General features: G+C 71.8%; 54 protein-coding genes (1 of these 54 only partly in view). 30 read left to right on the plus strand and 24 right to left on the minus strand.

Going from position 1 to position 56,009, the window contains the following annotated elements; genetic code table 11:
- Positions 1–76, minus strand: partial view of an amidohydrolase family protein gene (locus tag ACIQZN_RS23045; RefSeq protein WP_403996922.1) — the 5' portion only. 1,535 nt of this gene lie to the left of the window's left edge; only the first 76 of its 1,611 coding nucleotides appear in the window; it begins with the start codon at positions 74–76; its stop codon lies off the left edge, out of view.
- 186 nt (positions 77–262) lie between these two features.
- Entirely contained in the window at positions 263–1,552 is a 1,290-nt protein-coding gene (locus ACIQZN_RS23050; protein ID WP_403996925.1) for an alanine racemase, read from the minus strand.
- Between the two features lie 166 nt (positions 1,553–1,718).
- Here ACIQZN_RS23050 and ACIQZN_RS23055 point away from each other — a divergent pair, with 166 nt between their 5' ends.
- The 4 genes from ACIQZN_RS23055 to ACIQZN_RS23070 all read left to right on the plus strand — a co-directional run bounded on the left by ACIQZN_RS23055 (position 1,719) and on the right by ACIQZN_RS23070 (position 5,536).
- Positions 1,719–2,777: a sugar kinase gene (locus ACIQZN_RS23055; RefSeq protein ID WP_403996928.1), complete on the plus strand. Its 1,059-nt coding sequence runs from the start codon at positions 1,719–1,721 to the stop codon at positions 2,775–2,777.
- Positions 2,774–3,532, plus strand: coding sequence for an IclR family transcriptional regulator (locus ACIQZN_RS23060; RefSeq protein ID WP_403996931.1), 759 nt, complete (start codon positions 2,774–2,776; stop codon positions 3,530–3,532). The genes ACIQZN_RS23055 and ACIQZN_RS23060 overlap by 4 nt, the downstream gene beginning before the upstream one ends.
- Before the next feature lie 6 nt (positions 3,533–3,538).
- Positions 3,539–3,949: a RidA family protein gene (locus tag ACIQZN_RS23065; RefSeq protein WP_018100981.1), complete on the plus strand. Its 411-nt coding sequence runs from the start codon at positions 3,539–3,541 to the stop codon at positions 3,947–3,949.
- A gap of 111 nt (positions 3,950–4,060) precedes the next feature.
- A complete protein-coding gene (locus ACIQZN_RS23070) occupies positions 4,061–5,536 on the plus strand; it encodes a GntP family permease (RefSeq protein WP_403996934.1) in 1,476 nt (491 codons plus the stop codon).
- A 21-nt stretch (positions 5,537–5,557) separates the two neighbouring features.
- Here ACIQZN_RS23070 and ACIQZN_RS23075 read toward each other — a convergent pair whose 3' ends face one another.
- Both ACIQZN_RS23075 and ACIQZN_RS23080 read right to left on the minus strand, forming a co-directional pair.
- Entirely contained in the window at positions 5,558–7,774 is a 2,217-nt protein-coding gene (locus ACIQZN_RS23075; protein WP_403996937.1) for a serine/threonine-protein kinase, read from the minus strand.
- A gap of 177 nt (positions 7,775–7,951) precedes the next feature.
- Positions 7,952–9,682: a chitinase gene (locus ACIQZN_RS23080; RefSeq protein ID WP_403996940.1), complete on the minus strand. Its 1,731-nt coding sequence runs from the start codon at positions 9,680–9,682 to the stop codon at positions 7,952–7,954.
- Between the two features lie 329 nt (positions 9,683–10,011).
- Here ACIQZN_RS23080 and ACIQZN_RS23085 point away from each other — a divergent pair, with 329 nt between their 5' ends.
- The 12 genes from ACIQZN_RS23085 (at position 10,012) to ACIQZN_RS23140 (ending at position 19,274) form a co-directional block, all read left to right on the plus strand.
- Positions 10,012–10,848, plus strand: a complete 837-nt coding sequence (locus ACIQZN_RS23085; protein ID WP_403997175.1) for a hypothetical protein — start codon at positions 10,012–10,014, stop codon at positions 10,846–10,848.
- A 66-nt stretch (positions 10,849–10,914) separates the two neighbouring features.
- On the plus strand, positions 10,915–11,628 hold the full coding sequence (cpaB, locus tag ACIQZN_RS23090) for a Flp pilus assembly protein CpaB (RefSeq protein ID WP_403996943.1): 714 nt from the start codon (positions 10,915–10,917) through the stop codon (positions 11,626–11,628).
- A 7-nt stretch (positions 11,629–11,635) separates the two neighbouring features.
- On the plus strand, positions 11,636–12,883 hold the full coding sequence (locus tag ACIQZN_RS23095) for a CpaE family protein (protein ID WP_403996945.1): 1,248 nt from the start codon (positions 11,636–11,638) through the stop codon (positions 12,881–12,883).
- Between the two features lie 23 nt (positions 12,884–12,906).
- Positions 12,907–13,317, plus strand: coding sequence for a TadE/TadG family type IV pilus assembly protein (locus tag ACIQZN_RS23100; protein WP_403996948.1), 411 nt, complete (start codon positions 12,907–12,909; stop codon positions 13,315–13,317).
- Positions 13,311–13,679 (plus strand): TadE/TadG family type IV pilus assembly protein, encoded by a 369-nt coding sequence (locus ACIQZN_RS23105; RefSeq protein WP_403996951.1) that lies wholly within the window; start codon positions 13,311–13,313, stop codon positions 13,677–13,679. The genes ACIQZN_RS23100 and ACIQZN_RS23105 overlap by 7 nt, the downstream gene beginning before the upstream one ends.
- 45 nt (positions 13,680–13,724) lie before the next feature.
- Positions 13,725–15,065: a CpaF family protein gene (locus tag ACIQZN_RS23110; protein WP_403996954.1), complete on the plus strand. Its 1,341-nt coding sequence runs from the start codon at positions 13,725–13,727 to the stop codon at positions 15,063–15,065.
- 35 nt (positions 15,066–15,100) lie between these two features.
- Positions 15,101–16,039, plus strand: a complete 939-nt coding sequence (locus ACIQZN_RS23115; RefSeq protein WP_403996956.1) for a type II secretion system F family protein — start codon at positions 15,101–15,103, stop codon at positions 16,037–16,039.
- A 19-nt stretch (positions 16,040–16,058) separates the two neighbouring features.
- On the plus strand, positions 16,059–16,946 hold the full coding sequence (locus tag ACIQZN_RS23120; RefSeq protein WP_403996959.1) for a DUF5936 domain-containing protein: 888 nt from the start codon (positions 16,059–16,061) through the stop codon (positions 16,944–16,946).
- Positions 16,947–17,141: 195 nt separating this feature from the next.
- Complete coding sequence (locus tag ACIQZN_RS23125) at positions 17,142–17,375, plus strand: hypothetical protein (RefSeq protein ID WP_403996962.1); 234 nt, start codon at positions 17,142–17,144, stop codon at positions 17,373–17,375.
- Positions 17,372–18,016: a pilus assembly protein TadG-related protein gene (locus ACIQZN_RS23130; protein WP_403996964.1), complete on the plus strand. Its 645-nt coding sequence runs from the start codon at positions 17,372–17,374 to the stop codon at positions 18,014–18,016. Before ACIQZN_RS23125 ends, ACIQZN_RS23130 begins: the two co-directional genes overlap by 4 nt.
- A gap of 29 nt (positions 18,017–18,045) precedes the next feature.
- Complete coding sequence (locus ACIQZN_RS23135; protein ID WP_403996967.1) at positions 18,046–18,645, plus strand: hypothetical protein; 600 nt, start codon at positions 18,046–18,048, stop codon at positions 18,643–18,645.
- Positions 18,642–19,274: an OmpA family protein gene (locus ACIQZN_RS23140; protein WP_403996970.1), complete on the plus strand. Its 633-nt coding sequence runs from the start codon at positions 18,642–18,644 to the stop codon at positions 19,272–19,274. The genes ACIQZN_RS23135 and ACIQZN_RS23140 overlap by 4 nt, the downstream gene beginning before the upstream one ends.
- A gap of 51 nt (positions 19,275–19,325) precedes the next feature.
- On the opposite strand, the gene ACIQZN_RS23145 is transcribed toward ACIQZN_RS23140, so the two are convergent.
- The 4 genes from ACIQZN_RS23145 to ACIQZN_RS23160 all read right to left on the minus strand — a co-directional run bounded on the left by ACIQZN_RS23145 (position 19,326) and on the right by ACIQZN_RS23160 (position 24,223).
- Complete coding sequence (locus ACIQZN_RS23145; protein ID WP_403996973.1) at positions 19,326–21,008, minus strand: FG-GAP repeat domain-containing protein; 1,683 nt, start codon at positions 21,006–21,008, stop codon at positions 19,326–19,328.
- 126 nt (positions 21,009–21,134) lie between these two features.
- Positions 21,135–22,778: a TlrC/CarA/OleB/SrmB family ABC-F type ribosomal protection protein gene (locus tag ACIQZN_RS23150; protein WP_403996976.1), complete on the minus strand. Its 1,644-nt coding sequence runs from the start codon at positions 22,776–22,778 to the stop codon at positions 21,135–21,137.
- Positions 22,779–23,030: 252 nt separating this feature from the next.
- Positions 23,031–23,798 (minus strand): YqjF family protein, encoded by a 768-nt coding sequence (locus ACIQZN_RS23155; RefSeq protein WP_403996978.1) that lies wholly within the window; start codon positions 23,796–23,798, stop codon positions 23,031–23,033.
- Entirely contained in the window at positions 23,795–24,223 is a 429-nt protein-coding gene (locus tag ACIQZN_RS23160) for a hypothetical protein (RefSeq protein WP_403996981.1), read from the minus strand. The genes ACIQZN_RS23155 and ACIQZN_RS23160 overlap by 4 nt, the downstream gene beginning before the upstream one ends.
- A 164-nt stretch (positions 24,224–24,387) precedes the next feature.
- Between ACIQZN_RS23160 and ACIQZN_RS23165 the strand changes: the two genes are divergently transcribed.
- Entirely contained in the window at positions 24,388–25,299 is a 912-nt protein-coding gene (locus ACIQZN_RS23165) for a YihY/virulence factor BrkB family protein (protein ID WP_403996984.1), read from the plus strand.
- On the opposite strand, the gene ACIQZN_RS23170 is transcribed toward ACIQZN_RS23165, so the two are convergent.
- A complete protein-coding gene (locus ACIQZN_RS23170) occupies positions 25,296–25,799 on the minus strand; it encodes a DinB family protein (protein WP_403996987.1) in 504 nt (167 codons plus the stop codon). The genes ACIQZN_RS23165 and ACIQZN_RS23170 overlap by 4 nt on opposite strands.
- Before the next feature lie 114 nt (positions 25,800–25,913).
- On the minus strand, positions 25,914–26,510 hold the full coding sequence (locus tag ACIQZN_RS23175; RefSeq protein WP_403996990.1) for a GNAT family N-acetyltransferase: 597 nt from the start codon (positions 26,508–26,510) through the stop codon (positions 25,914–25,916).
- A gap of 263 nt (positions 26,511–26,773) precedes the next feature.
- Here ACIQZN_RS23175 and ACIQZN_RS23180 point away from each other — a divergent pair, with 263 nt between their 5' ends.
- Positions 26,774–27,367 (plus strand): hypothetical protein, encoded by a 594-nt coding sequence (locus ACIQZN_RS23180; RefSeq protein ID WP_403996993.1) that lies wholly within the window; start codon positions 26,774–26,776, stop codon positions 27,365–27,367.
- Between the two features lie 11 nt (positions 27,368–27,378).
- Here the strand turns inward: ACIQZN_RS23180 and ACIQZN_RS23185 are convergent, their stop codons facing one another.
- A complete protein-coding gene (locus ACIQZN_RS23185; RefSeq protein ID WP_403996996.1) occupies positions 27,379–27,750 on the minus strand; it encodes a DUF192 domain-containing protein in 372 nt (123 codons plus the stop codon).
- Positions 27,751–27,840: 90 nt separating this feature from the next.
- On the opposite strand from ACIQZN_RS23185, the gene ACIQZN_RS23190 reads away from it, so the two are divergent.
- Positions 27,841–28,632 (plus strand): prepilin peptidase, encoded by a 792-nt coding sequence (locus tag ACIQZN_RS23190; protein ID WP_403996999.1) that lies wholly within the window; start codon positions 27,841–27,843, stop codon positions 28,630–28,632.
- A gap of 11 nt (positions 28,633–28,643) precedes the next feature.
- Here ACIQZN_RS23190 and ACIQZN_RS23195 read toward each other — a convergent pair whose 3' ends face one another.
- Positions 28,644–29,222, minus strand: a complete 579-nt coding sequence (locus tag ACIQZN_RS23195; protein ID WP_403997001.1) for a CGNR zinc finger domain-containing protein — start codon at positions 29,220–29,222, stop codon at positions 28,644–28,646.
- Positions 29,223–29,363: 141 nt separating this feature from the next.
- Here ACIQZN_RS23195 and ACIQZN_RS23200 point away from each other — a divergent pair, with 141 nt between their 5' ends.
- The 4 genes from ACIQZN_RS23200 (at position 29,364) to ACIQZN_RS23215 (ending at position 31,904) form a co-directional block, all read left to right on the plus strand.
- The gene (locus tag ACIQZN_RS23200) at positions 29,364–29,894 is read left to right on the plus strand and encodes an HPP family protein (protein WP_403997004.1); all 531 of its coding nucleotides are present in this window, start codon (positions 29,364–29,366) and stop codon (positions 29,892–29,894) included.
- A gap of 58 nt (positions 29,895–29,952) precedes the next feature.
- Positions 29,953–30,750 (plus strand): class I SAM-dependent methyltransferase, encoded by a 798-nt coding sequence (locus ACIQZN_RS23205; protein WP_403997007.1) that lies wholly within the window; start codon positions 29,953–29,955, stop codon positions 30,748–30,750.
- A gap of 67 nt (positions 30,751–30,817) precedes the next feature.
- The gene (locus ACIQZN_RS23210; RefSeq protein ID WP_403997010.1) at positions 30,818–31,276 is read left to right on the plus strand and encodes a hypothetical protein; all 459 of its coding nucleotides are present in this window, start codon (positions 30,818–30,820) and stop codon (positions 31,274–31,276) included.
- A 64-nt stretch (positions 31,277–31,340) separates the two neighbouring features.
- A complete protein-coding gene (locus ACIQZN_RS23215; protein ID WP_403997013.1) occupies positions 31,341–31,904 on the plus strand; it encodes a hypothetical protein in 564 nt (187 codons plus the stop codon).
- A gap of 270 nt (positions 31,905–32,174) precedes the next feature.
- Here the strand turns inward: ACIQZN_RS23215 and mgrA are convergent, their stop codons facing one another.
- Positions 32,175–33,215 carry an L-glyceraldehyde 3-phosphate reductase gene (gene mgrA, locus ACIQZN_RS23220; protein ID WP_403997016.1) on the minus strand — a complete coding sequence of 347 codons (1,041 nt, stop codon included), beginning with the start codon at positions 33,213–33,215 and terminating at the stop codon, positions 32,175–32,177.
- 200 nt (positions 33,216–33,415) lie between these two features.
- On the opposite strand from mgrA, the gene ACIQZN_RS23225 reads away from it, so the two are divergent.
- From ACIQZN_RS23225 to ACIQZN_RS23240, 4 genes are all read left to right on the plus strand, one after another.
- On the plus strand, positions 33,416–34,177 hold the full coding sequence (locus ACIQZN_RS23225) for an isoprenyl transferase (protein WP_018100938.1): 762 nt from the start codon (positions 33,416–33,418) through the stop codon (positions 34,175–34,177).
- A 185-nt stretch (positions 34,178–34,362) separates the two neighbouring features.
- Entirely contained in the window at positions 34,363–35,685 is a 1,323-nt protein-coding gene (locus ACIQZN_RS23230; protein WP_403997019.1) for a PhoH family protein, read from the plus strand.
- 389 nt (positions 35,686–36,074) lie between these two features.
- The gene (locus tag ACIQZN_RS23235; protein WP_403997022.1) at positions 36,075–36,782 is read left to right on the plus strand and encodes a lytic transglycosylase domain-containing protein; all 708 of its coding nucleotides are present in this window, start codon (positions 36,075–36,077) and stop codon (positions 36,780–36,782) included.
- Between the two features lie 131 nt (positions 36,783–36,913).
- Positions 36,914–38,296 (plus strand): AI-2E family transporter, encoded by a 1,383-nt coding sequence (locus ACIQZN_RS23240; RefSeq protein ID WP_403997025.1) that lies wholly within the window; start codon positions 36,914–36,916, stop codon positions 38,294–38,296.
- 75 nt (positions 38,297–38,371) lie between these two features.
- On the opposite strand, the gene ACIQZN_RS23245 is transcribed toward ACIQZN_RS23240, so the two are convergent.
- Both ACIQZN_RS23245 and ACIQZN_RS23250 read right to left on the minus strand, forming a co-directional pair.
- Positions 38,372–38,905 carry an alkyl hydroperoxide reductase gene (locus ACIQZN_RS23245; protein ID WP_403997028.1) on the minus strand — a complete coding sequence of 178 codons (534 nt, stop codon included), beginning with the start codon at positions 38,903–38,905 and terminating at the stop codon, positions 38,372–38,374.
- Positions 38,906–38,917: 12 nt separating this feature from the next.
- On the minus strand, positions 38,918–39,472 hold the full coding sequence (locus ACIQZN_RS23250; protein WP_362539050.1) for a peroxiredoxin: 555 nt from the start codon (positions 39,470–39,472) through the stop codon (positions 38,918–38,920).
- A 132-nt stretch (positions 39,473–39,604) separates the two neighbouring features.
- Between ACIQZN_RS23250 and ACIQZN_RS23255 the strand changes: the two genes are divergently transcribed.
- Entirely contained in the window at positions 39,605–40,747 is a 1,143-nt protein-coding gene (locus ACIQZN_RS23255) for a hydrogen peroxide-inducible genes activator (protein WP_403997031.1), read from the plus strand.
- 22 nt (positions 40,748–40,769) lie between these two features.
- Here ACIQZN_RS23255 and ACIQZN_RS23260 read toward each other — a convergent pair whose 3' ends face one another.
- From ACIQZN_RS23260 to ACIQZN_RS23280, 5 genes are all read right to left on the minus strand, one after another.
- Positions 40,770–43,160: an ABC transporter permease gene (locus ACIQZN_RS23260; protein ID WP_403997034.1), complete on the minus strand. Its 2,391-nt coding sequence runs from the start codon at positions 43,158–43,160 to the stop codon at positions 40,770–40,772.
- Positions 43,157–43,843 (minus strand): ABC transporter ATP-binding protein, encoded by a 687-nt coding sequence (locus ACIQZN_RS23265; RefSeq protein ID WP_403997036.1) that lies wholly within the window; start codon positions 43,841–43,843, stop codon positions 43,157–43,159. Before ACIQZN_RS23265 ends, ACIQZN_RS23260 begins: the two co-directional genes overlap by 4 nt.
- Positions 43,840–44,364, minus strand: a complete 525-nt coding sequence (locus ACIQZN_RS23270; RefSeq protein ID WP_403997039.1) for a PadR family transcriptional regulator — start codon at positions 44,362–44,364, stop codon at positions 43,840–43,842. The genes ACIQZN_RS23265 and ACIQZN_RS23270 overlap by 4 nt, the downstream gene beginning before the upstream one ends.
- A 103-nt stretch (positions 44,365–44,467) precedes the next feature.
- Positions 44,468–44,668, minus strand: coding sequence for a hypothetical protein (locus ACIQZN_RS23275; RefSeq protein WP_403997178.1), 201 nt, complete (start codon positions 44,666–44,668; stop codon positions 44,468–44,470).
- A gap of 68 nt (positions 44,669–44,736) precedes the next feature.
- Positions 44,737–45,708 (minus strand): SPFH domain-containing protein, encoded by a 972-nt coding sequence (locus ACIQZN_RS23280; RefSeq protein ID WP_403997042.1) that lies wholly within the window; start codon positions 45,706–45,708, stop codon positions 44,737–44,739.
- Between the two features lie 227 nt (positions 45,709–45,935).
- Between ACIQZN_RS23280 and ACIQZN_RS23285 the strand changes: the two genes are divergently transcribed.
- Positions 45,936–48,218, plus strand: a complete 2,283-nt coding sequence (locus ACIQZN_RS23285; protein WP_403997045.1) for a transglycosylase domain-containing protein — start codon at positions 45,936–45,938, stop codon at positions 48,216–48,218.
- A gap of 91 nt (positions 48,219–48,309) precedes the next feature.
- On the opposite strand, the gene ACIQZN_RS23290 is transcribed toward ACIQZN_RS23285, so the two are convergent.
- From ACIQZN_RS23290 to ACIQZN_RS23300, 3 genes are all read right to left on the minus strand, one after another.
- Entirely contained in the window at positions 48,310–50,199 is a 1,890-nt protein-coding gene (locus tag ACIQZN_RS23290; RefSeq protein WP_403997048.1) for a SpoIIE family protein phosphatase, read from the minus strand.
- Between the two features lie 382 nt (positions 50,200–50,581).
- Positions 50,582–51,289 (minus strand): DUF402 domain-containing protein, encoded by a 708-nt coding sequence (locus tag ACIQZN_RS23295; protein ID WP_403997051.1) that lies wholly within the window; start codon positions 51,287–51,289, stop codon positions 50,582–50,584.
- 44 nt (positions 51,290–51,333) lie between these two features.
- On the minus strand, positions 51,334–52,737 hold the full coding sequence (locus ACIQZN_RS23300) for a class II fumarate hydratase (protein ID WP_403997054.1): 1,404 nt from the start codon (positions 52,735–52,737) through the stop codon (positions 51,334–51,336).
- Between the two features lie 114 nt (positions 52,738–52,851).
- Here ACIQZN_RS23300 and ACIQZN_RS23305 point away from each other — a divergent pair, with 114 nt between their 5' ends.
- Positions 52,852–54,375 carry a ricin-type beta-trefoil lectin domain protein gene (locus ACIQZN_RS23305; RefSeq protein ID WP_403997057.1) on the plus strand — a complete coding sequence of 508 codons (1,524 nt, stop codon included), beginning with the start codon at positions 52,852–52,854 and terminating at the stop codon, positions 54,373–54,375.
- Between the two features lie 60 nt (positions 54,376–54,435).
- On the opposite strand, the gene ACIQZN_RS23310 is transcribed toward ACIQZN_RS23305, so the two are convergent.
- Positions 54,436–55,737, minus strand: coding sequence for a M18 family aminopeptidase (locus ACIQZN_RS23310; RefSeq protein ID WP_403997060.1), 1,302 nt, complete (start codon positions 55,735–55,737; stop codon positions 54,436–54,438).
- Positions 55,738–56,009 lie beyond the last annotated feature (272 nt).

The following is a 56,009-nucleotide window of genomic DNA, read 5'->3' on the forward strand; positions in this document are numbered from 1 at the left end:
TGACGGCCACGTCGGCGCGGTAGGAGGGGGTGGCGGTGCCGTCTATGACGGTCGCGTCGCGGATGACGAGGTCCATGGAGTGCCTTTCGGGGTCCGGGGGGGGGGGGGGGGGGGGGGGGGGGGGGGGGGGGCGGGTTGGGGGGGGGGGGGGGGGGGGGTGGGGGGGGGGGGGGTGGGGGGGGGGGGGGGGGGGGGGGCCCCCCCCCCCCCCCCACCCCCGCTCCTCAATCGCCGGAGGGGCTTGATACGTCTGAAGTGCGGCTCAGAAGAACGTGCGGACGAAGTCCGTGACCGTGCCGTCCGCCTCCACGAGCGGGATCAGCTGCCACTTGTCGAAGCTGGTGCAGGGGTGGGACAGGCCCATGCCCACCCAGTCCCCGACCTCAAGCCGTGCGCCCTCGTCCGTGCGCACCCAGGTGTGCTGGTCGGACAGTCCGGTCACGGTGATCCCCTCGGCCCGGCGCACCGAGCCGTCCCGGCCCGAGCGCACCACCTGGGCCTCGGGCAGATCCAGGTCGTAGGCCGCGTCCCGCTTGCCCGCGTTGAGGAACGCCTGCCCGGCGGACGGGCGCGACACCACCTGCGCCCACAGCCGGAACGCGGGCTGCAACGCGCCCTCCTCCGGGACGCGGTTGAACGGGGTGAGGTGGCGGTAGTGGCCGTCATCGTGCGAGACGTACGCCCCCGAGCGGAGCAGCTTGAGTACGGGCGCGGAGAGCTCCGGGATCTCGGCGAACACGTCCGCCACCGCGTCGAACCACGCGCTGCCGCCGGCGCTGATCACGATGCGCTCGCCGGCCCCCAGCGCGCCGAAGCGGCCCGCCGCGTCGAAGTCGGCGGCCAGCGCGACGAGCCGGCGCAGCCAGGCCCGGACCCGGTCGCCGTCCGCGTCCGGGACCTCGCCCTCGTATCCGGCCACGCCGACCAGGCGCAGGGTCGCCGCCCCGGCCACCGCGTCCGCCACGGCCGCGCAGTCCGCCTCGGTCCGGGCGCCGGTGCGCGCGCCCTCGCCCGCGCCCAGCTCCACGACCACGTCCACCGGGCGGGAGGCGCCCGCCGCGCGCAGGGCCTCGTCCATCAGCTCGACCCCGCGCACGGAGTCCACGTAACAGACGAAGGCGAAGTCCGGGTCGGCGTCCAGCTCGCCCGCCAGCCAGCGCAGCGCGGCGGCGTCGACCAGCTCGTTGGCGAGGAAGATCCGGCCGATCCCGAACGCGCGGTAGACCCGCGCCTGGTGGGGAACGGCGGCCGTGATGCCCCAGGCTCCGTGCTCCAGCTGGCGGGCGAAGAGCTGCGGGGACATCGACGTCTTGCCGTGCGGGGCGAACGCGAGGCCGTGGCGTTCCGCGTACGTCTCCAGGAGCGCGAGGTTGTGTTCGACCGACTCGGCGGACAGGGCGAGGACGGGGGTCGTGAAACCGCCGCCGAACAGATCGCGGCGCTCGGCCGCCAGGGCGCCGACGGTCAGGCCCTCGGCGTCGGGCGGGAGGCCCTTGAACCGGTGGTCGACCGGTTCGTCGGCGAGAGCGGTCACGTGGTGCGCGGCGGCCATGGGGTCTCCTCGGTCCGGGTCCGGTCAGGATGTGATCGGGTCAGGGTCTGATTGCAACATATGCAACACCCATTGCGTATATCGCTCAGGGCTGTCTAACATCCGAGCCGACGCCCGGTCAATGGATGAGTGCCGGTGCCGCCGCCCGACTGCTGAGGAGCCCCGCGTGTCCGGAACGACGCCCGCCGATGTCGTGTGCCTCGGTGAGTCCATGGTGACGTTCCTGCCCTCACGGCCCGGGCGCCTCGCCGATGTGCCGTCCTTCGACCGGGGCATCGGCGGCGCCGAGTCCAACGTCGCCTGCGCGCTGGCGGCCGCCGGGCACCGGGCGGCCTGGGTGAGCCGGGTCGGGGCGGACGGCTTCGGCGACCACCTCGTGGAGGCGGTCGCCGCGTACGGCGTGGACACGTCCTTCGTACGGCGCGATCCCTCGCGGCCGACGGGGATCTACTTCCGGACGGCCACGGACCGGGCCACGGATGTCCACGAGGTGGCGTACTACCGGGCCGGGTCGGCGGCCTCCGCGATGTCGCCGGCCACCGTGCCGTGCGACGGGCTGCCCGCCGGGCGGGTCCTGCACCTGTCCGGCATCACGGCCGCGCTGTCGGCGGACTGCCTGGCGCTGCTCCACGAGCTGACCGCTCCGCGCGTGGGGCGGCCGCTGATCTCCTTCGACGTGAACTACCGGCCCGGGTTGTGGCGCGGGGAGTCCGCCGGGGTCCTGCTGGAGCTGGCGCGGCGGGCGGATGTGGTGTTCGTGGGGGAGGACGAGGCGGAGGCGGCGTGGGGGGTCGTGGGGGCTGCGGCGATCCGGGAGGCGCTGCCTGAGCCGGGGGTGGTCGTGGTGAAGCGCGGCGCCGACGGTGTGACGGTGTTCTCTCACGAACCGGGGCCCCGCCCCGGACCCCGCGCCTCAAACGCCGGCGGGGCTGATGAGGCCACCCACGTCCCCGCGCTCCGCGTCGACGTCGTCGCCCCCGTCGGCGCCGGCGACGCCTTCGCCGCCGGGTTCCTGTCCGCCACCCTTCGCGGACTCCCGGTCCGCGACCGCGCCCGCCACGGCCACCTCATGGCCGCCGCCGTCCTCACCGTCCCCGGCGACCTCACCGCCCCGCCCACCCGCGCGCACGCCGACCGGCTCGCGGCACTGGACGACGACGCGTGGGGGAGACTGCGTCTCGGCCCCGGGTGGACGGGGGACGACACGGAGGTACGTACGACATGAGCCAGACCGTCGACCGCGCGCTGAGCATCCTGCCGCTCCTCGCCCAGGGGCCCGCCGACCTCGGACAGGTCGCCGACCGCCTCGGCGTCCACAAGTCCACCGCGCTGCGGCTGCTCCGTACGCTCCACGAGCACGGGCTCGTCTACCGGCAGCAGGACCAGCGCTACCGCCTCGGCGCCCGGCTGTTCGCGCTCGCGCAGGAGGCCGTGGAGAACCTCGACGTACGGGAGATCGCCCACCCGCACCTCGTCGAGCTGAACGAGCACTGCGGGCACACCGTCCACCTCGCCGTGTACGAGGAGAACGAGGTCCTTTACATCGACAAGGTCGAGAGCCGCTACCCGGTCCGGATGTACTCGCGCATCGGCAAGCCCGTCGCGATCACCGTCGCCGCCGTGGCCAAGCTGCTCCTCGCCGACCTGAGCGAGGCCGAGCGGCGGGCCATCGCCGACAAGCTCGACTACCCCATGTACACGTCCCGTTCGACGCCCGGCGCCGCCGCGTTCCTCAAGGAGCTCGCCGCCGTACGCGAACAGGGCTGGGCCACCGACCTCGGCGGCCACGAGGAGTCCATCAACTGCGTCGGCGCCCCGATCCGCGGCGCCGACGGGCGCGTCGTCGCCGCGATGTCGGTCTCCGCACCGAACGTGGTCGTCACGGCCGAGGAACTCCTCACCCTGCTCCCCCTGGTCCGTCGGACCGCCGACACCATCAGCCGGGAGTACTCCGGCAGCAACCGACCCAAGAAAGTCTGATCAGCGATGACCGACAAGACCGCGCTCACCCCCAGCACCCACACCACCCCGCCCGCGAAGTTCTCGCATGGCGTGCGCAAGGGCAACATCCTCCAGGTCGCCGGCCAGGTCGGCTTCCTGCCCGCCGTCGAGGGCCAGGCGCCCACCCCGGCAGGCCCGACCCTGCGCGAGCAGACCCTCCAGACCTTCGCCAACGTCAAGGCGATCCTGGAGGAGGGCGGCGCGAGCTGGGACGACGTGATGATGATGCGCGTCTACCTCACGGACGTGGACCACTTCGCCGAGATGAACGAGATCTACAACGCGTACTTCGCCGAGCAGAACCTCAAGGAGGCCCCGGCCGCGCGCACCACGGTCTACGTCGGCCTCCCGAAGGGCCTCCTCATCGAGATCGACGCCCTCGCCGTCCTGGGCTGAGCCAAGCCATCCCCGTAATCCGCACCCTGCCCGGCACGGCGCCGTACATCCCCGAGGCGCCGTGCCGTGGTCCCCCCTGCCCAGAAACATGGACCGACAACGGAGTTACCCATGCAGCTCGCCGCAGGCCCCACCCCGCCCGAGACGCCACCCCACACCGGTGGACTCCTCCTCCTCATCGACGGCACCGCCGGTCTGCTGACCGTCGCCGTCCTCGGTATCGCGCTCCTCCTCTTCCTGATCATCAAGGTCAGGCTCCAGCCATTCGTCGCGCTGCTCGCGGTCTCCATAGCCGTCGGCCTGGGCGCGGGGCTCTCGGTCACCGAACTCTTCGGCACCGTGCAGAAGTCCGCCGCTGTCTCCGTCATCGAGTCCGGCATGGGCGGCATCCTCGGCCATGTCGCGATCATCATCGGCCTCGGCACGATGCTCGGCGCGATCCTGGAGGTCTCCGGCGGCGCCGAGGTGCTGAGCGCCCGGCTGCTGCGGCTCTTCGGTGAGAAGCGCGCCCCGCTCGCGATGGGCCTGACCGGTCTGATCTTCGGTATCCCGGTCTTCTTCGACGTCGGCATCTTCGTCCTCGCGCCGATCGTCTACGCCGCCGCCAAGCGGTCCGGAAAATCGATCCTGCTCTACTCCATGCCGCTGCTCGCGGGGCTCTCCATGACCCACGCGTTCCTGCCGCCGCACCCCGGCCCGGTCGCCGCAGCCGGTCTCTTCCACGTCTCGCTCGGCTGGGTCATCCTGATGGGCGCCCTCGTCGGCATCCCGTCCGTGCTCGCCGCCTGGGGCTACGCCGCCTGGATCGGCAAGCGGATCTTCGTGGACGTCCCGCAGGACATGGTCGAGGCAGCCGAGGAGGCGAAGGCCGCCGTCGTCGCCGAGCAGCGGGCCGCCGGGGTCACCCCGCGCGAGGAGCCGGTGGCGCTCTCCACCGTGCTCGCCATCATCGGCACCCCGCTGATCCTGATCCTGGCCGCCACGTTCTCCTCGATCGCGATGGACCCCTCGACGGGCCGCTCGGTCATCGAGTTCTTCGGCAACCCCTTCGTCGCCCTGACGATCGCGCTGCTCCTCGCGTACTACCTGCTCGGCATCCGGCGCGGCTGGTCCCGCAAGTCCCTGGAATCCGTGTCCACTTCCTCGCTGAAGCCGGTCGGAAACATCCTGCTCGTCGTCGGCGCGGGCGGCATCTTCGGCGCCGTGCTCAAGGGCAGCGGCATCGCGGACGCGCTCGCCGACACCTTCCACGACGTCGGCCTGCCCGTCATCCTGCTCGCCTGGCTGATCTCGGCCGTGCTGCGCATCGCCCAGGGCTCGGCGACGGTCGCCATCGTCACCACCGCCGGCATCGTGGTCCCGCTGGTCGAGAACCAGGGCTTCTCGCAGGCCCACCTCGCGCTGATCATCATGGCCATCTCGGCCGGCTCGATCATCGCCTCGCACGTCAACGACGGCGGCTTCTGGATGGTGTCGAAGTACTTCGGCATCTCCGAACGCGACACCCTGAAGTCCTGGACGGTGCTCGAAACGGTCCTGTCGGTCGCCGGATTCGTGGTCGCGGCGCTGCTCAGCCTGGTGATCTAGCCATACGTTTACGAGTACGGGTCAGGCGGCCGAGGCGCAGATGATGCTGCGGCCCTGGTTGACCTGCCAGTACCAGAACCGCTCGCCGGGCCCCGCCGGACAGGTCCAGTTCTGGCCCTTCTTCGGGGCCCGGTAGAAGCCGGTGATCCGCAGGATCGACTGGCCCGCCTTGGGCACCTTCGACGCGTTGCAGCGCCACACCACCGTCAGGTCCGCGTTGGTCTCCCCGTTCACGTCGGCCGGGAAACACTGGCCCGCCTTGTACACCCGGTCCAGGCACAGCGTCCGCGTGATCCCGTCGTCGCCCGACCGGCTCCACCAGGTGAAACCGGCGCCCGTGTCGCAGGAGCCGGACCCGCCGGTGCGGGTACTCACCCGGTTGACGTGCATGTACGCGTTCGAGGCGGCGCACTTCACCCGGATCGGGCGGCTCGCGCTCATGTTGTCGTAGCCGTCGTTGTAGACGTCGAGGCAGTCGCCCGCGTGCACGGCGGCGAAGGCGCGGTCGCCGGAGTCCATGGTGGGGGTGGGGGTCGGCGTCGGGGTGGGGGTCGGTGTCGGGTCTTCCGTCACGGTGTCGTCGGTGTCGGAGCTGTCGGAGTCGCTGTCCGTCGAGCCGCCGCCGCTGCCCGATGTGTCCGTGTCCGTGTCGGCGGTCGTGCTGTCGTCCGTGTGCGTGCCCAGGTCGCTGCCCGAGGTGACGGAGCCGGACGCGCTGCCGCCCGACGACGAACCGTCCCCCGCCTTCTCCCACGGCTGCCATATCAGCAGCCCCGCCACGGCGACCAGGGCCAGCAGCCAGCCCAGGGCGGTGGCGCCGGACGACGACGAGCCGGTTCGCGGGCCCGCCGGGACGGGGGCCGGGGCGGGCGAGGTGGTCCGGGCCCGGGCCGCACGCTGGGCGCGCTCCCGCTCGGCGTGCTGCCGGGCCGCCCGCTCCTGCTCCGCGCGCTCGCGGTCGGCCCGCTCCTGGGCAGCCCGCACCCGCGCCACGCGCTCGGCCTCCAGCCGGGCGGCCTCGCGGCGCGCGGATTCGCGGCGGGCGGCCTCCGCACGCTCACGCTCCGCCTGCCGGGCCGCTTCGGCCTGCCTGGCCGCTTCGGCCTGCCGGCGGGCCACCCGCTCCGCCTCCTCGCGCTCCGACTGCTCCCGCTCCGCGCGCTGCCGCTCGGCCAGCTGGGCGAGGGCCGCCATCTCGCGGCGGGTGCGGTCGCGGTCGGCCCGGGCCTGCCGCTGCGGCGAATACACCAGCGTCGGGGGCGGCTTCGGGACGGCGCGCGTCCGCTGCGTCACCGTCGGGGCGTGCGACGGGCCGCCCGGGGGCCGGCCACCCGCCCATTCCAGGCCCTGGTTCGCGTACGCGTCGATCAGCGCCGTCCAGCGCGGCGGCAGCCAGCGCGTGCCGCTCGTCGTCATCGGCAGACCGGCCTGCTGTTCCCGGAAGCGGGCCAGCAGCTGGGCGGGGGTCGGGCGGTGCCGGGGCTGCACGGCCAGGCAGGGCCGGATCGTCGCGACCAGCTCCTTGGGCAGCCCGGTCAGATCGAGCTCGCCGCGCTGCACCCGGGCCAGCAGCCGCAGCGTGTCGCCGTCCGCGCGGTAGGGCGCCCGGCCGGTGGCCAGCAGGAAGAGCGTGGCGCCCAGCGAGTACACGTCGGAGGCGGCCGTGGACTCCTCGCCGCGCGCCTGCTCCGGCGAGGTGAAGGCGATCGTGCCGAGCGTGAGGCCCGTCAGGGTGAGGTCGCTGGCGTGCGAGATGCCGAAGTCGATGACCCGGGGCCCGTCCAGCGGCAGCAGCACGTTCTGCGGCTTCACGTCGCGGTGGACGATCCCCACCCCGTGCAGGGTGACCAGGGCCTCGGCGGTGCCGGCCGCGATCCACCGTACGGCCGAGGCGGGCAGCACCCCGCAGGAGCGGACCAGTTCGGAGAGCGGGGGCGCGGCGATGTAGTCGATGGCCATCCAGGGCCGCTCGGCGTCCGGATCGGCGTCCCGTACGCGGGCGGTGTAGGCGCTGTCGACCCGCTGGGCGACCGCCACCTCCCGGGCGAAGCGCCGCCGGTCCGTGTCGGCGACCCGGCCCTCCGCGAGGAGCGTCTTCACGGCGACGAGGTCACGGCCGCCGGCCCGGGCCAGATAGATCCGGCCCATCCCGCCGGACGCCAGCCGCCCGATCAGCCGGTACGGCCCGAGCGTCACCGGATCGTCCCCGCCCAGCGCTTCGATCCGCGCCCCGGCCATGTCACTCCCCCCGTCGCCCAGCACCGCGCCCCCAACGGTGCCACGTCCGGGCGCGCACAGCCATGCGGCAGGGCAACTCCCGTACAGGACTGTTGCTTTACCGGTATCGAGGACCGACGCCCGCACGCAGCAGCGCCGCCGGGGGAGCGGCGGCGCTGCTGGTCATGGGGAGGTGGTTTACGGGAGGCCGTGGACGTGCGGGCCGACCGCGTTCGACCAGGCGTTCCCGGCCGTCGCGTCCCAGTTGGTCGACCAGGTCATCGCGCCGCGCACACCCGGGTAGGTCTTCGACGGCTTGAAGCTGCCGCAGCTCGTGCCCTTGGCCAGGCAGTCCAGGGCCGCGTTCACGACGGACGGGGCGACATAGCCGCTGCCCGCGCCCCGGGTGGAGGCGGGGACGCCGAGGCCGACCTGCGACGGGTCGAGGCCGCCCTCCAGCTGGATGCAGGCGAGCGCGGTGAGGAAGTCCACCGAGCCCTGCGAGTAGACCTTGCCGTCGCAGCCGAGCATCGAACCGCTGTTGTAGTACTGCATGTTGACGACGGTGAGAATGTCCTTGATGTTGAGCGCCGTCTTGAAGTACTCACCCGCGGTGGACTGCATGTCGATGGTCTGCGGGGCCATCGTGATGACGAGGCCGGAGCCCGCCTTCTGCGACAGCGAACGCAGCGCCTTCGTCATGTACGTGGAGTTGAGGCCGTTCTCCAGGTCGATGTCGACGCCGTTGAAGCCGTACTCCTGGATCAGCGAGTAGAGCGAGTTGGCGAAGTTGGTCGCGGACGCGTCGCTGTTGACCGAGACCGAGCCCTTCTCGCCGCCGACCGAGATGATGACGTTCTTGCCGGCCGCCTGCTTCGCCTTGATGTCCGCCTTGAACTGGGCGACGGTGTAGCCGTTCAGGCCCGCCGAGTCCAGGTTGAAGGTGACGGCGCCGGGCGTGGTCGTCGCGTCGGCGAAGGAGACCGCGATGATGTCGTAGTTCGCGGGCACGTCGCTGAGCCTCTGGACGGTCGCGCCGTTGTTGAAGTTCTGCCAGTAACCGGTGACCGCGTGCTTCGGCACGGAGGTGCCCGGATTCGGGTTGGTGGAACCGGACTTGGCGGTCCGGCCGCTGACGGTCGCCGACTTCACGGACTCACCGGCCGCGTTGGTGGCGCTCACCGCGAACTGGTAGGCGGTGTCGGCCGCGAGACCGGTGACGGTCGCGGAGGTGCCGGTGGAGGTGGTCGCCTTCACGCCGTCCTTGTAGACGGTGTAGCCGGTCGCACCGGACACCGAGTTCCAGGACAGGTCGATGGATGACGAGGTGGTCGAGCCGACCGCGAGCCCGGCCGGGGCGCCGGGGATCGACGGGCCGGGGTCGGTGCCGCCGCCCCCGTCTGGGCCGGTCACCGAGAAGTCGTCCACGAGGTAGGCCGCCTGGCCGTACCAGCCGTGCGTGTACACGGTGACGGACGTGGTGTTCGCGCCGGTCGTGAAGCTGGTCTTCAGCTGCGTCCAGCCGGTGGAGCCGGGCGTCCACGTCGAGACGTCGGTGGTCCCGGTGCCGCTGGCGCCCAGGTACGCGTAACCGCCCTGGACCCAGGAGCTCAGCTGGTACGTGGAGTTGGGCTTGACGGCCACCGTCTGCGTGCACTTGGCGTTGTCCTGGCCGGCCGGGGTGGCCTTGAGGGCGGAGGTGCCGCCGTGCACGGGGGAGGAGACGGTGGTGCCGGAGTTGCCGGTACACGTCCAGTTGGCGAGGCCCGATTCGAAGCCGGCGTTCTTGGCGACGTTGACGTCGGCGGCCTCGGCGCTGGTCACGAGCCCGGTGAGGGTCAGGGCGCCGGCCGCGACGACGGCCACGGCGGAGCCGAGGACCGGGCGGGTGCGGCGTCTTCTGCGGCTCGGGGCGGGGAAACGATCCACTTGCTGCCTCCGGGGGGAGTCGGGGATGGCGGGGGGCGGCACGGGGGGTGCCGGGGTGTGGAATCGAGGAACGGTGGCCACCGCTGGCCGATAAACTGGTCCAGACCAATCAAGTTGTCAAGACCTCTGGCACTCTCCGGTCCCCCTGCGGCCGCCGACAACCTCATCACCCGTGCTCCGCGGGCTTCTTGAAAGTGTTCTCTGTCCTGCCGTACGTGGATAAAGTGCTCAGGCGGGAGCATCCGAGCGGAAGCACCCGGGGGAGCGAGTGCGGCCGGCGGTACGCGGCGGCCCGAGGAACGGGGAGCGGCGTGCCGACAGCCATAGCAGTGACCGGTCCCGGCCTCGTGCTGCCCCCGCAGGACCGCCAGACACCCCCGGCGGTCGTCCTGCGCGGCCCCGGCGAACAGTCCCTGGACCAGGCCCTGGACGACATGCGGCTCCTCCTGGAGCAGCACGGACACGTCATCGCCGTCTACCCGTCCGGCATCCCCGCCGCGCACGAGCGCCGGCTGCACACCGTCCGCGCGATCCTGGAGAGCGACCGGATCGCCCTGCTCAAATCGGAGCTGCCGCCGCTCGGCGTGGCCGTACTGGTGCGCCAGTTACGGCAGTTGTCCGTCTGCGACTTCAGCGCCGGCGTGATCGCCTCCGCCGCCAGGCTCCTGTCCCACTATGTGCACGCCGGGGCGCTGCTCAACTCCGTGACCCGGCTCGACCGGGTGCCCGTCAGCCTCAAGTCGCACGCCAAGTCCTGGGTCCCCGGCTCCCAGTTCGGCGTGCTCGCCAACCCGGCACCCCAGCTCGTCAGGGTCGGTACGGGTGAGCTGACCGGACCCCGCTTCGCCACGCATCTCCTGATCGCCCGGGGGCAGTCCCAGTCGGAGTGGGTGACCGGCGCGCTGGCCCAGGCGTGGCAGGTGCAGGCGGTGCACGAGGCCGTCCTGCCCGACGAGTCCCCCGGCTGGTGGGGCACCCCGAAGATGGTCGAGTTCGCGGCCTACCTGCCCGACATCTCACTGATCTACCAACTGGTCGCCTCGGTGCGCAGAGAGGTCTGTACCTGGTGCGGAAACGAACTCATCGGCGACCGCTGCGGCCTGTGCAACGCCCCCCTGCACCCGCCCGAGGACCGCACGCGCGGCCCCGCCGCCCTGAATCCCTGAGGCACCGGCACCGCCCCGCTCCGTACCGACCGTCGGCCCCCATACCCCAACGAGGTCGCTCCGCCCATGAATTCACGGCAACGCCGCGGCGTCATCCTGCTCGTCCTGTCGGTCCTGTGCGCCCTCGCCGCATTCGCCGGTGTGATCTCGGTGATCGGTGACGTGAACGCGAAGGTGGGCCCCGAGGTGACCGCGTACCGGGTGAAGACCACCATCGCGCCCTACAAGCCCCTGGAGGCCGACCAGTTCGAGAAGATCTCGATGCCCGAGCGCTGGCTCTCCAAGAGCGCCGTCACCGACCTCTCCGCCCTGCGCGGCAAGATCGCCGTCACCGAACTGCACCCCGGCTCCCTGCTCCAGGAAGACATGCTGGTCGACCGCCCGAAGCTGAAGAGCGGGCAGCAGGAGATCGCCATCATGATCGACGCGGCCACCGGTGTCGCCGGCAAGATCAGGCCCGGCAACCTCGTCAACATCTACGCCACCTTCGCCGGCCGCACCGACAAGGAGAAGCCCACCTCGCGCGTCATCGTGGCCAATGCGCACGTCATCGACGTCGGCCGGCTCACCTCCCTCGAACCCAAGCCGGAGGACCGCAGCGACGGCCCCACCGAGGCCGTGCCGATCACCTTCGCCCTGGACACCGACGACGCCCAACGCGTCGCCTACGCGGAGTCCTTCGCCGAACACGTACGCCTCGCCCTGCTCCCCGCCGACAGCCCGACCACCCTGCGCCCGGGCGAGGGCAGCTACGACCTCGACGAAGACAAGAACAAGTGAGGACCGGATGAGCACACGCATCCTCCCGGCCGTCGGTGACGCCGACGCCGCCCGCGCCGTCTCCGGGCTCCTCGGCCAGCTCCCCGACGCGGAGCCGGCCGCCCCGCTCGGCGACTCGACCTCACTGCTCGACACCCTCGCCCGGCTCGCCGCCGAATCCCTGGACGAGCTCCCCGAGGTCGTCCTCGTGCACGAACGGATCGGCCCCGTCCCGGCCCTGGAGCTGATCCGGGAAGTGGCCCTGCGCTTCCCGGCCGTCGGCGTCGTCCTCGTCACCGCCGACACCAGCCCCGGGCTCTACTCGGCCGCCATGGACTCCGGCGCCCGCGGCCTGGTCGGCCTGCCCCTCTCGTACGAGGAGCTGGCGCAGCGCGTCCAGGCCGCCTCCGGCTGGTCCGTGGGCGTCCGCCGCCACCTCGGGGCCGGCGCCGAGCTGCACACCGGCCCCGGCGGCACCGTCGTCACCGTCAGCGGCGCGAAGGGCGGCGTCGGCACCACCGTCACGGCCGTCCAGCTCGCCCTGGCGGCCGCCGCCTCCGGGCACACCGTCGCACTGGCCGACCTGGACCTCCAGTCGGGTGACGTCGCCTCCTACCTGGACGTGCAGTTCCGCCGGTCCGTGGTCGACCTCGCCACCATCCAGGACATCTCGCCCCGGGTCCTCCAGGACGCCCTGTACAACCACGAATCCGGCGTGGCCCTGCTCCTCGCCCCGGCCGACGGCGAGCGCGGCGAGGAGGTCACCGACCGCGTCGTACGCCAGACCGTCAGCGCCCTGCGCCACCGCTACGAGGTCGTGGTCGTCGACTGCGGTACGTACATGGACTCGGCCAACGCCGCCGCCGTCGAGATGGCGGACCGCACCGTGCTCGTCACCACCCCGGACGTGATCGCCGTCCGGGCCGCCAAGCGCATGGTCCGGCTCTGGGACCGGCTCCAGGTCCGCAAGGCCGAGGAGACCATCACCCTCGTCAACCGGCACACCCGCCACACGGAGATCCAGCCCGCGCTGATCGAGAAGATCACCGCCACCAAGGTCGCCCGGATCGCCGTTCCGGCCAACTTCAAGGAGCTCCAAGCGGTCGTGGACGCCGGGCGCCTCCAGGACCTGGACGCCAAGTCCACGGTGAAGCAGGCCCTCTGGGGGCTGGCCGGAGAACTCGGTCTGGTCAAGAACGCGGAAGTGGCCGTCCGAGGGGGCAGGCTGAAGGGTGAGCGCGGCCCGTCGGGCGGCCGGCGGGCGCGTGCGAAATGAACGCCGAGGGGGAGCGCCGTGCCATGAACCTCTTACGCGCAGACGTGCGCGGTGACGCCCGCTCCCGCTCCGACCGGGGCCAGACCGCGATCGAGTTCGTCGGCACCCTGCCCCTCATCCTCCTCACCCTCGCCCTGCTCTGGCAGGCGGGGCTCGTCTGCTACACGTACATCCTCGCCGGGAACGCCGCCGACAAGGCGGTCCGGGCCGCCGCCGTCGCGGAGGGCGACCCGGGGGCGGCCTGCGAACGTGCGGCGCGCGAGGACGTTCCCGGTGCCTGGTCGACGACGGTGTACTGCGGTGGCGGATCCGGCGAGCTGGTCACCGCGACCGTGCGCATCGACGTACCCCTCCTGTTCCCCGGGGCGTTCAGCGTGCCCATGCACGCCACCGGCGAGGCCAAGGCCAGGAACGAGCGGCGGGACGCATGGTGACCCGGCGCCGTTCCGGCTCCCCGCAGCGCGGGCAGGCCGCCATCGAGTACGTGGGCGTACTCACCCTGCTCCTCGTCGTCGCGCTGGCCGTGGTCCAGCTCGGCTTCGCCGTGTACGCCGCCCAGCAGGCGGGTACGGCCGCGCGGGCGGCGGCCCGGGTGGCGTCGACCGAGGGCCGGCAGGGCCGGGCGGGCGCGGTGGCCCGGGACTCCATGAGCAGCTGGCTCGCGGACGGGGCGACCGTCAGCACCGGGGCCGGCGCGGAATCGGTGACCGTCACCGTGCGGGTTTCCATCCCCGCTCTGCTGCCGATGTTCTCCTTCGGCTCCGTCGAGAAGAGCGCCACCATGCCGAGCGACTGACCCGGAACCGACCATGCGGCCACAGGAAACGAGGGAGTCGATCACATGAGCCTGCGGGCGCGCATCACCAGCCCCGAACCCGCGAACGGGATGAGCGAGGAGAGCCGGCTCGTCGGCGCCTACCGCGCCAAACTGCTGGAGGAGATCGACCTCGCCGAGATGTCCGCCCTCGCGGCGGCCGACCGCAGGGCCCGGCTCGAACGCGTCCTCGGACACATCATCAGCCGCGAGGGCCCCGTCCTGTCCTCCGTGGAGCGCTCGCAGCTGATCCGCCGGGTCGTGGACGAGGCGCTGGGCCTCGGCATCCTCGAACCGCTCCTGGAGGACGCCTCCATCAGCGAGATCATGGTCAACGGCCCCGAACAGGTCTACGTGGAGCGCGGCGGCCGCCTCGAACTCCTCCCGATGCGTTTCTCCTCCAACGAGCAGCTGATGCAGACCATCGAACGCATCGTCTCCACGGTCAACCGCCGCGTGGACGAGTCGAACCCGATGGTCGACGCCCGGCTGCCCTCCGGCGAGCGTGTCAACGTGGTCATCCCGCCGCTCTCCCTGTCCGGGCCGATCCTCACCATCCGGCGCTTCCCCCGTGCCTTCACGCTCCAGGAGATGATCGCGCTCGGCTCGCTGGACGAGCACATGCTGCTCCTGCTCGCCGGGTTCGTCCGCGCCAAGTTCAACGTGATCGTCTCCGGCGCCACCGGCACCGGCAAGACGACGCTGCTCAACGCGCTCTCCGGGCTGATCCCCGACGGCGAGCGCATCGTCACCATCGAGGACTCCGCGGAGCTCCGGCTCCAGCAGTCGCACGTCATCACGCTGGAGAGCCGCCCGCCCAACGTCGAGGGCAAGGGCCGGGTCACCATCCGCGACCTCGTCCGCAACTCCCTGCGCATGCGGCCCGACCGCATCATCGTCGGCGAGGTCCGGGGCGGCGAGACCCTCGACATGCTCCAGGCCATGTCCACCGGCCACGACGGGTCCCTCGCCACCGTCCACGCCAACAGCGCGGAGGACGCGCTGATGCGGCTCCAGACCCTCAGCTCCATGTCCGAGGTCGAGATCCCGTTCGCCGCGATCCACGACCAGATCAACAGCGCCGTCGACGTCATCATCCAGCTGACCCGGCACGGCGACGGCTCCCGCCGCGTCACGGAGATCGCCGTCGTGGACTCGTACGGCCGCGAGGACTACCGCATCGTCTCCGTCTGCCGCTTCGACGCCCGCCCGATGGCGGCGGACGGGCGCGTGTACGGGCAGTTCGCGTACTTCCCGGTGCCCCGCCGGATCGCGGACCGCTTCTACATGGCGAACGAGACCGTCCCTCCGGCGTTCGGGGTCGCCCATACGGACGAGCAGCTGCTCACCCGTACGCCCACGGCTTGACCCCCCACCCCCTCGCTCGGAAGGCGCTTCCCGACATGGACAACCTGCCGCTCCTGACGGTCGGCGTGACCCTGCTCGCCTGTGTGCTCGCCGTCATCGGTCTGCATGTCTTCGCCTCCGGCCGGGAACAGCAGCGGGCGCTCATCGACCGCCTCTCCCGGACTGGCCCCCTGGCGATCGAGGGGCGCGTCCGGCGCTTCCGGTCCGTCGACCGCAAGCTGCGGCGGACCGGCCTCGGCAAGCGCATCGAGCGGAAGCTCGCGGTCACCGGGCTCGACCTGACGCCCGGCGAGTACGCGGTGTACGTCGTCGCCGCCCTGCTCGGGCTCTACCTCGTCACCGCGGCCGTCTTCGCCTCGTTCTTCGGGCTCCTCGCGGTCCTGATCGGCGCCTGGGGCGGCAACGCCTTCCTCAACTGGCAGCGCGCCAAACGCACCGAGGCGTTCATCAGCCAGCTCCCCGAACTCACCCGCGTCCTCGCCAACGCCACCCAGGCCGGACTCGCCCTGCGCACCGCGATCTCCATGGCCGTCGAGGAGCTGGACGACCCCGCCCACGAGGAACTGCGGCGCGTCGCCGACCGCCTGGCCATCGGGCACTCGCTGGACGACGCCCTCAACGAACTCGTGGAGCGGCTGCCCTCCCGGGAACTGACCGTCCTGGTCTCCACCCTCATCCTCTCCAACCGGGCGGGCGGCACCATCGTCTCCTCGCTGCGCAACCTCACCAACACGCTGGAGGAGCGCAAGGAGACCCGGCGCGAGGTCACCACCCTCCTGTCCCAGGTGAAGGTCACCGCCGTCGCCGTCCCCGTCCTCGGGCTGCTCTTCCTGCTCCTCATCAACACCATGAGGGGCGGCGCACTGGACGACATGGCCGCCGCGACACCCGGCCGCATCGCCATCGTCGTCGCCGCCGGGCTCTACGCCCTCGGCTTCTTCCTGATCAACCGCCTCACGCGCGTCCGCATCTGAGGGCCGGAAGGACACCCACATGGAACTCCTGCTCGCCGCCGTCATGGGGCTCGCCGTCCTCGGCGTCTTCCAGGGCATCCGCATGTACCGCGCGGACGCCAAGCTCCCCGGCGACCTGGCCCTCGCCCTGGAGGTCGGCGCCAGCCGCACCAGCGCCGCCGGGTCGGCCATCGACCGCGTCGGCATGCGGTACGCGCCGCGGGTCCTGTCGCTGATGGGCCCCCGGCGCGTCGACCGCATCCGCCGGAAACTCGACATGGCCGGCAACCCGCGCGGCCTGACGGTCGACCGTTACGCCGCCCGGCGCGCGGTCTTCGGCGGGCTCGGCATCCTGGCGGCCCTGGCCATGCTGATGAACGGGCAGGTGGTCCTGGCCGTCATCCTGCTCGTCTACGGCCTGTTCTGGACGGACGTGATCATCCGGGCGGCCATCGCCCGCCGCAAGGACGACATCGAGCGCACCCTGCCCGACTTCCTGGACGTCCTCGCGGTCGTCGTCTCGGCCGGACTCGGCTTCCGGCAGGCGCTGGAGCGGGTCTCGGAGAAGTACACCGGGCCGTGGTCCGACGAGCTGCGCATCACGCTGCGCCAGATGGACATGGGCGTCAGCAGGCGCGACGCCTTCGACCAGCTCCGCCGCCGCAACGACTCCGAACAGGTCTCGATGTTCGTCTCCGCGCTCCAACAGGGCGAGGAGCTGGGCGCGCCCATCGTCGACACCCTGATCCAGATCGCCAACGACATGCGCCGCACGGACGCCCAGAACGCCCGCCGCAAGGCCGCCAAGGCGGTCCCGAAGGCAACGCTGATCGTCACGAGCTTCATGCTCCCGGGCACGATCATCCTGATCGCGGTCGGCTTCTACTACGCGGCGAACGTGAACATCAATGAGATCTTCGGCAGCTGAGCCCGCGAAGTGCCCTCCCCAGAGGTCCATTTGTGGGACATTCGGAGTTGAGGGGGGCGGGAGGGGCGGCATGGCTGAAAGCGATACGTCTGACGAGCCCCAGGAGTGGGAATGGGCCCGGCAGCCCACGACGCGGGACTTACGGATCATCGTCGACCGATTCCCGGTCGGTCGAACCTGGAGGGGGACATCGCCATGAAGGACATCGCGCTCAGGGCGGTGGTGCGCACGCAGACTTATGTGAACCACTGGGCGCACACCACCGTGGACCGCATGAAGCGCCGGAAGGACGCGGGGCAGGGGGCTATCGAGTATGTCGGCATTACGATTTTGGTGGTGGCGATCGTGGTCGCCTTGCTGAACACGGACTTGGGCGCCACCATCGGGAACAAGTTCACGGCGAAGATCAACTCGGTTCTCAACAGGTGATTGTCCGGCGGAAAGCCGAAGCAGGGCAGGCCGCGCCGCTCTACATTGCGGCGGTGGCGGGTGTGCTCTTCGTCGCGCTGGTTCTATTCGCGTTCGGCGAAGCCGATATTCGGCGGAATGGCGCACAGAGTGCTGCCGATGCCGCCGCACTGGCGGCTGCCAAGGAATCGCGCAGCCGACTGGAGCCGGATCTGAAGGCACACCTCACGGACCCCGAATACCTCGAATCCGTGTTTAGCGCCTCCTACCTCGGGGGAGCGGACGATGCTTGCCGGAAGGCGTCGGACTTCGCTGCCCGGAACAAGGCGGGCAGCGTCCGATGCCGTCCACTGGCCGATGGCAGATGGGGCTACGAAGTCCGTCTGAAATCGGCCAAGGGAATGAGCACGGACATCGTGCCCGGCACGGAAGGCAGGAAGGCGGAAGCCATGGCCGTGGCCGTGATCGAGCCCCGTTGTGCCTTCGTCCCGGCCGAGACCGCAGCCCCCGATGCCGACCCGGGCGCGGACGCGGATCCGCCATCCGTGTCGATCGGCAGGATCCACTGTGACGGCGGCCCGGATTGGTCGGTTGACCCGGAGGACCCGACGCTCGTGCCGGACGTGGCCGACCTCTTCACCGTACGCCTGGCCGAAGACTGACTGAGACTGACCGCAAAGGATAGGGATCGATGACTGCTCGGTACGTGAGGAAAGTGCGCCGGTCCGGTGCCGCCGCGCTCTTGGTAGCGACGTTGGCCTTCTCTGCGGCTGCGTGCGGTGGCGACGATGACGGCAGCGGCCAGGACAAGGGGGCATCGCGCTCTGCGACGTCACAGGGTTCCGGGAAGGCGAAGAGCAAGTCCGCTGAGACGACTCCGGAAACCAACACGGTGCTGACGACCGTCAAGGGGGACTCCGGCGTGGAGATGGTCATCACTTCCGCGATGCGAGATTCGGGTGGATTCCTGACGGTAAACGGGCAGTTCAAGAACACGGGAAGCGGTGCCTACACCACGCCGATTCAATGGAGCGGCCGGGAAACTGCGGTTGCGGCCAACGGTCGGTCTCTCGCAGCGATGATGCTGGTGGATGCGCAGGCGAAGAAGCGCTACTACGTGCTTCGTGACACGGACAACCGCCCGCTGACCACGAGCGGCTACGAGCCGAGCATCGAGGCCGGTGCCACTCTGACGTTCTTCGCCCAGTTCCCCGCGCCCGAGGCGTCCACCCATGAAGTGGGTGTGCAATTCCCCGGCTTCCCCAACGCAACGATCGAGATCTCCGGATGACCCCCCGCCGCGTCACGACAACCCTCCTCGCCGGGGTGGTCGCCCTCGGGGTCGTCGGGGCGGTCGCCCCGCACGCGGTTGCCGATGACAGCCCCTACCCCTCCGCATCCGCCGAACCCCCCGTCGAGATCGACCCCCACGACACCGACCTGAAGCTCCCCGAAGGCGCCACCCTCGCCCCGCCCAAAGTCCTCGACATCAAGTCCGTCATCGAGGACCTCGGCGGCGAGGAGCGCCGCGAGGACACCAACGCGGACATCAAGTTCGCCCTCCAGGCGGAAGTGCTCTTCGGTAAGGACAGCGCCAAGCTCAGCGGTGAGGCCAAGGGGCGGATCAACGCCATCGCCGAGGAGATCAAGCGGCAGGACGCCAAGAAGGTCCGGGTGTTCGGGTTCACCGACGATCTCGGATCGTCCGCGCACGGCGACGTGCTGTCCAAGAAGCGCGCCGAGGCCGTCCACAACGTGCTGGACGAGGCGCTCGGCGGCTCCGGGATCACCTTCGAGATCCGGGGCTACGGCGAGGACTACCCGATCGCCGGCAACGACGACGAGGAGGGCCGCCGCAAGAACCGCCGCGTGGAGGTCTCCTTCCAGCGCGGCGAGGCCGAGACCGGCTCGCAGAGCTGACCCGCACCGCGCGGCGGCGGCCCGCACCAGTGCCGCCGCCGCGCGGGCGCATCAGTACAGCGCCTTGTACGTGTTGAAGCCGTACCCGATCCGCACGCGCTTGTTGAGCTTGCCCGTCCCGGTCGACGTGTACCGGTACAGGTCGCCGTAGCCGTTGACCCCGACCAGATCGGCCTTGCCGTCACCGTTGAGGTCGCCGACCGCGGCGAACTTGTTGTAGATGTCGAACCCGGTACCGATCGTCACGCGTGCCTTGAACGGCGTGGACGCCTTCCCCGTGCCCTCGTACAGATACAGCGTGCCGTCCTTCGCGATGGCCACCACGTCCGCCCGGCCGTCGCCCGTGAGGTCACCCGCGCCGACGATGTGGCGGTACGAGCCGTAGCCGTAGCCCACCTTGATCTTCGCCGCGAGCGCGGTGCCCTTGCCGTTCCCCTGGTACAGGTACAGGTCGCCCTTGGCGTCGCGCGCGAGGATGTCGCCCGCGCCGTCGCCGCTCAGGTCGCCGGGGCCGATGAGGTCGTTGTAGATGTTCCAGCCGTCGCTGATCGCGTGGCCCGCGATGTACAGCCGGCCGTTACGCACCCAGAGGTTGTCGACGCGCCCGTCGTCACCGAGGGAGACGGCGACGCGTGCCCACCCCTCATCGAAGTACGCCCCGTCCTCGCCGCTGCGGGCGAAGAACTCCCCGGTGTTCTTGGAGTGGTACCAGTAGCCGGAGCCGTCGGAGGTGACCCCCATGACGCCGTGCTTGCCGAAGTCCGGGACACCGCCCGCCCCGACGAACATGGCCGCTTTCTGCCACCCGAAGGTGCCGTGGATCCGCGCCCGGTAGTGGCCGTAGCCGGAGAAGCGGTAGATGTACGTGTCGCCGTTCGGTGTGCGGCCCATGAGGTCGCCGTTACCGTCCCCGTTGATGTCGTCCACACCCACGAGCTGGTTGTACGTGTCGAACCCGTAGCCGATCTTGGACGCCACCTTGAAGGGCTTCGCCGCGTCCCCGGTACCCATGTGGAAGTACAGGTCACCGGCGGGGGTCCGGGTGACGACATCGCCGATGCCGTCACCGGTGGAGTCGTTCAGGCCGACGATCTGGTCGTACGCGTTCCAGCCGGAGGCCACCTTGACGGCGGGTTCGAAGGGCTCGCCTTCTGTGTGCCCGTTGCCGGCGTAGAGATAGACGTCACCGGAGGGCGTGCGCGCGATCACGTCGTTCTGACCGTCGCCGGTCAGGTCGCCGGGCGCGACGATCTTGTTGTACTTCTGCCAGCCCTTCCCCGACCAGGTGGGAGGGCCCCCCACGGGGTCCATACCGACAACCGGGTGCAGCGTGAGCGTGCCGGAGGCCGTCAGGGTGAGGAGGTCGGGCTTGCCGTCTCCCTGGAGATCGCCCGGAGCGATGATGTCCTTGTAGACGATCCGGCCGCCCGGGTCAGCGGGGTCGTGGAGCTCGAAGAGGTAGTCCGCTACCGTCCCGCCCACCGACTGGAAGAGATAACCCTCCCGCGTCTGGTAGAGGATGTCGCTCTCGCCGTCGCCGGTGATGTCCATACGCGGCGTCGAGCCGACGGCCTTCGGCGCCTCGGCGCCCTTCGCGTCGGCGCCCTTCGCGTCGTCGGCCGAGGCCGGGGCCGCCAGCAGCATGCCGGCGGAGAGGACGAGCGCGGTGCAGGCCGCGATCCGGCTCGCGCGCTTCGAGCGCGCGCGGCCGGATTTCAGTGAAGACAGGTGCAAGGCCCCCCCAGGGGTGGAATGTCTGTGACCCGGCTGTCCATGAGTCGGCCGGTGTTCATATGACCGACACCGACCCTCCTCGGAGGGGGCGGATTTCAGTCATCGAACCAGCGAGTTATCGGCCAATCAGGCCGCCTCCGTACGTTCCACCACCCGCCCACCGTCCATTTCCAGCCGCCTCCCGTGGAAGCGGTCCCGCAACCGCCGGTCGTGGGTGACGACGACCACCGCGCCCCCGAACCCGGCCAGGGCGCCCTCCAGCTCCTCCACCAGCGCCGGCGCGAGGTGGTTCGTTGGCTCGTCGAGCAGCAGCAGGTCGACGGGTTCGCCGACCAGCCGGGCCAGTTCGATCCGGCGCCGCTGCCCGTAGGACAGCTCGCCCACCCGGAGGCGCAGGTCCGCCGGGCCGAACAGGCCCAGCGACAGCAGGTGTTCCGTGTGCGCGTCGAGGTCACCGCCGCGCCCGTGGGCGTAAGCCTCCGGGAGCGTCAGACCGGCCGGCCAGGGCGTCTCCTCCTGGCGCAGATGCCCGACCCGCCCCCGCGTCCGCACGGTCCCGGCGTCCGGCCGCAGCTCACCCGCGAGCACCCGCATCAGCGTCGACTTGCCGGCCCCGTTCGCCCCCGTGACCAGCAGCCGTTCCGCGCCCCCGATCCGCAGCGCGGGCACGGAGAGGCGCCGGCCGACGCGGACCCCGGCCAGCTCCGCCGCGACCGGAGGCGCGGACGCCCCGGCGGTGGTCACCCGGGCGGCGAACACCAGCGGATCCGGCGGCGGCGCGACCGGCCGCTCCGTCAGCCGCTCGACGCGCTCCTTCGCGTTGCGGATGCGGACCATCGCCCCGTGCCCCCGCCCCCGCGCCCGGAACCCGCCGTGCCCGAACACGCTGAGCGGCACCTTGCGCGGGATCGCGTCCAGCCGGGCCACGTTGGACGCGGCCAGCTCGCGGTTACGGGCCAGCTCGTCGCACCAGTCCGCGTACTCCCGCAGCCTGCGCCGGCGGTCGGCGGCCTTCGCGGCGAGGTAGCCCTCGTAGCCGTCCCCGTACCGGGTCACCCGGCCCTCGCCGACCTCCAGGACCGTCGTGGTGACCCGTTCCAGGAACACCCGGTCGTGCGTCACCGCGAGCACGGTGCCCCGGTGCGCCCGCAGGTGGTTCTCCAGCCAGTCCACCGCCCGGTCGTCCAGGTCGTTGGTCGGCTCGTCGAGCAGCAGCAGCTCCGGCCGGGAGGCCAGCGTCCCCGCCAGCGCCAGCCGCGACCGCTCGCCGCCCGACAGCGTGGACAGCGGCCGGTCCCGGTGCAGGCCGGGCAGCCCGAGACCGTGCAGGGCGATGTCCACCCGCGCGTCGGCCTCGTAACCGGCCCGCGCCTCGTACCGCGCGACCAGCTCCGCGTACGCCTCAAGCGCGGCGGTCAGCTCCGCGCCGGCCAGGCCCGCGAGCCCGCCCTCGGCCCGGCGCATCCGGGCCTCCAGCTGCCGCAGCCCGGCGAGTGAGGCGTCCACCGCGTCCTGGACGGTGTCCCCGGCGGGCAGGGCGAGCGACTGGGCGAGGTAGCCCGTGCCGCCGGGCGCGACGACGGTCAGCTCACCGTTGTCGGGCCGGTCGAGCCCGGCGATCAGCCGGAGCAGCGTGGACTTTCCGGCCCCGTTGTCGCCGATGACGCCGGCCCGCTCGCCGGGCCTGACGGTGAAGCTGACGTCGTCCAGCACGACGCGGTCGTCGTAGCGGCGGGTGACGTTCTGAAGTGTGAGTTGTCCGGTGTGCAAGAGAAGCCCCTGATTCTCGGCCCGTGCCGATCGGCGCGCGGTGGTCGGGGCGCGTCCGCGCACGCCGAGCGCACACCGAGGCACGCGTGCCGGAAGGCAGGCGTCACGGAGCTGCGAAGGCGTGCAGGTGCGGATGCGCAGGAGAATGCGCTACTGCGGAGCGGAGCTCAACGCAGGCGCAGGGGGAATATCACAGAGAACCCATGCACACCAAGGTAGGCGGGGGCAAACACATCGGCAAGCGGTTTTCGGTCAGGACGGGCCGTCAGCAAGGCCGGTCAGGACGGACCGCCCAGCCGGACCGCCCAGCCGGACCGGCACGCCGGGGGAGTACAGCACGCTGGCCGGGGCCCCGCTCGGGGCCGGCAGGCCCGCCGCCTCGATCAGGTTCTCCTCGCAGACGAGCAGGTCCGCGCGGTGCAGGGGCCAGCGGGGGTGGTCGTTGCGCAGATAGGCGGTGCGGCCGAGGACGGACTGGTGCAGGCCCCATCGCGCGGTGAGGAAGTGCTCCAACTCAGTCGGCCGGCCTATGCGTTCGCCGGGGCGCACGGTGATGCGGCTGTACGCGCCGCGAGGGCCGGGTACGCGGCGCGTGCTGGTGTAGCCGATCGTGTCGCCGGCCGCCGCCACCCGCATCCGGGACCACACGTACGGCAGGCCGAAGCCCAGCCGGCCCATCGCCGCGGGGAGCAGGCGGGACGCGTCCAGCGAGCGGAAGACGACCCCGCGCCGCCCCCGCTCGTCCACCGAGTACAGGCGGACGTTCGTCTCGGGGAACGAGCCGAGGTACGGCACACCGGGCAGCCCCAGCCACCCCACCCGGTGCATCCGGAAGGCCACAAGCCCGACGTACGTGACCCCGTCGAACGTGTCGGGCACCGTCCCCGCCGGCAGCAGCCGCGCCACCGCCTCGGGCTCCGCGGCCCAGTGGACGAAGCAGAGGTCGAGCCACTGCTGGGTGAGGAGCGGGCGGCGCAGGACGGCGGGGGCGTCGGGTGTCACGGGCGAGGTCGTCGTCACGGCCCAAGCGTGGCACGGCCGTCCGGCGCGTCCCCCACGGCATCCGGGATCGCGGCGAGATCCGCGATGAGGTCCGGGTCGCGCATCCCGGGCAGCTCGTAGCCCCGGGCCTCGTCCCAGTCGACGTCCAGGTCGTCCATGTGCACCCGCCAGTCGGCGTCCGGCAGGGCCAGGCGCAACTCCGTGACCGAATCCAGCACATGGGCGACCACCGGCAGCAGGCGACCGGGGTCGAACGGCATCTTGGTGGAGCCGTCGAGGACGGTCCCCGGCTCCGCGGTGCGGGGGTCGTACACGTACAGGCTCTCCTCGTCCTCGTACGGGAACGACGCCTGGCGCTCGGTGACGATACGGGCGACGGCGGCCGACTCCGACCCGGTCAGCGGGGTCGCGCGGCGCGCGGTGTAGTAGAGGGAGACGCTCATGGGGAGAGCGTACGAGCGGGGTCCGACAACGGGAGGCGGGCGGCTCCCGCCGGTGCGGAATCGGGTGTAGCGGGCGGGAACGTGAGCAGAAGAGGAGAGGCGGGGGCGCCCCCGTACCCCGGCGCCGCCCCGTCCACACCGCTCACGTCCCCGGAGCCGCAACCGTGTCCAGTCAGTCCAGCGGCACCGCCGCCGGGGCCCCGCCCCACCCCCGCAGAACCCCGCCGGCCGCCCCCGCCCCCGGCAGGGCCCGGCGCTGGCCGCTCGCGCTGCGCCGCACGCCCGTCTCGCTGTGGAACGACGACATATCGGACTGGGCCGCGGCCCTCACGTACTACGCGATCCTCGCGCTGCTGCCCGCGCTCCTGGTGACCGTGTCCGTCATCGGACTCGCCAGCCCGGGCGCCACCGGTGCGCTGATCGCCGACATCACCGCCTTCGCGCCCGCCGAGGCCGCCGCCGCGCTGCGCGAGCCGCTGGAGGCCGCCACCCAGCAGCGCACCGCCGTCTGGCTGCTCGTCGCGACCGGGTCCGTCAGCGCGCTGTGGTCCGCGTCCAGCTATCTCGCGGTGTTCCGGCGGGCGCTGCACGCCATGCACGGCGTGCACGACACCCGGCCGGCGCTGCGCCAGGCGCACATCATCTTGGCGTGGGCGGTCGGGCTGCTCCTGCTGATGATGGCCAGCGCCTTCGCCCTCGTACTCACCGGACCGCTCGCACGCTGGGCGGCGCACCGCCTCGGTCTGACCCATGTGGGGGACGCGGTGTGGGAGGTGCTGAAGTGGCCGGTGCTGCTGTGCCTGGTCGCCGGTCTGATCACGGTCCTCTTCCGCACCGGCCCGGAGCCGGCCCGCCGGGCCCGGCAGGCGGTGCCCGGCGGAGTGCTCGCGGCGCTGCTGTGGCTGGCCGCGTCGGCGGGATTTGCGCTGTACGCCACGTACATCGGCTCCTACAGCCGGCTGTACGGCTCACTGGCGGGGCTGGTGGTGTTCCTGATCTGGGTCTGGTTCACCAACCTGGCGCTGCTGTCCGGGGCCCAGTTCAACGTGGAGCTGGACCGGGCCCGGAGCGACTAGTCCCCCGTGGTCCCGTCCACGATCTCGCGGATGATGTCGATGTGGCCGTTGTGACGGGCCGTCTCCTCGACGAGGTGCAGCAGGATCCAGCGCAGGTCTTGGCTCGTGCCGTTCGAGCGCTTCTGCTCGGCCCGCGTGTCCAGGTCGTGGGCCGCGACCAGCTCCCGGTAGCGGGCGCTCTGCTCCTCGTACTCCTTCAGTACGTCGGCGAGCGGCATGTCGACGGCGATCCGCATCTCGCGGTCCGGGTCCTCGTCCGTCCACGGGCCCTCGTCCTCGCCGCCGAGGAAGACGACCTCGAACCAGTAGTACTCGACCCAGCGCAGATGGTTGACCACCCCCGCGATCGTCATCAGCGGGGAGCCGGGCAGGGGCGCCCGCACGGCGTCCTCCTGCGAGAGCCCTTCGCACTTGGCGAGCGCGGTGGCGCGGGTGTAGTCGAGGAAGGTGGTCAGCTGGGTGCGCTCGTCCCAAGCGGGAGGCGTATCGGTGCGTGTCATCGCCGCACAGCTTCCCGGGGGCGGGGCGGGCTTGTCCACCGCTTATGTGCCGAAGCGCGGGGCGGGGTTGTCCACCGCTCATGTCCCGATGCGCGGGGCGGGCTTGTCCACCGCTCAGGTCCCGGCGCGCGGGGCCGGCTCCCGCGGCGCCGGATGTCCGGGCCCGAGGAACACGGCGAGGTCCGGGCCCTCCGCGGGGCCGGGCACCCGGCGCCAGCCGAGCCGCCGGTAGAGGCGCACCGCGGGCCCGGCGTCCGCCGAGGTCAGCAGCCAGCAGCGGCCCCCGGGGGCGGACGCGGTGACGGTCTCCAGGAGCGCGGCCGCCAGGCCGGCCCCCCGGGCGTGCGGGGCGAGCGCGAGTTCGTCCACCTCCAGCGCGCCGACGAGCCAGGCTGCCGTCCGTCCGGGGCCCAGGAGCGAGGCGACGGCCGCGTAGGCGCGGGTGGACGGGAAGGGGGAGCCGGTGGTCCAGGCCGTCGCGAACCCCACCACCGAGGCGGCGTCCGGATTCTCCGGGTCACCGCTCAGCGCGAGTGCGGCCCGGAATCCGGGGCGGGCGGCGTCCTCCGCCAGGCGGCGGACGTAGCCGTCGGCCTGCTCCGGGTCCTCGTGCCACGGAGGGCCCGCGAACGCCTCCGCATAGGTCTGCCGTATCCCGTCCCGCCGCGCCAACAGCGCGTCGGCGTCGCTCGGTTGGACCCACATCACCATGTCGCGACTCCCCGCAGCCCCCGCCCGTCGGACCGGCCGGCCCGCCCGGCGAGTCTACGAGCCGCCCCCGCGCACACGGGCGCCCCGTCGACGCGGTCGCGCGCGGACACCGTGCACCGGCCGCCCCCGTGCGCACGGGCGCCCCGGACCAGGGGTTGCCCGTACGCTCGGGTACCGACCACCCGCCGGCCCCCCACGCCGCCGCTCCGTGCGGTGACGCGGGCGGGGCGGGCAGCCACCACGAGTACCGAGGTGACGCGCCGATGAGTGACGGTTTCTTCTGCTCGTACCACCTGTGCTGGAGCCGCCCCGACGCCGAGTCGCTGCTCGGCGACCTGGAGGCGGCGGGTGTGCGGGCCGACCACCCGGTCACCCGGCGCATCACCCTGATCAGCCCCGGAGCCGACCCCTCCGGTACGCAGTCCTGGGTGAGCCGGGACCAACTCGTGCTGCTGGCCGGGCTGCAACGCCTCGACCGGGTCGACTTCCTGCTGTGGCTGCCCGATGGCGAGGAGATACGGGCCAAGGTCAGCCGGGGCGGCGACGGCACGGTGGAGCTGCGCTTCGGCCTCGGCGCGCCGGCCCGCGACGCCCGGGAACGGGCGGTCCGCGCTGTGCGCGAGGCGATAGGGCGGGCATCGCTGCTCTGCGTGGGCTTCGTGCTCGACCGCGAGGGCGCGTCGGCGGCCACCGACTGGGCGGGGTTCATCGTCAAGGGGGCGGTGTACTTCGACTGCTGGCCGGACACGCTCGCGCTGCTGCCCGAAGTGGCCGCCGCGCAGCCGCAGCTGTCCGGCGTGAACTCCTTCCAGCAGTCACCGTGGGTCGTCTACGGCAGCGACGTGCCCCGCAGATAGACGGCGGGTGCCTACGGAGCCTGCTCGACCCGGACCTGCACCCCCGGGCGCAGCCCCCACGCCGCCATCGCGCCCGCCTCCGCCTCGATCACATGGCGGCCGCGCGGCCGGGGCAGCCCGAGCCGGCCCGGGCGCATCGTGTGGACCGCCAGCACGTTGAACCTCCGGTCCAGATAGGCCACATCGATCGTGAACCGCATCCGGAAGGAGTGCACGCTCCCGCACGGCGTGATCATCAGCGCCCCGTCGACCCCGTCCCGGCCGAGCAGTCCGCGCGCCCGGTGCCGGTAGGAGGCCGCGATCCGCAGCGGCACCCGGATCTCGGTCACGCCGTCCCGGTCCGTGATCGTCAGCGTTCCCGTGCCATCGCGCCATCGAGCCATGGCCCCGACGGTAGCGGCGACCGGACCGCCGCCGGGCCCGAATCCACAGGCCCAACCCCCGCCCGGACCACGCCGATTAGGATCGCTGGGGTGTACGCCATGCTGATAGGGGTCGCCGCGCTCTGGGGCGCCGCGACCGGGCTCCTGGTCCCGCGCGCCGCCTACCGGTTCTCCGTTCCGCCCGGCGAACCCTGGCGGGACGCCTGCCCGGCGGGCCACCCGCTCACCGGCCCCGCCCGCGCCTGGCTGGGCGCGGCACGCTGCGGCGGCTGCGCGGAGGGGGCGGTCGCGGAGGTGCGTACGGGGGCGTCCGGCGCCGTGACAGCCGAGGGAGCGCCCCGCCCCGCCCCCCACCGCCTCGCCCCCGTCGTCACCGCGCTCGCCTGTGCCGCCCTCGCCTGGTCGACCGGCACGCGGCCCGAGCTGGCGGCCTGGCTGCTGCTCGCCCCGGTCGCCGTGCTCCTCGCGAGCATCGACCACCGCGTGCACCGCCTGCCGGACGGGCTGACCCTGCCGGCCGCCGGAGCCGCCGCCGTACTCCTGGGCCTGGCGGCCCTGCTGCCGGAACACGCGGGCTCCTGGCTCTCCGCCCTCCTCGGCGGGCTCGTCCTGGGCGCGTTCTACTTCCTGCTCTTCCTCGTCAACCCGCGCGGCATGGGCTTCGGCGACGTCAAACTGGCCCTCTCCCTGGGCACGGTCCTCGGCTGGTACGGCTGGCCGGTCGTCTTCGCGGGCGGCTTCGCGGGGTTCCTGTTCGGCGCGGTGTACGGGGCAGGACTCGTCGCGCTGCGCCGCGCGAACCGCAAGACGGGCATCCCGTTCGGCCCGTTCATGATCGCGGGAGCCTTTCTGGGGCTGCTCTTCGGCGGACTGGCGGCCTGACCGCAGCGGGGTCAGCGCGTCCGGGCGCTGTGGCGCGCCACGCGGGCGCGGTTCCCGCAGGCGGGGCTGCACCACTGCTGGCCCGTGCGCAGGGCCGAGAAGAACAGCACGCAGCTGGGCGCCGGGCAGCGCCGCAGGAGTGCGCGGCGCGGCGAGGTCAGCAGCCGCGTGGCCGACGCGCAGACCTGGGCGGCCACGATGTCCATCACCCGTACCCCGTCCGGCCATTCGAGCCGCGGCCCGGCGTCGGTCCAGCCGACCGCGGCCTGCTGCACGCCCTGCGCCCTCTCGGTCACCAGGCCGAGCGAGGCGGTGGGCGGCCGCCCACCGTCGACCAGGGCATCGAGCAGGTCCCGTACGGCCTCGCGGACGGCGAGCGCGGTCGTGACGTCCGGGGCTCCCATCACTACGGGGGCTACGTCGCTCATGCCGAGGCGCGGGCGGTACGCGTCGACCCAGTGGGCCAGCCCGTGCGGGGTGCCGATCTCGTCGATCAGGGCGCCCGCCTCGTAATGCCACGAGCTGGTGAACTCGACCGCCAGGGGCTCAAGGGGGCGGATTTCGAGCGTGTCCTTGCCGTGTGTCGTCATTCCGGCCCTCCCTGCCCCGCGCGTAGGCGGATTCTTCCAGGTTCCGCGAACGGCCGCGCGATCGGGCGGTTGCGGGTAGATTCACCTCATCGATGCTAACGGGCAAGCCATTAGCGTCGGCCTCGAAGGGAACCCGACACGATGACGCAGACCAGGCCCCCGGCCGAGGTCCCCGCCCCCGCGCGCCCCTGGCACGCGACGCAGGCGCCGCCCCGGCCGAAGCCGCTGACGACGCTGGTCGCCACGGCGACCAGCGTCGCCGCCCTGACCCTCCTGGTGGCACTGGGAGAGTGGTCGCACCAGGTCCTGCTCATCCCGCCGCTGGCGGCCAGCATGGCGTTGATCGCGGGCGCCTCCCAGACACCTCTCGGGCAGCCCCGCAGCGTGATCGGCGGCCAACTCGTCTCCGCCCTGACCGGCTTCCTGGTCCTCGCCGTCCTCGGACAGGGCGTCTGGTCCTCCGGCATCGCGGGCGGCCTCGCGCTCGGCGCGATGCTGCTGCTCCGCGTCGCCCACTCACCCGCCGCCGCAACAGCCGTGATCGTGGCCGCGACCGCCCCCTCCACCGGCCCGTTCCTCGCCCTGCTGGCCGCGGCGACGGTCCTGCTGGTACTGGTGGGCCTGGTCGGGAACCGCCTCAACAGGCAGGCGTATCCGGTCTACTGGTGGTGAGCCGGCCTCGCCCGTAAAGCGGTCGCGGGCGGACCGTTCCGGCTGGGATCATCGGGCCATGCCCGAAACGCCCGATACCCCGCCCACGCCCGGCGAAGCCGCCCGGTTCGACGCTCTCGTCGCCGAGGCGGACCGTGTCTCCGTCGATGGGTGGGACTTTTCCTGGCTCGACGGGAGGGCGACCGAGCAGCGGCCCTCCTGGGGGTACGCGCGGGCCATGGGGGAGCGGATGGGGCGGGCGCGGGCCGCGCTCGATGTGCAGACGGGCGGGGGTGAGGTGCTGGCCTCCGTGCCGGAGTTGCCGCCGCTGGTCGTCGCCACCGAGTCCTGGCCGCCGAACATCGCCCGGGCCACCGCGTTGCTGCACCCGCTCGGAGTGGCCGTCGTCGCGGACGAGGACGAGCCGCCGCTGCCGTTCGGGGACGGGGCGTTCGACCTGGTGGTCAGCCGGCATCCGGTGACCACGTGGTGGGACGAGATCGCCCGGGTGCTGGCCCCTGGCGGCACGTACTTCTCGCAACAGGTGGGCCCCGCCAGCGTCTTCGAGCTCGTCGAGTACTTCCTCGGGGCGCAGCCCCCGGAGGTGCGCGAGGCGCGCGACCCGGAGCGGGCGCGGGCCGACGCCGAGGCGGCCGGGCTCCACGTCGTGGACCTGCGGTCGGAGCGGCTGCGCACCGAGTTCTTCGACATCGGGGCCGTCGTCTACTTCCTGCGCAAGGTGATCTGGATGGTGCCCGGCTTCACGGTCGAGGCGTACCGGCCCCAACTCGCCGCACTGCACCACCGGCTGGAGACCGAGGGCCCGTTCGTCGCCCACACCACCCGTTTCCTGATCGAGGCACGCAAACCCGCGTGAGGCCAACGCCCCCACACGGCCCGAAAAATGGCACTCTGGTCGCGAGCGCTCGGGGAAGGAGCTGGCCATGGACCTCGGCACCGACGGGGACGCCGCGCACGGCCCGCGCCGGGGTGGCGCCGAGTGGCTCAAGGGGGCCAGGATCGTCGGCGTCCTCGGGATCTTCTACCGCCCCGAGGGCCGGATGGGCGAGCCGGAGGCCGTCTCGTTCGTGCTGGACGACGGCCAGTCGGTCCGGCTGACCTGCGCCTCCGACGGCACCCTGCATGTGGGCGCCGGCACCTGGCCGCGGCTGCCCGACTGGTGTGTGCCCGCCGCCCAGTGGGAGTTCGCCGAGCTGGCCGGTCTGCCGCAGCCCCCGGAGGGCGGCTGGACGGTGCTGAGCACGGACGAGCGCCGGGACGCGCGGGGCGAGGTCCACGAGGCCGTGATCCGCTGCGAGGGCGGCCGCTTCGTGGTCGTCGGCGGGGACACCGTCGGCGTCCGCTTCACCCGGGGCCACCGGGGCGCTGCCGCCGCGACGTGACGGAATGGCATCGGGTGCCAACTCCCGCCGTCACACGCCGGGTTCCCGGCCCATACTCGTACGCATGACCTCCGCGAGACGTACGCCCCCGCTCCGCGCCGCTGCGACCGCCCTCCTGATCGGCGCGGCCCTCGCGGGCTGCGGTACCGAGGTGGTGTACAACGACGGTTCCCCCTCCCCGGCCGCCTCCGCGTCGGGCCCGAGCGGCGACCAGGGCGGCGACCAGGGCGGCGAGCAGGGCAACGACCAAAGCGGGGAGCAGGGCGGCGACGCCAATCCGCACTACGCCGAGAACCACGCCTTCCAGTCCACCCTCGACCTGTCCGACGCGGACCGCGTCCGGGGAGAGGCCGAGGTGAAGCGGGTGAAGCAGGCGCTGGCCGCGCTCGCGGAGGGGCAGAAGTCCACCGAGGACGCGGTCTTCCACGCGCTCCACGCCCTCGGATACCCGGACGGATCGGTCACCACGGCCACCTTCGGGACGGGCCGCACCTCCTTCACCGTAACCCTCGGGACCCTCTGCCTGGACGGCTCGCTGGACGGCATGGTCAACGGTCTCGTCAACGCCGAGGCGCACGGTCGCTACATGGAGGGAACGGGCTGCGTGAAGCCGCGCGGCGGCCACTGACGAGCGGAATGTGGACATCCTGTGGACGTCTCGGGCGTGTTTCCGGTGCCCGTCCCGGGGTGGGTGGTGTTCTCGCAGGTCAGAGGCGTACGGCGAGGGCCGACCGGTGACCGGAGCGAAGCCTTTCACTCTCGGAGAGTAATTATTTCGCGCCGCGGCACCCAGCATCACTTACGAAGGGTTATGGTGGAAACCCCCCCTCGGGCCGGTCCGTAACCCCCCCCACGGACCGGCCCGTTTTTTGTGCCCGGCGCCGGGCCGGGCGGGCGTTCAGCCCCGCGCGGCCCAGATGTTGGTGCCCTCGGTGTCGACGGCGAAGGCGTCGATCTCCTTCAGCTCCTCGGCCGACAGCTCCGGGCCCGCCAGCGCCGCGACGTTCTCCTCCAGCTGCCCCACGCTCGACGCGCCGATCAGCGCGGACGTCATCCGGCTGTCGCGCAGGACCCACGCCAGGGCCAGCTGGGCGAGCGACTGGCCCCGGCGGCGCGCGATGTCGTTCAGCCCGTTCAGCCGGCGCACCACCTCCTGCGACAGCAGGTCCGGGTCGAGCGACTTGCCCTGGGTGGCCCGCGAGCCCTCCGGGATGCCGTTCAGGTACTTCCCGGTCAGCAGCCCCTGGGCCAGCGGGACGAAGGAGATGCAGCCCATCCCGGCCGCCTCCAGCGTGTCCAGGAGCCCGTCGTCCTCGGTCCAGCGGTTGATCATCGAGTAGGACGGCTGGTGGATCAGGGCCGGGACGCCCATCTCCCGCAGCAGCCGCGCCGCCTCGGCGGTCTGCGCCGAGTTGTACGAGGAGACCCCCACGTACAGCGCCTTGCCCTGCTGTACGGCGGAGGCCAGCGCCCCCATCGTCTCCTCCAGCGGAGTCTCCGGGTCGAAGCGGTGCGAGTAGAAGATGTCGACGTAGTCCAGGCCCATCCGCTTCAGCGAGGCGTCCAGCGACGACAGCAGGTACTTGCGCGAGCCCCACTCCCCGTACGGGCCGGGGTGCATCTCGTACCCCGCCTTGGTCGAGATCAGCAGCTCGTCCCGGTACGGGGCGAAGTCCTGGCGGAAGAGCTTGCCGAAGTTCAGCTCGGCCGAGCCGGCCGGCGGGCCGTAGTTGTTGGCCAGGTCGAAATGGGTCACCCCGAGATCGAAGGCGCGGCGCAGGATGGCCCGCTGGGAGCCGAGCGCCCGGTCGTCGCCGAAGTTGTGCCAGAGGCCGAGCGAGACGGCCGGGAGCTTGAGCCCGCTGCGTCCGCTGCGGCGGTACTCCATGGAGTCGTAGCGGGTCGCGGCGGCCTGGTAGGGGGAAGAGGAATCAGTCACGATTATCTCTTTATCACGGACTTGTGACAGGCCGAGTTGGGTGGGTGCGGCGCCCGCGCAGTAATGTGGCCTGACGGGACTGCCATGACACGGCGGGGCGATCCGCCCCCTTCCAGTGCGGCGATCCGATCCCCAGGGGACGACCCCGGACCCCTGGCGAAGGGGCCGGCGGGCCCGCACGGAACCGAGAGGTGGACTCAGTGAACTTGCGCGACCTGGTGTACGGGCTCTACGCGCGCCGGGTGGAGGCCCGCCTCGACCATTCCCAGGTGCCCAAGCACATCGGCGTCATCCTCGACGGCAACCGGCGCTGGGCGAAGGCGTCCGGCGGCACGGCGGCCGAGGGCCACCAGGCCGGGGCCGACAAGATCAAGGAGCTCCTGGGCTGGTGCAGCGAGACCGACGTCGAGGTCGTCACGCTCTGGCTGCTGTCCACCGACAACTTCGACCGGCCCGAGTCCGAGCTGACCCCGCTCCTCGGCATCATCGAGAACACGGTGCGCGGCCTGGCCGCGGACGGCCGCTGGCGGGTCCACCACGTCGGCACGCTCGACCTGCTGCCCGCCCACACCCAGACGGTCCTCAAGGAGGCCGAGCAGGCCACGGTCGGGGTCGACGGGATACTCGTCAACGTCGCCGTGGGCTACGGAGGCCGGCAGGAGATCGCCGACGCCGTGCGCTCCCTGCTCCTCGATCACTCCGCCAAGGGCACCTCCTTCGAGGACCTGGCCGAGATCGTCTCCACCGACCTGATCTCCGAGCACCTCTACACGCGCGGCCAGCCCGACCCCGACCTCGTCATCCGCACCAGCGGCGAGCAGCGCCTCTCCGGCTTCATGCTCTGGCAGAGCGCGCACTCGGAGTACTACTTCTGCGAGGTCTTCTGGCCGGCCTTCCGCCGGGTCGACTTCCTGCGGGCCCTGCGCGACTACGCCGCCCGCCACCGGCGCTACGGAGGCTGAGCCCGGCGGGCTCAGCCCCGCCGTCCCCCGGAAGAGATCCTGTCGGCATGGCCGGCCGGGTAAGAGGGCATATCCCTGACAGGCCGGCGCCCGGTCGCCAACCAGGTGGGCGCCGATGACAAGCGGGATGCTCCGCGACGGCCCGCCGTCGCACGCCAGCCTCTTCCGAGGGGGTACGTCCTTCCGTGGTGACCAGCACAAAGCGCCGCCTGCCCGACAGGCGCACCTACGTTCTCGACACCAGCGTCCTGCTGGCCGATCCGAACGCCATGGCCCGATTCGACGAGCACGAGGTCGTGCTCCCCGTCGTCGTGGTCACGGAACTGGAGGCCAAACGGCACCATCCGGAGCTCGGTTACTTCGCCCGCCAGGCCCTGCGCCTGCTGGACGACTTCCGGGTCCGCTACGGCCGGCTGGACGCGCCGATCCCCCTCGGGGACCTCGGCGGGACGCTCCGCGTCGAGCTCAACCACTCCGATCCCGGCGTTCTGCCCGCCGGCTACCGGTTGGGGGACAACGACTCACGGATCCTGGCGGTCGCGCGCAACCTCCAGGCCGAGGGGTACGACGTCACGGTCGTCTCCAAGGACCTCCCGCTGCGCATCAAGGCCTCATCGGTCGGCCTCCTCGCCGAGGAGTACCGCGCGGAGCTGGCGATCACCGACTCCGGCTGGACGGGCATGGCCGAACTGCCCCTCGCGGCCGATCAGGTGGACCTGCTCTTCGCCGAGGAGACGCTGTACGTCCCCGAGGCCGCCGAGCTGCCCGTCCACACCGGCCTGGTCCTCCAGTCCGAGCGCGGCAAGGCGCTCGGCCGGGTGACGCCCGAGGGCAATGTGCGGCTCGTCCGCGGCGACCGGGAGGCGTTCGGCATCCACGGCCGCAGCGCCGAACAGCGCATCGCCCTGGACCTGCTGCTCGACCAGGAGGTCGGCATCGTCTCGCTGGGCGGCCGGGCCGGCACCGGCAAGTCGGCGCTGGCGCTCTGCGCGGGGCTCGAAGCGGTGCTGGAGAGAGGACAGCACAAGAAGGTGATGGTCTTCCGCCCGCTGTACGCGGTGGGCGGGCAGGAGCTCGGCTATCTCCCCGGCAGCGAGGCCGAGAAGATGAGCCCCTGGGCGCAGGCAGTCTTCGACACCCTCTCGGCCGTCTCCGGGCGCGAGGTCATCGAAGAGGTGCTGGGGCGCGGCATGCTGGAGATCCTGCCGCTCACCCACATCCGGGGCCGCTCCCTGCACGACGCCTTCGTGATCGTGGACGAGGCGCAGTCGCTCGAACGGAACGTCCTGCTGACCGTGTTGTCCAGGATCGGGACGAATTCCCGGGTCGTCCTCACGCATGACGTGGCCCAGCGGGACAACCTCAGGGTCGGCCGTTACGACGGTGTGGTCGCCGTGGTCGAGAAGCTGAAGGGGCACCCGCTCTTCGCCCATGTGACGCTCACACGTTCGGAGCGTTCCCGCATCGCCGCACTGGTGACCGAAATGCTGGAGGAAGGTCAGATCTGATACGGGTTGGGACGTTGACGCCGCCCGGCGGGCCAAGCAGCCTAGCCGGGCGGCGGCGTGTTGCGGCGCCTTTTCCGTAATTCGGGTCCGCCAAACGGGGTGTGACCTTTCACACGCAACGGAGAATTGCTTCCCCCGGTCCCGTTCCGGCAGAGTCTTGCTTCCGTCAGGCCCCGCATACGGCACACCGGCACCTCCAGAGGCGCCACGCACCACACAACTCAACAACCGCCGTCCGTATGCCGCCCGCGAGCACCACGCGGCGCTCCTCCAGGGGAGTCGCCCACCGGGCCCGTGCCTCCCGTGACCCAAGCAGTAGGGAGGCCAGTGTCAAGGGCACGATTGCGCCCGCGAGGTCACCTAAGCGGGCGATGCTGGAAGGACACCGTGTGAGCCGGATTTCGGTCCGGGGGTTCGCCGTGGCATCAGCCACCGCGGTCACCACCGTAGGCGCCGTCGTAGGCGTTGCATCGGGCAGCACCCCTGCTGCCGACGACAACAACTTCGAGGCGACCGCAGCCGACACCACGCTGCTCGCAGACATTCCCGCGGGCCAGCAGGCCCAGGTGCAGACCGCTTCGCTGACGCAGCAGGCCGACGCCCAGGCGTCCGCCGCCGACGCCGCCGCGAAGAAGTCCGCGGAGGAGACCGCGCGCGTCCAGGCCGCCAAGGACGCCAAGTCCAAGAAGCAGGCCGCCGAGGACAAGCTGGAGCGCGAGCGCGAGGCGAAGAAGAAGGAAGCCCAGGAGCGCGCAAGCCGCTCCGAGGTCCGTTCCACTTCGTTCGCCGTGCAGAGCTCCTACAGCGTGGCCGAGGTCCAGGCGATGGCTCGCCAGATGATGCCCGCCGACCAGTTCCAGTGCTTCAGCAACATCGTGAACCACGAGTCGAGCTGGAACTACCGGGCGAGCAACCCGGGCTCGGGCGCCTACGGTCTCGTACAGGCCCTCCCCGGCTCCAAGATGGCTTCGGCCGGCGCCGACTGGATGACCAACCCGGCCACCCAGATCAAGTGGGGCCTCAGCTACATGAACAGCGCGCGCTACGGCAGCCCGTGCGCCGCCTGGTCCTTCTGGCAGGCCAACCACTGGTACTAGAACCAGGGTTCACCTGCGCAACCTCGTGAAGCCCCTCGCCGTCCTTCGGTGAGGGGCTTCACGCGTGTACGGTCGTGCGGAACGCTCCCGGGGGAGCGGTGGGGAGAGCGGACGGGGGTAGAGGAAGCGTTATGTCGAAACTGCCGGGGTGGCTCGGACAAGTGGGTGCTGAGCTGAGCAGGCTGAGCGAGCGCCTTGATGAACGACGGGCCGAGACGGAGGCCGACGACCCCCTGCCCGGGGGCACGGACCCGGCGGGGACCGGGAAGGACGAGGCGGCCCCCGTGGACCAGGTGCCCGCTCCGCCCTCCTACGCGCCCACCGTGGCCGCGCGGCCCGATCCGGTCGCGGCGATCCCGTGGGGGATGCGGGTCGCGGCCGAGGCGGGCTGGCGGCTGCTGGTGCTGGCGGGGACCCTGTGGGTGCTGATGCGGGTCATCAGCGCCGTACAGCTGGTCGTACTGGCCTTCGTCGCCGCGCTGCTCGTCACCGCGCTGCTCCAGCCGACCGTGGCCCGGCTGCGGCGCCACGGGCTGCCGAGGGGCCTGGCGACGGCCGTCACCGCGATCTCCGGCTTCGTCATCATGGGCCTGGTCGGCTGGTTCGTGGTGTGGCAGGTCATGGACAACATCGACACCCTGTCCGACAAGGTGACGAAGGGGATCGACGACCTCAAGAACTGGCTCCTGGACAGCCCGTTCCATGTGACCGACAAACAGATCAACGACATCGCCAAGAACCTCAGCGACACCGTCGGCACCAACACCGAGGCGATCACCACCGCGGGCCTCCAAGGCGTCACCGTGGTCGTGGAGTTCATGACCGGCGCGCTGCTCGCGATGTTCTCGACGCTCTTCCTGCTCTACGACGGCGCGCGCATCTGGCAGTGGGTGCTCAAGCTGGTGCCCGCGCAGGCGAGGCCCGGGGTCGCCGGGGCCGGTCCGCGCGCCTGGCGGACGCTGACCGCCTATGTGCGCGGCACGGTCATCGTGGCCCTGATCGACGCGATCTTCATCGGGCTCGGGATCTACTTCCTCAACGTGCCGATGGCGGTGCCGCTGGCCGTCTTCATCTTCCTGTTCGCCTTCATCCCGCTCGTCGGCGCGGTGGTCTCCGGGGCGCTGGCGGTGGTCGTCGCGCTCGTCACGGAGGGCGTGTTCACCGCGCTGATGGTGCTGGCCGTGGTCCTCGCCGTGCAGCAGATCGAGGGCCATGTCCTCCAGCCGTTCATCCTGGGCCGGGCGGTGCGGGTGCACCCGCTGGCCGTGGTGCTCTCGGTCGCGGCGGGCGGCATGGTCGCCGGGATCGGCGGTGCGGTGGTGGCGGTGCCGCTGGTCGCGGTGACCAATACGGTGGTCGGCTATCTGCGCAGTTACGGGCAGGAGGAGTCGCGCCGCCACTCGCCGCCCCCGCACGGGTCGACCGCGCTGGACGCGGCGCCCGCCCCGGCCTCCGGCGCCCCGCCGGAGAAGCCGGACAAGGGCGGGGACGAGCCGTCGCCGGACGCCTCGTAGCGCGTACGCACAGAAGAAGGGCCCCTCGGACGGTCGGTCGTCCTCGGGGCCCTTCCCGTATTCAGAGTACGGCGCCTACTCGGCGAGTACCGCCTCGGCGTCGAGAGTCACACCCACCGCCTGGATCACCGAGGCGATCTTGACGGCTTCCTGGATGGTCTCGCGGTCCACGCCGGCCTTGCGGAGCACCTGCTCGTGCGAGTCGAGGCACTGGCCGCAGCCGTTGATCGCGGAGACGGCGAGCGACCACAGCTCGAAGTCGATCTTCTCCACGCCCGGCTTGCCGATGACGTTCATCCGCAGACCCGCGCGCAGGTTCCCGTACTCGGGGTCCGAGAGCAGGTGGCGGGTGCGGTAGAAGACGTTGTTCATCGCCATGATGGCGGCGGCCGACTTCGCGGCGGTGTACGCCTCCGCGGAGAGGTTGGCCTTCGCCTCCGGCTCCAGCTCGCGCAGCACCTTCGGCGAGCGCGAGGCGATCGCGCAGGCCAGGACGGTGCCCCAGAGCTGCTGCTGCGGGAGCTCGCTGTTGCCGATGACCGAACCGAGGTTCAGCTTCAGGTCCTTGGCGAAGTCCGGTACGGCGGACTTCAGTTCGTCGAGAGCCATAGCGGTATCAGCTCACTCGCCCGAGAGGAGCGCGACCGGGTCCAGGGTGTTCTCGCCCTTGGTCCAGTTGCAGGGGCACAGCTCGTCGGTCTGCAGAGCGTCGAGGACCCGCAGGACCTCCTTGGGGTTACGGCCCACGGAACCGGCGGTCACCATCGTGAACTGGATCTCGTTGTTCTGGTCCACGATGAAGACGGCGCGCTGGGCGAAGCCGTCCTCGCCCTCGATGCCGAGGTCACGCATGAGCTCGTGCTTCGAGTCGGCCATCATCGGGAACGGCAGGTCGGTCAGGTCCGGGTGGTCCTTGCGCCAGGCGTGGTGCACGAACTCGGAGTCGCCGGAGAAGCCGAGGATCTGGGCGTCACGGTCGGCGAACTCCTCGTTCAGCTTCCCGAAGGCGGCGATCTCGGTGGGGCACACGAAGGTGAAGTCCTTCGGCCACGCGAAGACGACCTTCCACTGACCCTCGTAGGTCTTGTGGTTGATCTGCTCGAACTCCTTGCCGCTTTCCAGCGACACGCAGGCGGTCAGGTCGAACTCGGGGAACTTGTCACCGACAGTGAGCACGCGCTCTCCTTGCAGCGTAGGTTCTCCCCTTTTGAGGGAGTTCCTGGGGGTTGGACGGTCTCCACCTTGGCACAGAGTGCATTGATCGCGGAAATAGCTACACTCGGTCGTGATGATCGGAGGTGCCTATCAGTGGCGCAGAGCAATCCGGGCAACCGGCCCAAACAGCCCAGCCTCTCGCAGCTGCGCGCCTTCGCCGCCGTCGCCGAATATCTGCACTTCCGGGACGCGGCGGCCGCAATCGGGATGAGTCAGCCCGCGCTCTCCGGGGCCGTGTCCGCGCTGGAGGAGGCACTGGGTGCCCAGCTCATCGAGCGTACGACGCGCAAGGTGCTGCTCTCGCCCGCCGGGGAACGGCTCGCGGTGCGGGCGCGCGTCGTGCTCGACGCCGTCGGCGAGCTGATGGAGGAGGCCGAGGCGGTCCGCGCCCCCTTCACCGGAGTGCTCAGGCTCGGCGTGATCCCGACCGTCGCCCCGTATCTGCTGCCGGCCGTGCTGCGGCTGGTCCATGAGCGCTACCCGGCCCTCGACCTCCAGGTCCACGAGGAGCAGACCTCCTCGCTGATCGAGGGGCTGGGCGCCGGACGGCTCGACCTGCTGCTGCTCGCCGTGCCGCTAGGTCGTGTCCGGAATGTCCCGCCTGGCCCGCGACGCCTGGCACGCACTCTCGCCGCACCGGCCGAAATCCCAAGTACGTCCAGTACGAGGGATGTCGGCCGGCACGCCGAGAGCACGCACCATGCGCCGCAGGCCACGCCCTCCGGGCGTACGGCGGGACATCCCGGACACGACCTAGGCGTCCCCGGGGTCAGCGAGCTCCCCCTCTTCGACGAGGACTTCGTGCTCGTCATGGACCGGGGCCACCCGCTCGGCGGGCGCGCCGACATCCCCCGCGACGCGCTCCGCAAGCTCCCGCTGCTGCTCCTGGACGAGGGGCACTGCCTGCGCGACCAGGCGCTCGACATCTGCCGCGAGGCCGGCCGGACGGAGGGGACCCCGGTCACGACGACCGCGGCCGGGCTCTCCACGCTGGTGCAGCTGGTGGCCGGGGGCCTCGGGGTCACGCTGCTGCCGCGCACCGCGGTCACCGTCGAGACCGCCCGCAACGAGGCGCTGACCACGGGGTATTTCGCGGACCCGGCGCCGACACGGCGGGTGGCGCTGGCGATGCGGACCGGGGCGGCGCGGCACGAGGAGTTCGAGGAGCTGGCGGGGGCGCTGCGCGAGACGATGCGGGGGCTGCCGGTACGCGTGACGGAGGGCGGCCGGATGTGAAGTCCGGCCGCCCTCCGCGGTGTCACTCGCTGCGCAGCCCGTCCGGGCGCATCATGCGCCACAGCGGCGGCAGGGACAGCAGCGTGACCAGCAGGATGAGCGCCCCGCCTGCTCCCGCGAGGGGCAGGAACACCAGCCAGTCGTCGACCGACTTGCCGACCATCCAGCACAGCGCCGCGCCGAGCGAGAGGCCGCCGGCCACCGCCACCGCGAGCCCGATGACCACCGGGAGCGCGGTCTGCCAGAGCACCGACCAGGCGAGGGTGGCCCGCCGGGTGCCGAAGGCCACCAGGACCGAGAGCAGCCGCTTGCGCTCGCGCAGCTGCTCCAGCTGGGAGACCAGCATGGAGGCCGCGATCAGCAGCAGCGTGACCGTGGCGCCGACCTGGAGGCCGGTCTGCACGCTGGCGTACTGGCGGTCGCGTGCGACGGACGTCAGGGTGACCAGGCGCATGCCGGGGTCGATGCGGGCCGCCGTGTTGCGTACGTACTCGGCGGCGTCCGGGACGCTCTCGTCGATGCGGATCTGGGAGACGGTGCTCGCGCCCGGCAGGGTGGTCGCGTCGATGGCCCCCGGGGTGACCATGATCCCCCAGCGGTCCTCACCGATCGGGTCCTTGCGGCTGACGACGGTCTTCGCGTCGGCGGGCAGCGTCCAGCGCAGCTTCCTGCCGGTCTCCGACTCGAACTCGACCTCCTTGCCCTTGCGGGCGGTCTTGTCCATCCAGCCGGCCATTTCCTTGTCGTTCCTGGGGTGCACGACGAAGGAGTCGCCGTCCTCGCAGGAGTCGATGCGGGCGACCTCGCGCAGGGTGGCGCAGTCACCGACGCTCAGCGACGTGGTGGGCTGCATCTCGCCGTCGCCGTACTTCCCCGGCTTGGTGACGTACGCCTCGACCATGCCGATGACCTTGGTCACGCCCTTGGTGGCGCGGAACTCGTCGATGGTCTCCACGGCTGCGTTGCCGCCGACCTTCTGCGACACGGCGTAGAACTGGGCACGGGTGGGGTCCTGCCCGGTGGCCTTGTTGAAGTCGGCGTTCATCGAGGCGAACAGCATCTGCACGGCCACCGCGCCGGCCACTGCCACGGTGACGCCGCTGACGGCCCGGGAGGCGGTCCCGCTGCTCAGCTGGAGCCTGCGGGTGGCGAGCTGCCAGGGCACCGGGCCGCCGCGCAGCCGGTTCACGCACGCCTCGACCAGCCACGGCAGCAGCAGGGCGAGTCCGAGGAGGACCAGGACCGCGCCCACGGTGATGGGGTACGGGTTGACGACCTCGTACTCGCCGGACTGGCCCTTGAGCGCGAGCAGGCCGAGCCCCGCGAGGGGGAGCGCCAGCCGCCACCACAGACGGCGCTTGCGGGCCCGGTTGTTGCGTACGACCCCGAGCGGTTCGATGACCACCGAGCGCATCGCGGACAGCGTGACCAGCACGGCGGTCAGCGGGACGGCGACCGCGACGAGCAGGCACAGCCGCGGGTCGGGGGCGAGGTCCGCGGGGAAGGCGCTGACGTCCCAGACCTCGATGTAGCTGACGAACTGCCGGCCCGCCAGGAAGAGGACGAGGCCGATCAGCACACCGAGCACCGAGCCGAAGAGCGCCTCGCCCGCCGCGATCCGGCGGGTCGACCTGATGTCCGTACCGACCAGGCGCAGCGCGGCCAGCCGGCGGTCGCGGCGGTCGCCGCCGAAGCGCACGGCGGTGGCGATGAAGATGGCGACGGGCGCCAGCAGCACCACGCAGACCATGATCACCAGCACCACGAGCAGCGGGGCGAGCGGCGGGGTCGGTTCGGGCTCGCCGTATCCGGTGACGCGGTGGCCGCCCGCGGCCTGCGTCAGGGTGTCGCTGCCGGCGTAGAACCACAGTTCGTTGGGCGACCGCAGTCCGTCATCAGTGATGGTGCCGGTGATCTTGTACGGGTAACGCTCCTTGAGCAGGGCGTTGGCGGGGTCGTTCAGCAGGTCCTTCAGGGCGGGGGAGACGACCATCTCGCCGGGGGCGGGCATGGCGTCGAGGCCCGGCGGGAGCACCGGGTGGCTGCCCTCCGCGCGCATCAGATAGCCGCTGATGCTGCGGTCGTGGTACTCGGTGTCGGCGCCGATCCGCAGGACCGAGGTGTCGGACTTCTTGCCCTGCGCGTCCGGGTTCTCGGAGATCTTGGTCTCGCTGCGGGCCGTGTCGCGGTCGTTGCGCGCGTCGAGCGCGTGCGGCACGGACGCGGCGAGGAACAGCAGCGTGACGCCGAGGCCGACGCCGACGGCGGTGAGCGTCGTGCGGATCCAGCCCTCGCGCCCGCCGGCGGCGGCGAACCGGACGCCGAGAGCGAGGTCGCGCAGCCAGGGCGCGGTGCGGGAGGGGCGGGCCGGCGGCGCGGGGGCCTGGGTCCGCTTCTCGTCCAGGAGCGTCATACGGCGTGCTCCAGGTCGAGGGCCCGGCCGTCGCGCACGGTGACGTCGCGGTCGGAGTAGGCGGCGACGCGGGCCTCGTGGGTCACCAGGACCACCGCGACGTTGGCGGAGCGGGCGGCGTCGGTGAGCAGCTGCATGACCCGCTCGCCGTTGAGGGAGTCCAGGGCTCCGGTCGGCTCGTCGGCGAAGATCACCTTCGGGGACGCGGCGAGCGCGCGGGCCACGGCGACGCGCTGGCCCTGGCCGCCGGAGACCTCGCCGGGGCGCTGGGCGCCGATGTCCTCGACCTCCAGGCGCTCCATCCAGGAGCGGGCGGTGCGCTCGGCGTCCTTGCGGCGGGTGCCGTTGAGGCGGAGGGGCAGGGCGACGTTCTCCACGCAGGTGAGCTCGGGCACGAGCTGGCCGAACTGGAAGACGAACCCGAAGTCGCTGCGGCGCAGGGCGCTGCGCTCCGCGTCGGACATGGCGGACAGCTCGCGGCCGTCGTAGGTGATGGTGCCGGAGTCCGGGGTGATGATCCCGGCGAGGCAGTGCAGCAGTGTGGACTTGCCGGAGCCGGAGGGGCCCATTACGGCGACGACCTCGCCGGGGTGGACGGAGAACGAGGCGCCGTCGAGCGCGGGCGTCGACCCGTAGGTCTTGTGCAGGTCGTGCGCGGAGAGCAGGGAGCCGGCGGGGGTCACGGGGCCACCACTTTCTGGAGCTGGCCGAGGCGGGCGGCGGTCAGTTCCAGCCAGCGCAGATCGGCTTCGAGATGGAACAGGGCGTGGTCGCAGATCAGCTGGTCGGCGAGGTCGCCCCGTCGCTTGCGGTCGGTGAGGATGCGCATCAGGCGCAGGTGCTCGGAGCGCTGGGCGTCCAGCACGTCGGCCGCGTCGCGGCCGGTGAGCATGGCCAGGACGACCTTGGTGTACAGGGTCGACTGGAGGTACGGCTCCGGCTTCTCGGGCTGCGCGAGCCAGGAGGCGACATCGGTGATGCCGGCGTCCGTGATCGCGTACCGCTTGCGCTCGGGGCCACCCCCGCTCTCCACGCCGTCGACCTCGACGAGGCCGTTCTTCAGCAGCCGGGACATGGTCGAGTAGACCTGCCCGTAGTGCAGGGGGCGGTCGTGCCCGAACTTCTCGTCGAACGTCCGCTTGAGGTCGTAACCGTGGCGTGGGCCGGACTCCAGGAGCCCGAGCAGGGTGTGGCCGATAGACATGCGGAGCACTCTACATGGTGTGTATACCTGCTGTGTATACGCGGGGGGTACAGCCGAACGGCGCAGGTGAAAGGCCCGCCCCTCGCGGGACGGGCCTCAGGTCCTACTCTCCGCCCGGCGGCTCCGGCGCCGCCTTCGGCGGGCGCCCCCGGCGGGGGATGGGAGACGCGCCGCCCGGCAGCCGGCCCGCCTCGGCGAGCGCCCGGCGCAGCAGGAACTCGATCTGCGCGTTCGCGCTGCGCAGCTCGTCCGACGCCCAGCGGGCCAGCGCGTCGTGCACGGCGGGGTCCAGCCGCAGCAGCATCTGCTTGCGCTGCCGCGACCGGGCGCGCGGCGCTCCCCGCGCTTCCTCGGCCTCCGGGCTGTCCTCGGTCACTGGTAGAGCGTGCCCGTATTGAGGACCGGCTGGGCGGCGCGGTCACCGCACAGGACCACCATCAGATTGCTCACCATGGACGCCTTCCGCTCCGAGTCGAGCTCCACGATGTCCTGCTCGGCGATTCGGGTCAGGGCCATCTCGACCATGCCGACCGCGCCCTCGACGATCTGCTGCCGGGCCGCGACGACCGCACCGGCCTGCTGGCGCTGGAGCATCGCGGAGGCGATCTCGGGGGCGTACGCGAGGTGGCTGAAGCGCGACTCGATGATCCGCACGCCCGCCGCCTGCACCCGGGCGGTCAGCTCGACGGCCAGCTTCTCGGTGATCTCCTCGGCGTTGCCCCGCAGGGACAGGCCGCCCTCCTCGTGGGCGTCGTACGGGTACTCGATGGCGATGTGCCGGACGGCGGACTCGGTCTGGGTGGCCACGAACTCCAGGAAGTCGTCCACCTCGAAGAGCGCCTGCGCGGTGTCCTCGACCTTCCACACGACGATCGCGGCGAGCTCGATCGGGTTGCCGTAGGCGTCGTTGACCTTGAGGACGGCGGTCTCGTGGTTGCGGACCCGGGTGGAGATCTTGCGGCTGGAGGTCAGCGGGTTCACCCAGCGCAGTCCGTCGGTGCGGATGGTGCCCACGTACCGGCCGAACAGCTGGATCACCCGCGCCTCGCCCGGTGCGACCATCTTCACACCGCCCATGCAGAAGAACGAGGCGATGGCGAGCAGGACGCCCAGGATGCAGACCGGGATGCCCACGGCGTTGTTGCCGCCGCTGCCGATCACGCCTCCGACGACGGCGAGCGCGATGCCCGCGATCACGCCGAGCACGGTCAGCAGCAGCCCGAGGCCGCCGGCGATGCTGTGCGCCTTCGTCTCGCGGACCTGCGGTTCCGGCATCTCCGGCGCGTCCGGGGTGAGGTCGGCGGACGGCCGGGCGGCGGTGTTCGGGTCGAGTGGATCGGTCATGGTGGCCCCCGTGACGGTCAGCTAGCCGGTCGCTAGCAATGTGATTACACATTAACGGTTTTCGCAACCTTGCGCACCCCTCAGGAGTCGGTTCCATCGGAGGCGGGTGCTGATTCTCACGTCCGTAAAACCTCGGATCGTCGGCTTTTCGGCCTTGCGCACAGTGTTAGCTGGCAGGTCCGGGCTGATTCGGCAGAGCAGAGCAGAGAAACGGGAGCGACCAAGCGATGGGTCGAGCGGAAGCGCGACGAGCCCAGCGGCGGGCTGCGAAGAGCGGCATACGCAGGTTCTTCACCTGGCGCAAACTACTGGGCACCGCCCTCGGGGTGATCCTGCTGGGCATGGGCGCCTTCGCCGTGCTCTACATGCTGGTGCCCGTGCCGGAGGGCAACCCCAAGATGGAGTTGCAGTCGAACGTCTACAAGTACGCCGACGGCACCCTGCTCGCCAGGACCGGCGAGGTGAACCGCGAGGTCGTGAGCCTCGCCGAGGTGCCCAAGGAGGTGCAGGACACCTTCGTCGCCGCCGAGAACAAGTCCTTCTACAAGGACCACGGCGTCGACTTCAAGGGCACCGCGCGCGGCCTGCTCAACACCCTGTCCGGCAAGGGCAAGCAGGGCGGCTCGACCATCACCCAGCAGTACGTCAAGAACTACTACCTGGACCAGGACCAGACGGTCAGCCGGAAGCTCAAGGAGCTGGTCATCTCCCTGAAGCTGGACCAGAAGACGTCCAAGAAGGACATCCTCGCCGGGTACATCAACACCAGCTACTACGGACGCGGCGCCTGGGGCATCCAGGCCGCCGCGCAGGCGTACTACGGCGTGGACGCCAAGGACCTGAACGTCTCGCAGGGCGCCTACCTCGCCGCGCTGCTCCAGGCGCCGAGCCAGTACGACTGGGCGGTCGCCGGTCCGAACGGCAAGCGGCTCGTCAAGGCGCGCTGGGCGTACACCCTGGACAACATGGTGGAGGAGGGCTGGCTCGACTCCGCCAAGCGCCAGAAGCAGACGTTCCCGGTGCCGCACGACCCCAAGCCGCTGAACGGGACGGCCGGCCAGAAGGGCTACATCGTCCAGGCGGCCCGCGAGGCCGTGATCAAGCAGGCGGGGATCACCGAGGACGAGTTCGACCGCGGCGGCTGGACGATCACCGTCAACATCGACCAGAAGAAGCAGGCGCAGCTGGAGAAGTCGGTCGAGGCCAAGCTGCTCGACAAGCTGGACACCAAGAAGCGCAAGCTCGACAAGGACATCCAGGCGGGCGCGGCCTCGGTCGACCCGAAGACCGGCGCGGTCCTCGCGCTGTACGGCGGCCGCGGCCAGAGCGAGCACTGGATCTCGAACGCCGGGCGCAGGGACTACCAGCCCGCGTCCACCTTCAAGCCGGTCATCCTCGCCGCCGCCCTCGACGAGGAGTCCAAGACGCAGGACGACGAGAAGATCACCGCGAACACCCGCTACGACGGCACCAGCAAGCGCCCCGTCGTCGGCGGCGACCGGTACTTCGCGCCGGAGAACGAGGACGACCACAACTACGGGCGGATCACCGTCCAGACCGCGATGAACGCGTCCGTCAACTCCGTCTTCGCGCAGATGGGCGTGGACGTCGGCATGGACAAGGTGCTGGCGACCGCGGGCAAGCTCGGCATGAACGTGAAGGGCCTGGAAGCCGCACCCGCGATGACCCTCGGCTCCATGGGCGCGAGCCCGCTGGAGATGGCCGGGGTCTACGCCACGCTCGACAACCACGGCAGGCAGGTCACCCCGCAGATCGTGAAGACCGCCGTGCACCAGGGCGACGCCCCGCTCGACCTGCCCGACGCCGTCGGCGACCAGGTGGTCTCCCGCCAGGCGGCGGACTCGGTGACGTCCGTGCTGACCGGCGTGGTCGACGACGGTACGGCCCGGGGCTCGGTCCGCAACGCGGAGGGGCTCTCCGACAAGGACATCGCAGGCAAGACCGGTACCTCCGACGACAACAAGTCGGCCTGGTTCACCGGCTACACCTCCAACCTGGTCACCTCGGTCGGCCTGTTCGGCGAGGCGGCCTTCGACCGCACCGGCGACGACGGCAAGAAGATCCAGAAGAACGCGCAGGTGACCCTCCAGGGCGCCGGCGGCGGCGGACGCGTCAACGGTGGCGGCTTCCCTGCCGAGATCTGGGCCGACTACATGGGCCACTCCGTCGGCAAGGCCCGCGAGTTCGACCTCGACACGGACATGGGCGCCGCGGTCAGCCCGCCGCCCGAGACCCACTCGCCGAGCCCCAGCACCTCGCCCTCCGACGACCCGACGCCCTCGAAGTCGCCGTCCACCTCGCCGTCCTCCGAGTCCCCTCCGGCCAGCGAGTCCCCGCAGAGCTCCCCGCCCGCCTCGCCCTCGGGCGGCCCGACGAGCGAACCGCCCCCCAGCCCGTCGAACCGGCCGGACCCGGACCCCTCGTCCACCGTGGAGCTCCCGGACCTCTCGGGGGACAAGCGGCCGGACCACAGCGACGACAACGGGTGACCGGCTGACCGGCCGCCCCTGACAACGGCAACGGGCGGTGTACGAGGAACCTCCTCGTACACCGCCCGTCCGCGTCTCCCGGGCCGGGGCGCTACCCGCGCACCGGCATCTCGAACCACACCACCTTGCCCGTCGACAGGCGCGTCGCGCCCCAGCGGCGGGCCAGGCGGTTGACCAGGAACAGACCGCGGCCGTTCTCGTCCATGTCCTTGGCGCGGCGCTGCCGGGGCAGCTGCGGGGAGTCGTCGCCGACCTCGCAGCGCAGGGTTTCGGTGCGCAGCAGCCGCAGGGTGACCGGGCGTTCCGCGTACCGCACGGCGTTGGTGACCACCTCGCTGATCAGGAGCTCCACGGAGTCCGACAGCTCGTCCAGGCCCCACCGGCCGAGCGCCCTGCGCGCCAGCCTGCGGGCCCGGCCGGGGGCGGACTCGTCCGGGTCCAGGAACCAGTAGGCGACGTCGCTCGGCGCGATCCCGTCGAAGCGGGCGGCGAGCAGCGCGATGTCGTCGTCGCGGTCACCGGGTCCCAGCATGTCCAGCACGTCGTCGCACAGGGCCTCCAGCGGCGGCGAGTGGTCCGGGCCGGTCAGCCGGGCGGTCGCGGCGAGCCGTTCCCGCAGCAGCTCGATCCCCGTCCACACGTCCCGCAGCCGCGACTCGACAAGACCGTCGGTGTACAGCAGCAGCGTCGCACCGGCCGGGGCGTCCAGCTCGACGGCCTCGAAGTCCACCCCGCCGACGCCGATCGGGGCGCCCGGGGGCACCCGCAGGACCTCGGCGCGGCCGCCCAGGTGGAGCAGGACGGGCGGCGGGTGGCCCGCGTTGGCGACGGTGATGCGGTGCGCGACGGGGTCGTACACCGCGTAGAGGCAGGTGGCCATGCGGTCGCTGCCGAGGCGCTGCGCCTGCTCGTCCAGGTGGTGCAGGACCTCCTGCGGGGGCAGGTCGAGCCCGGCCAGGGTCTGCGCGGTGGTGCGGAGCTGGCCCATGATCGCGGCGGAGGTCATGGAGTGGCCCATGACGTCCCCGACGACCAGGGCGACCCTGCTGCCGGGCAGCGGGATCGCGTCGTACCAGTCGCCGCCGACCCGGGCCGTCTCGGCGGCCGGGAGATAGCGCGAGGCGAGTTTCACGCCGGTCGGCTGGGGAAGCGAGTCGGGCAGCATCGTGCGCTGGAGCTCGTCCGCGATGTACGCCTCGCGCCCGTAGAGCACCGCCTTGTCGATGCCGAGGGCGGTGTGCGTCGCCAGCTGGGCGGCGACCAGGAGGTCGTTGGCCTCGAAGGCCGGGCGTTCGGCGCCGCGCAGGAAGACCGCCGCCCCGATCACCCGCCGCCGGCCGCGCAGCGGGGCCAGGATCACCCGGTGGCCGGACGGTACCGTGCGGTCGGCGCCCAGTAGTTCGGGCAGCGCGACCCGGGCCGCCGCGGAGTCGCCGAAGACCGGCCGCACCCCGCGCAGCACCTCGGCGAGAGCGCTTCCCGCACGGACCTCGCACAGCTCGGCGGCGGGCATCAGGTCGGCCTGCGGGTCGACGGCGGGCAGCCGCAGCCGCTCCGTCTCGGACAGGCTCTCGGTCTCCTCGTCGGTCAGCCGCAGCCGGTCCGAGCGGCGCAGCCGCAGCACGAACGGGTTGACCGGCCGCTCGTCGCCGACGGGCAGCGGGTCGCGGAGGTAGACGAGTATGGCGTCGGAGAACGTCGGCACGCTGGCCCGGCACAGCCCGAGCACGATCTCGTCCAGGTCGATGCCCCGGGCGATCCGCCGGGTCGCGGCCCCCACGAAGCGCAGCCGGTCGCCCTCGCGCCGCGTCGCCGCCTGTGGATCGGGGGACGCGCCCGCGGGGCCCTTGGCGGGTGCCGGGATCGCCGTGGCGGCAGCGGCGGCCGCCACGGCGGCGTCCCGCTGCCGCGGCCGGGTGCGTTCCTGCGGCCGGGCGGCGAGAGGCTGCCGGCCTTCGTGGGAGGGGGGATGCTCCGTCACGCGTGGGATTCCGTCCGTCCGGGCCGGTTGTATGAGGCAATCACCTTGTGGGGCGCTACTGTGCCCCGGCAGGAGCGGCAATAACAACGGCTGACATCGCTTTCCCCGTCGTACGGGGCCGAAACGCGATGTCCGATCAGGATGCCGGTGACAACGTTTCCATGAGGACGGCAGCGGCCGGCGGACACGTCTCCACCCCCTCGTAGTGGCTCATGCGATGCGGGCAACTCGTGCGACTCGTGACGCCGTTGCGGCCCTTGAGGACGCGGTCCGCGCGACGAGCCGATGACTTGCGGTCAGGTCCTGCACCCCGCCTGCCGGTTGGGGCGCCGCACTCCTCGGGACGATCCTACGTTTGCCCCCCTGGGGTGCATCAAGGGTCTCACGACGGCATGGCGGAAGCCGTACGGTCCGAACCGTCCGGCCGGCGGTCCCAGTCGTCCGGGAGTTCGGGCACGCGCCACGCCGGATCGGGCCGCCAGTTCTCCCAGCCGTCCCGGAACGGCGCCCCCCAGGAACGGATCAGCCCGACCGCCGCGCGCCCCGCCTCGCGCACCCGGCGCGCCGTGTCCGGCGTGATCAGGCCGACCCGCTGAGCCTGCTCGAACTCGTCCTCGTCGCGCCAGAGCCAGCTGCGGTCCGGGTAGACGGAGATGTCCAGGAAGTGGTCCTCGGAGTCGGTGCCCCCGGCCCACCTGGTGCGCGGCTCCTCCAGGTTCACGTACCAGCTGCGGAACTGCCAGCCGCGCTCCCAGAACAGCCAGACGGACCAGGGCTCGCCGGGTCTGGCCAGTTTCAGCACGCCGTTGCCCAGCCAGAGCGAACGGGCCGTCGTGCGCGGGGCGGTGTACCGGGTGGCGAGCGGTTCGGCGTGCACCTCGGTGCCGTCCGCCAGGACCGGTTTCACGCACTCGGTGCCGGGCGCCACCCACACCGCGAGCAGCTCGTCGGTGTCCTGGACGACCGTGACCGGGCGGCAGATGTGGAACGCGTGAGCGGCGGAATCCGGCCGCTCGGGGCCGTTGCCCCGGTAGCGCCACAGAATCTGGTCACCCGGCGCCCAGCGCTCGGTCTCTCCGGTACCCGTCATGGAGAGATCCTACGGATCGCGCGGCCCCGGCACGGCGGCGCCCGTCACGGACGGGTCATGCGCAGCACGTCCAGGGCCTCGTCGAGCTGCTGTTCGGTCAGGTCTCCGCGCTCCACATAGCCCGCTTCGAGGACGACCTCACGGATCGTCCGGCGTTCCGCGAGCGACTTCTTGGCGACCTTGGCCGCTTCCTCGTAGCCGATGTACTTGTTCAGCGGGGTGACGACGGACGGCGAGGACTCGGCGTACTCCCTGGCCCGCTCGGCGTGCGCGGTGATCCCGTCGACCGTACGGTCCGCGAGCAGCCGGGAGGCGTTGGCGAGCAGCCGTACGGACTCCAGCAGGTTCTTCGCGATGACCGGGAGCATGACGTTCAGCTCGAAGTTCCCGGCGGCCCCCGCGGCGGCGACCGTGGCGTCGTTCCCGGTCACCTGCGCGGCGACCATCAGGACCGCCTCGGGGATGACCGGGTTGACCTTGCCCGGCATGATCGAGGAGCCGGGCTGCAGGTCGGGCAGGGAGATCTCGGCGAGGCCGGTGCGCGGTCCGGACGCCATCCAGCGCAGGTCGTTGCAGATCTTGGTGAGCGAGACGCCGATGGTGCGCAGCTGGCCCGAGGTCTCCACCAGGCCGTCCCGGGCGCCCTGCGCCTCGAAGTGGTCCCGGGCCTCGGTGAGCGGAAGGCCGGTGACGCGGGCCACCTCCGCGATGACGGCGGCGGAGAAGCCGGGCGGGGTGTTGATGCCGGTGCCCACGGCCGTGCCGCCGAGGGGGAGTTCGGCGAGGCGGGGGAGCGAGGCGCGCAGCCGCTCGACGCCGTGGCGGATCTGGGCGGCGTAGCCCCCGAACTCCTGGCCGAGGGTGACGGGCGTGGCGTCCATCAGGTGGGTGCGCCCGGACTTCACCACCGTCGCGAACTCCTCCGCCTTGCGCTCCAGGGCGGCGGCGAGGTGCTCCAGGGCGGGGATCAGGTCGGCGGTGACCGCGGCGGTGGCGGCGATGTGGATCGAGGAGGGGAACACGTCGTTGGAGGACTGCGAGGCGTTGACGTGGTCGTTGGGGTGGACCGGGCGGCCCAGGCGCTCGGTGGCGAGGGTGGCCAGGACCTCGTTGGTGTTCATGTTCGAGGAGGTGCCCGAGCCGGTCTGGAAGACGTCGACCGGGAACTCCGCGTCCCAGCGCCCCTCCGCGACCTCACCGGCCGCCTCCTGGACGGCCTCCGCGATGTCCGGGTCGAGGACCTTCAGCTCGGCGTTGACCTTGGCGGCGGCGGCCTTGATGCGGGCGAGGGCCTCGATGTGGGCCCGCTCCAGGCGCTGGCCGGAGACCGGGAAGTTCTCCACGGCCCGCTGCGTCTGGGCCCGCCACTTCGCGTCGGCGGGCACCCTGACCTCGCCCATCGAGTCGTGCTCGACGCGGTAGCCCTCGCCCGTTCCCTGATCCGTCATCGTTCAACCTCTCTGAAGTCACCCAAAAAGATGAGCACTTGTCTTGTTCGATGTATTCCCAAGGCGCCTACCGACCAGTAAATACCGGGGGTAACCACAACCCGGGGAGGCGCAATGAGGCGCACCAGGCACAGACTCCGCTGTACCGTCGCGGCCGCCGCGGCCATCGCGGCGGCGTTCGGCGGGATGACCGCGGCGACGGGGACGGCCGCCGCCGCGTCCGGTACCACCAGTACCGCATCGACCCCCCTGTCACCCGAACTGGAGGCCATCCGCGCCGCCGAGGCCACCCGGCTGTACGGCGACCCGGCCGAGCGCCCGCTCGACCGGCGCAAGACGGGCCTCATCTCGCTCGGCGACAGCGAGATCTCCGGCGAGGGCGTCGGCACGTACGAGGCCGGCACCAACGGCCCCGACAACTGGTGCCACCGCTCGCCCGACTCCGCCATCCACCGCACGGGGATCGCGGCCGACGTCACGTACAACGTCTCGTGCTCCGGCGCGTACACCGGAAACATCGTCATCGGCGGCTCCAAGCAGTACGCCGACGAGCTGGTGCAGAGCGACAGCCTGGCCGTCAAGGCGCGCAACACCCGCATCAAGATGATCGTGCTGGTCGCGGGCGCCAACGACGACCTCCAGTTCGGGCCGGTCATGACGGACTGCGTGGAGCGCTGGGTCCTCATCCAGGGCCCCTGCCAGTCGAAGTACGAGGGCGGCTGGCAGGCCCGCGTGGACGGGCTCGTCCCCAAGGTCGAGAAGACCGTGCGCGACCTGCGCACCGTGATGACCGGCGCCGGTTACGCGGACAGCGACTACAAGCTCGTCGTCATGGGCTACCCGAGCCCCATCGGCCCGGACTTCTACGACAACCCGAACTTCCCCGGCAAGCTTCCCGGCGGCTGCGCGGGATACGACTCCGACGCCGCCTGGGGCCGCAACACCGCCGTTCCCGCCTTCGAGCGCGGTATGCGCCGGGCGGCGGCCGACACCGGCGCGGTCTACCTCGACAACTCGCGGCTCTTCCACGGCCACGAGGTGTGCAGCGAGTCCACCTGGGCGCGCGGCCTCTACATCGACCTGTCGCACTTCCCGCCGGACTCCAACTCGGTGCGCCAGTCCTTCCACCCGAACGCGGCCGGGCACGGCGCCTTCGCCTCCTGCCTGACCCAGATCTACAACTCCGGCCTGCGCGAGGCGAGCTGCGCCGACCCGGCGAGCACCGGGCAGCCCGTCCTCCAGCCCGTAGCCTGGGACGACGTCTTCAAGCCGCTGCGCGGCGAGGCGACCTCCGCCTGCCTGGACGCCCCCGCCTCCGTCACCCGTAACAACACCGGGGTCACCGGCTGGGAGTGCCACGGCGGGCGCAACCAGGGCTGGTGGTACGACTCCGGCACGCAGACCCTGCGCACCGAACTGAGCCACGACCGCTGCCTGGACGTCCCCGGCGCGGACTACAAGGCCGGCGCCCCGCTCATCCTCTACAACTGCTCGGGCGCCGCCAACCAGCGCTTCGTACGCCAGTCGGGCACCCTGCGTCCGGCCGCCGCCACGGGCCTGTGCGCGACCCTCGCGGGCGCCCACGACCCGCTGAGGCTGCAAGCCTGCGACGGCAGCGCGAAGCAGCGCTTCGCGTAACCCGCCGCGGACGCGGGTACGGGGAAGCGCCCGCGCGGCCCTTCCCCGTACCCCCGCCCCTTATGCGGACGTCACGAACGCCGTCAGGATCGCCGCCAGATGACCGGGGTCCCGCGCCCCGCACAGCTCACGGGCCGAGTGCATCGAGAGCCCCGGCACGCCCACGTCGACCGTCGGCACACCGAGCCGGGCCGCCGTGAGCGGGCCGATCGACGTGCCGCACGGCATCGCGTTGTTGGAGACGAACGGCTGCCACGGCGCGCCCGCCCGCTCGCAGGCCGACGCGAACAGCGCCATCCCGGTCGAGTCGGTGGCGTACCGCTGGTTGACGTTGACCTTGACCGTCGGGCCGCCGTTGGGCAGCGGCTGGTGGCCCGGGTCGTGGCGCTCCGCGTAGTTGGGGTGCACCGCGTGCGCCATGTCGGCGGATACGCAGTACGCGCCGGCCAGCGCCCGCGACCAGTCCTCGCCGCTGCCGCCCCGGGCCGACACCGAACGGCTCAGCACCCGCTCCAGCATCGGGCTCTGCGCCCCCGTGTCCGAGCCGCTGCCGACCTCCTCGTGGTCGAAGGCCGCGAGCACCGGGATGTACGCCGGAGGCTCGGCGGCCGTCGCCGCGGCGGTCAGCGCGGTCACCCCGGCGTGCACCGACACCAGGTTGTCCAGCCGCGACGACACCAGGAACTCCCGGTCCGCGCCCAGATAGCCGGGCGGCTGCACGTCGTGCAGCATCAGGTCCCAGCCCAGCACGTCGCCCGGCTCCGCCTCGGCCACCGCCGCGACCCGGCGCAGCAGCGCACCCTCGTCGGCCGCGCCGAGCGACCAGATGGGCGCGATGTGGCGCTGCCGGTCCAGGGCGAGCCCGTCGTTGACGGTGCGGTCCAGGTGGATCGCCAGCTGCGGCACCCGCAGCAGCGGCTCGTCGATCTGCACCAGCCGGGACTCGGTCCCGCCGCCCGGTGCGCGCAGCGCCAGCCGGCCGGAGATGCCCAGATCGCGGTCGAGCCAGGTGTTGAGCGGCACCCCGCCGTAGATCTCCACGGCGACCTGCCGCCAGCCCGCCGAACTCGTGTCGGGCGTCGGCTTGACCCGCAGATTCGGCGAGTCGGTGTGCGTACCGATGATCCGGAACGGGGTGTGGGCGGGCAGCGACTCGGGAACGTACCAGGCGATCAGCGCGCCCCCGTTGACGACGAAGGCGCCGCCCGTGGTGCCCGTCCAGTCGTCGGTGCCGCGCAGTTCACGGAAGCCCGCCTTCTCCAGCCGCTGGGCCGCGCTCGCCACGGCGTGGTACGGGGAGGGGCTGGCGGCGATGAAGGTGAGCAGGTCGTCGGCATGGCTGCGGTGGGGGACCGGCGTCATGCGGTGTCCGCCTTTCCGGAGTGGGACGGTGAGGGTGGCGCGGCCGCCCGGGTTCGGACGGCCGTGCGGGTTCGGGCAGCCGCCCCGGGTTCGGGCAGCCGCACGGTGAGGGCGGCGGGGCGGCAGGGGTCGGCAGGGCGAGGACGGCGGCGGGCTCGTGGGGGCGGGCCCGCGTCCGGCGGTGGCACCGGGCCGGCCGCCCGGCGGTGCGGAGTTCTCCGGCAACGCCGGACAACCCACCGCATGCGCGCGGTGCCCCGCAAGCCCGGCGG

This window comes from Streptomyces sp. NPDC097595, assembly GCF_044761525.1.
Classification (GTDB): domain Bacteria; phylum Actinomycetota; class Actinomycetes; order Streptomycetales; family Streptomycetaceae; genus Streptomyces; species Streptomyces drozdowiczii_A.

Excerpts from the sequence above, each read along its gene's own strand:
- ACIQZN_RS23050 (WP_403996925.1), bottom strand. The coding sequence starts at position 1,552 with ATGGCCGCCGCGCACCACGTGACCGCTCTCGCCGACGAACCGGTCGAC.
- ACIQZN_RS23060 (WP_403996931.1), top strand. The coding sequence starts at position 2,774 with ATGAGCCAGACCGTCGACCGCGCGCTGAGCATCCTGCCGCTCCTCGCC.
- ACIQZN_RS23065 (WP_018100981.1), top strand. The coding sequence starts at position 3,539 with ATGACCGACAAGACCGCGCTCACCCCCAGCACCCACACCACCCCGCCC.
- ACIQZN_RS23070 (WP_403996934.1), top strand. The coding sequence starts at position 4,061 with ATGCAGCTCGCCGCAGGCCCCACCCCGCCCGAGACGCCACCCCACACC.
- ACIQZN_RS23075 (WP_403996937.1), bottom strand. The coding sequence starts at position 7,774 with ATGGCCGGGGCGCGGATCGAAGCGCTGGGCGGGGACGATCCGGTGACG.
- cpaB (WP_403996943.1), top strand. The coding sequence starts at position 10,915 with ATGAATTCACGGCAACGCCGCGGCGTCATCCTGCTCGTCCTGTCGGTC.
- ACIQZN_RS23095 (WP_403996945.1), top strand. The coding sequence starts at position 11,636 with ATGAGCACACGCATCCTCCCGGCCGTCGGTGACGCCGACGCCGCCCGC.
- ACIQZN_RS23100 (WP_403996948.1), top strand. The coding sequence starts at position 12,907 with ATGAACCTCTTACGCGCAGACGTGCGCGGTGACGCCCGCTCCCGCTCC.
- ACIQZN_RS23105 (WP_403996951.1), top strand. The coding sequence starts at position 13,311 with ATGGTGACCCGGCGCCGTTCCGGCTCCCCGCAGCGCGGGCAGGCCGCC.
- ACIQZN_RS23110 (WP_403996954.1), top strand. The coding sequence starts at position 13,725 with ATGAGCCTGCGGGCGCGCATCACCAGCCCCGAACCCGCGAACGGGATG.
- ACIQZN_RS23115 (WP_403996956.1), top strand. The coding sequence starts at position 15,101 with ATGGACAACCTGCCGCTCCTGACGGTCGGCGTGACCCTGCTCGCCTGT.
- ACIQZN_RS23120 (WP_403996959.1), top strand. The coding sequence starts at position 16,059 with ATGGAACTCCTGCTCGCCGCCGTCATGGGGCTCGCCGTCCTCGGCGTC.
- ACIQZN_RS23125 (WP_403996962.1), top strand. The coding sequence starts at position 17,142 with ATGAAGGACATCGCGCTCAGGGCGGTGGTGCGCACGCAGACTTATGTG.
- ACIQZN_RS23135 (WP_403996967.1), top strand. The coding sequence starts at position 18,046 with ATGACTGCTCGGTACGTGAGGAAAGTGCGCCGGTCCGGTGCCGCCGCG.
- ACIQZN_RS23140 (WP_403996970.1), top strand. The coding sequence starts at position 18,642 with ATGACCCCCCGCCGCGTCACGACAACCCTCCTCGCCGGGGTGGTCGCC.
- ACIQZN_RS23160 (WP_403996981.1), bottom strand. The coding sequence starts at position 24,223 with ATGAGCGTCTCCCTCTACTACACCGCGCGCCGCGCGACCCCGCTGACC.
- ACIQZN_RS23170 (WP_403996987.1), bottom strand. The coding sequence starts at position 25,799 with ATGACACGCACCGATACGCCTCCCGCTTGGGACGAGCGCACCCAGCTG.
- ACIQZN_RS23175 (WP_403996990.1), bottom strand. The coding sequence starts at position 26,510 with ATGGTGATGTGGGTCCAACCGAGCGACGCCGACGCGCTGTTGGCGCGG.
- ACIQZN_RS23180 (WP_403996993.1), top strand. The coding sequence starts at position 26,774 with ATGAGTGACGGTTTCTTCTGCTCGTACCACCTGTGCTGGAGCCGCCCC.
- ACIQZN_RS23185 (WP_403996996.1), bottom strand. The coding sequence starts at position 27,750 with ATGGCTCGATGGCGCGATGGCACGGGAACGCTGACGATCACGGACCGG.
- ACIQZN_RS23195 (WP_403997001.1), bottom strand. The coding sequence starts at position 29,222 with ATGACGACACACGGCAAGGACACGCTCGAAATCCGCCCCCTTGAGCCC.
- ACIQZN_RS23200 (WP_403997004.1), top strand. The coding sequence starts at position 29,364 with ATGACGCAGACCAGGCCCCCGGCCGAGGTCCCCGCCCCCGCGCGCCCC.
- ACIQZN_RS23205 (WP_403997007.1), top strand. The coding sequence starts at position 29,953 with ATGCCCGAAACGCCCGATACCCCGCCCACGCCCGGCGAAGCCGCCCGG.
- ACIQZN_RS23210 (WP_403997010.1), top strand. The coding sequence starts at position 30,818 with ATGGACCTCGGCACCGACGGGGACGCCGCGCACGGCCCGCGCCGGGGT.
- ACIQZN_RS23215 (WP_403997013.1), top strand. The coding sequence starts at position 31,341 with ATGACCTCCGCGAGACGTACGCCCCCGCTCCGCGCCGCTGCGACCGCC.
- ACIQZN_RS23240 (WP_403997025.1), top strand. The coding sequence starts at position 36,914 with ATGTCGAAACTGCCGGGGTGGCTCGGACAAGTGGGTGCTGAGCTGAGC.
- ACIQZN_RS23245 (WP_403997028.1), bottom strand. The coding sequence starts at position 38,905 with ATGGCTCTCGACGAACTGAAGTCCGCCGTACCGGACTTCGCCAAGGAC.
- ACIQZN_RS23260 (WP_403997034.1), bottom strand. The coding sequence starts at position 43,160 with ATGACGCTCCTGGACGAGAAGCGGACCCAGGCCCCCGCGCCGCCGGCC.
- ACIQZN_RS23270 (WP_403997039.1), bottom strand. The coding sequence starts at position 44,364 with ATGTCTATCGGCCACACCCTGCTCGGGCTCCTGGAGTCCGGCCCACGC.
- ACIQZN_RS23275 (WP_403997178.1), bottom strand. The coding sequence starts at position 44,668 with ATGCTGCTGCGGCTGGACCCCGCCGTGCACGACGCGCTGGCCCGCTGG.
- ACIQZN_RS23280 (WP_403997042.1), bottom strand. The coding sequence starts at position 45,708 with ATGACCGATCCACTCGACCCGAACACCGCCGCCCGGCCGTCCGCCGAC.
- ACIQZN_RS23285 (WP_403997045.1), top strand. The coding sequence starts at position 45,936 with ATGGGTCGAGCGGAAGCGCGACGAGCCCAGCGGCGGGCTGCGAAGAGC.
- ACIQZN_RS23295 (WP_403997051.1), bottom strand. The coding sequence starts at position 51,289 with ATGACGGGTACCGGAGAGACCGAGCGCTGGGCGCCGGGTGACCAGATT.
- ACIQZN_RS23300 (WP_403997054.1), bottom strand. The coding sequence starts at position 52,737 with ATGACGGATCAGGGAACGGGCGAGGGCTACCGCGTCGAGCACGACTCG.
- ACIQZN_RS23305 (WP_403997057.1), top strand. The coding sequence starts at position 52,852 with ATGAGGCGCACCAGGCACAGACTCCGCTGTACCGTCGCGGCCGCCGCG.
- ACIQZN_RS23310 (WP_403997060.1), bottom strand. The coding sequence starts at position 55,737 with ATGACGCCGGTCCCCCACCGCAGCCATGCCGACGACCTGCTCACCTTC.